General features: G+C 46.3%; 38 protein-coding genes and 1 pseudogene. 21 read left to right on the forward strand and 18 right to left on the reverse strand.

The genetic code is table 11. The annotated features are described in order from the left end of the window. Positions 1 to 400: transposase (locus RID53_RS26210; RefSeq protein ID WP_446390892.1), on the forward strand; the 400-nt coding region annotated here is incomplete at its 5' end. A gap of 362 nt (positions 401 to 762) precedes the next feature. Here the strand turns inward: RID53_RS26210 and RID53_RS26215 are convergent. Then, positions 763 to 2,361 (reverse strand): DGQHR domain-containing protein, encoded by a 1,599-nt coding sequence (locus tag RID53_RS26215; protein WP_446390893.1) that lies wholly within the window; start codon positions 2,359 to 2,361, stop codon positions 763 to 765. 258 nt (positions 2,362 to 2,619) lie between these two features. Between RID53_RS26215 and RID53_RS26220 the strand changes: the two genes are divergently transcribed. From RID53_RS26220 to dndD, 5 genes are all read left to right on the forward strand, one after another. Then, positions 2,620 to 2,811 (forward strand): hypothetical protein, encoded by a 192-nt coding sequence (locus tag RID53_RS26220; RefSeq protein ID WP_446390894.1) that lies wholly within the window; start codon positions 2,620 to 2,622, stop codon positions 2,809 to 2,811. A gap of 120 nt (positions 2,812 to 2,931) precedes the next feature. Further along, positions 2,932 to 4,356, forward strand: a complete 1,425-nt coding sequence (gene dndB / locus RID53_RS26225) for a DNA sulfur modification protein DndB (RefSeq protein ID WP_446390895.1) — start codon at positions 2,932 to 2,934, stop codon at positions 4,354 to 4,356. A 102-nt stretch (positions 4,357 to 4,458) separates the two neighbouring features. Further along, positions 4,459 to 5,448, forward strand: coding sequence for an HNH endonuclease (locus RID53_RS26230; protein ID WP_446390896.1), 990 nt, complete (start codon positions 4,459 to 4,461; stop codon positions 5,446 to 5,448). Between the two features lie 39 nt (positions 5,449 to 5,487). Further along, positions 5,488 to 7,107: a DNA phosphorothioation system sulfurtransferase DndC gene (gene dndC / locus RID53_RS26235; protein WP_446390897.1), complete on the forward strand. Its 1,620-nt coding sequence runs from the start codon at positions 5,488 to 5,490 to the stop codon at positions 7,105 to 7,107. 293 nt (positions 7,108 to 7,400) lie between these two features. After that, on the forward strand, positions 7,401 to 9,386 hold the full coding sequence (gene dndD, locus RID53_RS26240; protein ID WP_446390898.1) for a DNA sulfur modification protein DndD: 1,986 nt from the start codon (positions 7,401 to 7,403) through the stop codon (positions 9,384 to 9,386). 83 nt (positions 9,387 to 9,469) lie between these two features. Here dndD and RID53_RS26245 read toward each other — a convergent pair whose 3' ends face one another. Together RID53_RS26245 and RID53_RS26250 are read right to left on the reverse strand one after the other, a co-directional pair. Then, on the reverse strand, positions 9,470 to 9,640 hold the full coding sequence (locus tag RID53_RS26245) for a hypothetical protein (protein WP_446390899.1): 171 nt from the start codon (positions 9,638 to 9,640) through the stop codon (positions 9,470 to 9,472). An 87-nt stretch (positions 9,641 to 9,727) separates the two neighbouring features. Continuing rightward, positions 9,728 to 11,944 (reverse strand): hypothetical protein, encoded by a 2,217-nt coding sequence (locus tag RID53_RS26250; protein ID WP_446390900.1) that lies wholly within the window; start codon positions 11,942 to 11,944, stop codon positions 9,728 to 9,730. 328 nt (positions 11,945 to 12,272) lie between these two features. Between RID53_RS26250 and RID53_RS26255 the strand changes: the two genes are divergently transcribed. Next, positions 12,273 to 16,934 carry a CHAT domain-containing protein gene (locus tag RID53_RS26255; RefSeq protein WP_446390901.1) on the forward strand — a complete coding sequence of 1,554 codons (4,662 nt, stop codon included), beginning with the start codon at positions 12,273 to 12,275 and terminating at the stop codon, positions 16,932 to 16,934. A gap of 241 nt (positions 16,935 to 17,175) precedes the next feature. On the opposite strand, the gene RID53_RS26260 is transcribed toward RID53_RS26255, so the two are convergent. From RID53_RS26260 to tadA, 9 genes are all read right to left on the reverse strand, one after another. Next, positions 17,176 to 17,472: a DUF2103 domain-containing protein gene (locus tag RID53_RS26260; protein ID WP_446390902.1), complete on the reverse strand. Its 297-nt coding sequence runs from the start codon at positions 17,470 to 17,472 to the stop codon at positions 17,176 to 17,178. Between the two features lie 92 nt (positions 17,473 to 17,564). Beyond that, complete coding sequence (gene clpS / locus RID53_RS26265; protein WP_006101197.1) at positions 17,565 to 17,891, reverse strand: ATP-dependent Clp protease adapter ClpS; 327 nt, start codon at positions 17,889 to 17,891, stop codon at positions 17,565 to 17,567. Positions 17,892 to 17,958: 67 nt separating this feature from the next. Continuing rightward, positions 17,959 to 18,825, reverse strand: coding sequence for a cytochrome c biogenesis CcdA family protein (locus RID53_RS26270; protein WP_446390903.1), 867 nt, complete (start codon positions 18,823 to 18,825; stop codon positions 17,959 to 17,961). Between the two features lie 306 nt (positions 18,826 to 19,131). Next, positions 19,132 to 20,088, reverse strand: a complete 957-nt coding sequence (locus RID53_RS26275) for a hypothetical protein (protein ID WP_446390904.1) — start codon at positions 20,086 to 20,088, stop codon at positions 19,132 to 19,134. 74 nt (positions 20,089 to 20,162) lie between these two features. Continuing rightward, a complete protein-coding gene (locus RID53_RS26280) occupies positions 20,163 to 21,857 on the reverse strand; it encodes a tetratricopeptide repeat protein (protein ID WP_446390905.1) in 1,695 nt (564 codons plus the stop codon). Positions 21,858 to 22,062: 205 nt separating this feature from the next. Next, the gene (locus RID53_RS26285; RefSeq protein WP_446390906.1) at positions 22,063 to 23,523 is read right to left on the reverse strand and encodes a RecQ family ATP-dependent DNA helicase; all 1,461 of its coding nucleotides are present in this window, start codon (positions 23,521 to 23,523) and stop codon (positions 22,063 to 22,065) included. Positions 23,524 to 23,888: 365 nt separating this feature from the next. Continuing rightward, complete coding sequence (locus RID53_RS26290) at positions 23,889 to 25,496, reverse strand: hypothetical protein (RefSeq protein WP_446390907.1); 1,608 nt, start codon at positions 25,494 to 25,496, stop codon at positions 23,889 to 23,891. 273 nt (positions 25,497 to 25,769) lie between these two features. Continuing rightward, positions 25,770 to 26,531, reverse strand: a complete 762-nt coding sequence (locus RID53_RS26295) for a lysophospholipid acyltransferase family protein (RefSeq protein WP_446390925.1) — start codon at positions 26,529 to 26,531, stop codon at positions 25,770 to 25,772. A gap of 44 nt (positions 26,532 to 26,575) precedes the next feature. After that, positions 26,576 to 27,136: a tRNA adenosine(34) deaminase TadA gene (gene tadA / locus RID53_RS26300; protein WP_446390908.1), complete on the reverse strand. Its 561-nt coding sequence runs from the start codon at positions 27,134 to 27,136 to the stop codon at positions 26,576 to 26,578. Between the two features lie 170 nt (positions 27,137 to 27,306). On the opposite strand from tadA, the gene RID53_RS26305 reads away from it, so the two are divergent. From RID53_RS26305 to RID53_RS26340, 8 genes and pseudogenes are all read left to right on the forward strand, one after another. After that, entirely contained in the window at positions 27,307 to 28,635 is a 1,329-nt protein-coding gene (locus tag RID53_RS26305; RefSeq protein WP_446390909.1) for an efflux RND transporter periplasmic adaptor subunit, read from the forward strand. A gap of 556 nt (positions 28,636 to 29,191) precedes the next feature. Continuing rightward, the gene (locus tag RID53_RS26310; protein ID WP_446390910.1) at positions 29,192 to 29,782 is read left to right on the forward strand and encodes a DUF3038 domain-containing protein; all 591 of its coding nucleotides are present in this window, start codon (positions 29,192 to 29,194) and stop codon (positions 29,780 to 29,782) included. A gap of 178 nt (positions 29,783 to 29,960) precedes the next feature. Next, a complete protein-coding gene (locus RID53_RS26315; RefSeq protein ID WP_446390911.1) occupies positions 29,961 to 31,538 on the forward strand; it encodes a DUF4335 domain-containing protein in 1,578 nt (525 codons plus the stop codon). A 180-nt stretch (positions 31,539 to 31,718) separates the two neighbouring features. Then, positions 31,719 to 31,871: a hypothetical protein gene (locus tag RID53_RS26320; RefSeq protein ID WP_446390912.1), complete on the forward strand. Its 153-nt coding sequence runs from the start codon at positions 31,719 to 31,721 to the stop codon at positions 31,869 to 31,871. A 44-nt stretch (positions 31,872 to 31,915) separates the two neighbouring features. Next, complete coding sequence (locus tag RID53_RS26325) at positions 31,916 to 33,499, forward strand: B12-binding domain-containing radical SAM protein (protein WP_446390913.1); 1,584 nt, start codon at positions 31,916 to 31,918, stop codon at positions 33,497 to 33,499. 284 nt (positions 33,500 to 33,783) lie between these two features. Continuing rightward, a complete protein-coding gene (locus RID53_RS26330; protein ID WP_446390914.1) occupies positions 33,784 to 35,184 on the forward strand; it encodes a DNA methyltransferase in 1,401 nt (466 codons plus the stop codon). Further along, positions 35,157 to 36,162, forward strand: a pseudogene (locus tag RID53_RS26335) (type II restriction endonuclease). The gene RID53_RS26330 and the pseudogene RID53_RS26335 overlap by 28 nt, the downstream one beginning before the upstream one ends. Positions 36,163 to 36,463: 301 nt before the next feature. After that, positions 36,464 to 38,122, forward strand: a complete 1,659-nt coding sequence (locus RID53_RS26340) for an ABC1 kinase family protein (protein ID WP_446390915.1) — start codon at positions 36,464 to 36,466, stop codon at positions 38,120 to 38,122. 144 nt (positions 38,123 to 38,266) lie between these two features. Here RID53_RS26340 and RID53_RS26345 read toward each other — a convergent pair whose 3' ends face one another. The 3 genes from RID53_RS26345 to RID53_RS26355 form a co-directional block, all read right to left on the reverse strand. After that, positions 38,267 to 38,812 carry a cofactor assembly of complex C subunit B gene (locus tag RID53_RS26345; protein ID WP_446390916.1) on the reverse strand — a complete coding sequence of 182 codons (546 nt, stop codon included), beginning with the start codon at positions 38,810 to 38,812 and terminating at the stop codon, positions 38,267 to 38,269. 243 nt (positions 38,813 to 39,055) lie between these two features. After that, positions 39,056 to 39,409, reverse strand: coding sequence for a PadR family transcriptional regulator (locus tag RID53_RS26350; RefSeq protein ID WP_446390926.1), 354 nt, complete (start codon positions 39,407 to 39,409; stop codon positions 39,056 to 39,058). A gap of 491 nt (positions 39,410 to 39,900) precedes the next feature. Further along, positions 39,901 to 40,362, reverse strand: a complete 462-nt coding sequence (locus tag RID53_RS26355) for a hypothetical protein (protein WP_446390917.1) — start codon at positions 40,360 to 40,362, stop codon at positions 39,901 to 39,903. A gap of 271 nt (positions 40,363 to 40,633) precedes the next feature. Here RID53_RS26355 and RID53_RS26360 point away from each other — a divergent pair, with 271 nt between their 5' ends. The 3 genes from RID53_RS26360 to rseP all read left to right on the forward strand — a co-directional run bounded on the left by RID53_RS26360 (position 40,634) and on the right by rseP (position 43,993). Further along, entirely contained in the window at positions 40,634 to 41,203 is a 570-nt protein-coding gene (locus RID53_RS26360) for a DUF3611 family protein (protein ID WP_446390918.1), read from the forward strand. A gap of 162 nt (positions 41,204 to 41,365) precedes the next feature. Then, complete coding sequence (gene serS, locus RID53_RS26365; protein WP_446390919.1) at positions 41,366 to 42,652, forward strand: serine--tRNA ligase; 1,287 nt, start codon at positions 41,366 to 41,368, stop codon at positions 42,650 to 42,652. A gap of 240 nt (positions 42,653 to 42,892) precedes the next feature. Then, positions 42,893 to 43,993 carry an RIP metalloprotease RseP gene (gene rseP / locus RID53_RS26370; RefSeq protein WP_446390920.1) on the forward strand — a complete coding sequence of 367 codons (1,101 nt, stop codon included), beginning with the start codon at positions 42,893 to 42,895 and terminating at the stop codon, positions 43,991 to 43,993. A gap of 34 nt (positions 43,994 to 44,027) precedes the next feature. Here the strand turns inward: rseP and RID53_RS26375 are convergent, their stop codons facing one another. Further along, complete coding sequence (locus RID53_RS26375) at positions 44,028 to 44,165, reverse strand: hypothetical protein (RefSeq protein ID WP_446390921.1); 138 nt, start codon at positions 44,163 to 44,165, stop codon at positions 44,028 to 44,030. Between the two features lie 33 nt (positions 44,166 to 44,198). On the opposite strand from RID53_RS26375, the gene nth reads away from it, so the two are divergent. Together nth and rpsN are read left to right on the forward strand one after the other, a co-directional pair. Then, the gene (nth, locus tag RID53_RS26380; protein ID WP_446390922.1) at positions 44,199 to 44,852 is read left to right on the forward strand and encodes an endonuclease III; all 654 of its coding nucleotides are present in this window, start codon (positions 44,199 to 44,201) and stop codon (positions 44,850 to 44,852) included. 180 nt (positions 44,853 to 45,032) lie between these two features. Next, the gene (rpsN, locus tag RID53_RS26385) at positions 45,033 to 45,335 is read left to right on the forward strand and encodes a 30S ribosomal protein S14 (protein WP_446349045.1); all 303 of its coding nucleotides are present in this window, start codon (positions 45,033 to 45,035) and stop codon (positions 45,333 to 45,335) included. Between the two features lie 63 nt (positions 45,336 to 45,398). Here rpsN and RID53_RS26390 read toward each other — a convergent pair whose 3' ends face one another. Beyond that, positions 45,399 to 45,728 carry a hypothetical protein gene (locus tag RID53_RS26390; protein WP_446390923.1) on the reverse strand — a complete coding sequence of 110 codons (330 nt, stop codon included), beginning with the start codon at positions 45,726 to 45,728 and terminating at the stop codon, positions 45,399 to 45,401. Positions 45,729 to 46,151: 423 nt separating this feature from the next. On the opposite strand from RID53_RS26390, the gene aat reads away from it, so the two are divergent. Beyond that, positions 46,152 to 46,739, forward strand: a complete 588-nt coding sequence (aat, locus tag RID53_RS26395; RefSeq protein ID WP_446346027.1) for a leucyl/phenylalanyl-tRNA--protein transferase — start codon at positions 46,152 to 46,154, stop codon at positions 46,737 to 46,739. 327 nt (positions 46,740 to 47,066) lie between these two features. On the opposite strand, the gene clpB is transcribed toward aat, so the two are convergent. Continuing rightward, positions 47,067 to 49,694 carry an ATP-dependent chaperone ClpB gene (clpB, locus tag RID53_RS26400; protein WP_446390924.1) on the reverse strand — a complete coding sequence of 876 codons (2,628 nt, stop codon included), beginning with the start codon at positions 49,692 to 49,694 and terminating at the stop codon, positions 47,067 to 47,069. Between the last annotated feature and the right edge of the window lie 540 nt (positions 49,695 to 50,234).

Genomic DNA, 50,234 nt, shown 5'->3' on the forward strand with positions numbered 1-50,234 from the left:
TCATGTCGTCACATCTTTACCTCCTTCTCAAATTACGCCTTCTCAACTTTATACTAAACAATATTGTCCGAGAGGAGAAATGGAAAATCGGATTAAAGAACAGCAATTAGACTTATTTGCTGACCGAACTTCTACCCAAACCTTTCAAAGTAATCAACTTCGACTCTGGCTATCTTCAATGGCGTATGTTTTAATGCAAGCCTTTCGTTATCACGGTTTGAAGAAAACTTCTTTGTCCAAAGCAACTGTCGGAACAATTCGCCTCAATTTCCTTAAGTTAGGAGCGAGAATTACGGTTAGTGTGAGAAGAATTGTTATTGCCATATCCAGTTCTTGTCCTTATCAAGAGATTTTAGCTATTGCTCATTCCAGAATTCAAGCTATTCCCAATACTTCTTAATTTTTCGGCTTCCATAAAAACTCAATGATTTTTGAGGTAACTGAATCTTATTTCAGTCTGTTTTGTCGTGGCAACTTGGCGTGATCAACTAAATTTTAGTGAAAAAAACAGGTTAGAATTGGCAATTTCAGGATAATTTTGTTTGATAAATTGGATTTTTTATATTCTTCTTTAAAAATCTCAACTTTTAAGCGGCAAATTAACTTATAGAATTAGTTTGTGAGAAATGCGGGTTCTATAAGTAAAATAAACCTTAGCAAAGGGCGACCCGATACAATTAAGTGGATACCGTTTTTAATTGGTGCAAGCGGGTCGCCCCTACTGTTACGATTACAATTCAATGCCACAAAATTCATTAGCATTCACAACACAGGGGGAAGTCCCACATCTCTAGGCTTGACAAATTTACCATTAAACCCTAACGCTTTTCCCTCAATTGTTCTGGCTTCGGCTAATTCTCGCCGCAGTTCGGCTTTTTCCATCCCATCCTCTGTCCCCGCAATAATATAAATCAGTAATCGGGCGGCTAAATCTCGTCCCGATACCATGATCCGCTTTTTATTCGGGTCAAATAACACCCCATACCACAGGGATTGCGGCGTCTCCATCTGACTAAATCCCCCTTCGGCGTCGTACTTACTGAGTTTCTTAAATACCGTTTTTAGCGATAACTTTTTCTGAAATACCACAATTCCTAAGGCTTGGGTAAAGGCAATTTGCCCCACGGGACGGAAAAGGATATTACCCTCACCGCCATTTTTCTCAAAGCTGAAACGGCGTAACTGGGGGGTTTCTTCTCCTTGGTCTAACCGTTGATAACTGGGTAAGCTGGCTAAGTAATCAAAAAATTGATTAAAGGTGTCAATTCCCGCCTCTAATTCCTCATCATCGGGACGCATCGGGATTAACCCTTTCTTCTCCGGCGGTTTCCAGTGGGGGAATTGATGGTCTAGATACCGTTGAGACATTTCATTTAACGCCTGGAGGGTGGTTAAAACGGTGGATTTGGCGGCGACGGTGGCGCTATCCCAATTAACACGGGGGTTGCGTCCAGGGACTTCTTTTAATAAGGGATGATTGACGGCGATTTTGCGGGCGACGATGGAAAAGCCGTCATTTTCATTTAATAGGGCGAGTTGTCCTTTACTTAAGCGTAATGCCATTAAGTTGACGTGGACGAAAATAGACCGGACGCGCCGTCTTGCTTCGTCGCGGGTTTCACCTTTGGCGATGGCGGGGATGAATTCGATACCGATTTTTTCCTGGGCGAGACTTTGCAGGTAGGCGGGCTTGAGTTGGTATTCGTCGATTAGGTCATCTATGGTAATTACACTGCCGACGGGTTTCTTGTTTTTGTTGTAACGTTGCAGTCTCCCGGTTTTAAGTAACGTCATGAGTCCCTGAACACCCATGAGTCGGTGTTGACCATCGAGGGCGAAGATGGACACGGAGGGGGAGACATCCAGGAGTCCGACGGTTTGGTTTTGGTCGAGGGGAATGAAATCCGCCGCAGACTGGCGGGCGCGTCCTTGTTTATCCCATTCTTTGGCTTTGGGATTGTCTACCCAGGTGGGGCTGTGAACGACGAGAACGGCGGGGAATTTGTGGGCTTGGCGGGCGGCGAGGTATTGGGTGAGGGGGGCTTGACGGGACCAGTCGAGGGGACGTTGCAGGATTTCATCGACGGTTTCTTCATCCCGGATGACGTTATCGGTTTGGGGGTCGAATTTTTGCCGGAATAGGGGGAGTTGGGAGGCGAAGCGGACGCGGCTATCTAACCATTCGAGGGTGACGGACCCGATAAAGGCTTCGGTACTCCCCATCTGGGTTTTCTGGACAAGGAGGCGATCGCTTCTGGCTAAATGGCGATCCAATAGCAGGGCTAGCGCCTGTCGATCCTGGCTGTCTTGTTCCAGGATTTGGCTGGCGATGTCTGCTTTTGGCTTGTCGGGGCTACTCATCGGTTTTATAATATTTTAGTCTGTTTTTAAAAATAACTGTTTTAATATTTTTATGTCAAATTGGTTTTTAAAAACCAAAATTGTGCCATACTAGGGATGTCACCTGTGAGGGCTTGTCGGGATGGGTTTAGCCAACAGCTACAGCCCTCACCCCCAGCCCCTCTCCCAAGCTTGGGAGAGGGGAGTAAGAGAGGATCTTTCTTTTCACCGATAACCTATCAACAAAATCCGCCATGAACCAATATTTTAATAACTACAATGAGTCATCCAGTAAAGGTTTTAGATCCGAATTCTATTGAGGCGTATCGGACACGAGTGCAATGTCTCGCAGGTGAGTTGAAAGCTGCCAAAAATCAGGTTGCGCGTGTGAATATTGCCTTAATGTTAGCGGATGCAGCAACAACATTAGCACGACTGGAACACGATGAATGGCAAAACCCAAATTCCTAATCGGTAAATCAATGTAAATCAACCCAACTTTATAACTAAACCTATAACCAAGGACAAAGGACAAAGGACAAAGGACAAAGGACGAATGACCAAGGACAAAGGACAAAGGACGAATGACAAATGACCAATCACCAAGGACTGATTCCTTCTTTTGAGTACGTTTTACCCGCAATCCGAGGGATTCAAGCGGGACGGGAATATTATGTGTCGATGTGTCCAGTGCGATTTATTCCTAAACTGTTTGCGAGGGAGGATGAGGAGAATCCGCCGGATCAGAGAGTGGCGCGATCGCTTAATTCTAAACGAGTCCCAGATATTGCTAACTATATTCTGAATAATCCTGATAATTACACCGTTTCCGCGATTACCGCCGCGATTGACGCTGATATTAATTTTGAACCGATTGGTACTGAGAAAGAAGGGCGAAAAATGGGACGCTTACGAGTTCCCATGGATGCGCGGTTTCAGATTACCGATGGACAACATCGCTGCGCGGCGTTTGAATGGGCGCTGAAGCAGAATCCGGCGTTGGGGTATGAGACAGTGGCGGTTATTTTAGTGTTGGATATTGGGTTGCGCTATTCCCAGCAGATGTTTTTGGATCTCAACCGTTATGGGGTTCATCCCGATGCTTCCCTGGCGATTCTCTATGATCATCGCCATCCCCCGGCGACGGTGGTCAAAGCAGTGATTAGAAATATTAATGTGTTCCGAAGCCTAACCGATCAGGAACATCAGACATTACCCGTGCGATCGGGGAAGCTATTTACGCTGCATACCCTCTATAATGCTACGTCTATGCTATTGGCGGATTGGCAAACGGCTGAATTAGAACAGCAGATTGATTTGGCAATCCGGTATTGGCAAGCTGTGAGTTATTGTATTCCAGATTGGGAGGCGGTGAGACAACGGACTGTAAGCGCCAGGGAGATGCGACAGGATTATGTTCATAGTCACGAGATCGCACTTTTGGGATTGGGGGCGGTAGGGTCAGTGTTACTCTCGGTTTATCCCCATAGCTGGGAGGAAAGGTTGCAGGAATTGCGATGGATTGGCTGGTCGCGTTCTAATCCCGATTGGGAGGGGCTGATTATGGTCAAGGGTCAGATTTCGCGATCGCGAACCAGTATAGGGCGGATGGTGGCTTATTTGAAAGAATATTTGGGTTTACCGTTAACTTCACAGGAGGAAGAGTTAGAAAATTCTAGTGGTTTAGTCGGGAGGGAGAATAGTCGTCAACAAGACCAGCAAAAACAACGGTTCATTCGGCGGAATACAGACCAATTTATCGTGATTCTCTCGGCTTGTGGGAATCCGGACTTTAGACAGACTGAGGATATTGGCGTCCCTACTCTAAAATTACCTGTTCATTCCCTTGAGGAAGCCTCTCAAATCTGTCAAGGATACATTCTGGAGTATGAGTTAGGCGGGGGGAACTGGACAGGTGGGCAAGTTTTGGATGCTAGAACCAATGAACAAGTTGCTTATATCGCCTGTAGTGGCAAGATTTGGACGGAGTTAGAAGATTGGATGAGATTAAAATGATCACCACTATTTATATCCAGCTTAACTTAGTCCAGGTTAATTAATTTTTAGCTACAGAATAAAAAGGTGATCACAGACAAATGATTGAGTCAGGAGGCACAGATGAGTCAAGGACAGCAATCAGAAACTCGGCGAACGCTTGCTTTCTACTGCGATTGCTTCCCTAAAATCAATGTATATAAGAATAAACAACGAGGAGGCAAAGCCCTAAATCAACCTGTACTGTTGTTGTCTGTCATTGATTTAATTGCCCAAGGATTAATCCAGGATAATAAAATTTCAATTTCAGACGAATTAATTGACACATTTCAAAAATATTGGAATTTGCTGAACGCTGAAGCGTTTAAAAATAGTGATTTTGCTTTACCCTTCTTTCATTTAAAGAATAGCGAAGGTCGATTTTGGCATCTGCAATTTAGTGCTGCTTACGATGGAGGTCGTCCGCAAACAATCAACACGTTAAGACGTGATGTTGATTATGCCTATCTAGATGATCAACTTTTTGAGTTAATCCAAGACCAGAATCATCGACAAGAATTAGTTGATGCCCTTGTCGCCGCTTGGTTTTCATCCCAAGGAAAAGCATTAGAGGAGATTCTCAAAATTAATCAAGCATTTCAAGATAGTAGTCAAGAAGAAGAGGAAGTTGAACAAAGCAGCAGTTCTACCCAATCGGAGAAACAACCAAGATTTTATTTAAGGAAGTCTCTATTTAGAGATGCTATTTTTCGGAAAACGGTAGTGCATATCTATGATTATAAATGTGCCTTCTGTAGACTCAAAATTACTCGTACCTTTACTCAAAATATAGTAGATGGCGCACATATTAAACCTTTTTCCGAGTTTTATGATAGTCAAATAGACAATGGATTATCACTCTGCAAGAATCATCATTGGGCATTTGACCATGGTTGGTTTTGCCTAGATGACAACTACAAAATCATAATCGCTAGTGATTTGCAGGAGGAATCACCACACAGTAGACCGATGAAGGATTTTCATGGCGAAACTATATTATTGCCGAGTTCTGAAGAATACTTTCCCCGACTTGAGGCACTTCAATGGCATCGCCAAACTAAGTTTGTAACCTAATCAGTAATCAATAACAGTAGCATTAACGAGATTTCAGGTATGACAGATAACCAACAGATGTCACTCTTCCCACCACGTACTGTGGCTGAGTTAGTGGAAGATATAGAACAACTCACTCAAGAAATACAAGAGTTATATTGCGAGGATAATATACCATTTGTTATTGGCTGGTCAGGTGGGAAAGATAGTACAGTTGTATTGCAGCTAGTCTGGAATGCGATCGCAGCCCTACCCCCAGAAAAACGCACGAAAACAATTCATGTTATTACTAATGACACGCTAGTAGAAAACCCCATTGTTACGGCTTGGGTACGTAAATCTTTGGATCGAATGAAGATAGCTGCCCAAAAGCAAGGAATGCCGATCCAACCTCATCTCACGTATCCGGCTATTCAAGATACATTTTGGGTTTGTTTAATTGGCAAAGGCTATCCCGCCCCCAGAAATCGATTTAGATGGTGTACGGAACGCTTAAAAATTAAACCAGCTGACTCTTTCATCCGCGAAGTGATTAGAACGAACGGTGAGGTGATTCTGGTTTTGGGAACTCGCAAAGCTGAAAGTGTCAAACGGGCGGCAAATATGGCTAAACATAGAGAGTGGCGAGTGCGCGATCGCTTAAATACGAATCCCAGTCGCCCTAACTCTCTCATTTACCTTCCCATTGAAGATTGGCGAACTGATGAAGTTTGGCTTTATTTGATGCAGTGGCAAAATCCCTGGGGTAATAATAACAAAGACTTATTCTCCATGTATCGGGGGGCAACAGCCGATAATGAATGTCCCTTGGTTATTGATACCTCAACCCCTAGCTGTGGGGATTCCCGGTTTGGTTGTTGGGTTTGCACTATGGTTAATAAAGATAAGTCCATGGAGGCGATGATCCAAAATGATGAGGAGAAAGAGTGGATGCAGCCTCTGCTGGATATTCGCAATGATTTGGATATTAAAGATGATCACGATAAGAGAGACTTCCGCCGTATTTACGGTAAAGTTGAACTCTTTGAACGCAATGTTGATGGTGAAATCTCCGTTAAACCGATTCATGGTCCCTATACGAAATACTGGCGGGAACATTGGTTAAGGCGCGTCTTAGAAGCCCAAACCCATGTCCGAAATACCGCGCCCCCAGAGATGCGTGATATTACTCTGATTACTCCAGAGGAACTTAGTGAAATTCGCCGTATCTGGTTAGAAGAAAAACATGAATTTGACGATAGCTTACCCCGTATCTATGAAGATATAACAAGCGAACCCTTCCAAGATTCCCGCCCTAGCGCCGAACGCAAACTTTTGGGTAGTGATGAATGGACAGTCTTAGAAGAAATCTGTGACCAGGATGAAATGCACCTGGAACTTATGGCAAAACTTCTGGACACTGAACGCCAATATCATACTAAATCCCGACGGGGTATCTATGAAGCCCTAGAAAAATGTTTTAATAGTAGTTCTCGTTCTCGAGAAGACGCGATTGACCACGCCTACTATCAGCGACATCTGAAAAATACGGTTCAAGATATCAAACAGGATTTGTCAGATGTTCACGAATTGAGACAGGCTTGGGATAAGCCGAAGCAAGAGAAACCTAAACAGCTATCCTGGGCGAGTTTAAAATTCCCCGAACCCGATTCAGAGGATACTGAAGATGTAGATGGATAGATAGCCAAAATATTGTAGAGACGTTTCATACAATGTCTCTACAATCAACATTCACATTCTATTTTGTTCGTAGTAGGCACGAAGCGTGCTATAAGCGCTTAAGCGCTTACTACAAACTTACTATAAAGTGACATTTCTATTCGGTTAAAGATTATTCCTGATTTTAAGCTGTCATGCATTTAAATTGGGTATTAGTAGCGAGCAAGATGCTCGCACTACAAGGATTGCGCCATTCTTGATATTAAGGTTTAAATGCCGAACAGCTTATCCCCCGTCTAAATTAGCCCCTGACTATGATATTCCTGGAACTCGCCCTGCAAAACTTTGGTCCCTATCAAGGGCGACAAGTCATCAACCTCCGTCCCGAAACTAACAATTCTACCCATCCGATTATTCTATTTGGCGGGATGAATGGGGGTGGAAAAACTACCCTGATGGACGCCATTCGCCTCACTCTCTACGGTTCCCGCGCCCAATGTTCCACTAGGGGAAATTTAAGCTATAACGACTTTCTCAACCAATGCGTGAACCGGAACACTCCGCCCACAGAAAACACTCGGATTGAATTAGCCTTTGAAGTCGTCGAAGAGGATAAACCTAGGACTCTGAGAATTGTCCGTTATTGGACAAAAGACCCCAAAGAGGGGAAAGACACTCTAGGTATTTTAGTGGATGAAGAGTGGCCCGATAAAGCCCTGGCAAATACCTGGGATGACTATATCGAAAATCTGCTTCCTCTGGGTATTTCTAATCTCTTTCTCTTTGATGGGGAACAAGTCAAAGAATTGGCAGAACTAGAAACTCCACCTCCTTTGGTAGTAAGTGCGATTCAATCCCTGCTGGGGTTAGAACTGGCTGAACGCCTATCCACAGATTTAGATATTCTCGCCAGTCGCAAGCGCCGGGATATTGCCAATCAGAAAGAACTGGAAACCTTAGATAACATTGAAGCCAAACTTATTGACCAAAAAGAAAAACAAGAAGCGGCGACACAAGACTTAAGCGCCCTAAAATCCAAACTGGACTATGCTGCAAAAGAACAACAGGTAGCGTCGGATAAATTTGTCTCCGAAGGCGGTAAACTTGCCAGCGAACGCAGTCAACTGGAAGCCCAATCGAAAACACTGATTGAACAAGCGAATCAGGTGCGTCAAGAGATGCGAGATTTGGCGGCTGGTGTACTTCCCCTCTCTCTGATTTCTCCGCTATTGGAACAAGCGAAAGCCCAAGCGGAACAGGAACAAAAACAGCACCAAGTTAAACTGACACGAGATGTGTTGAAAGAACGGGATGTTCGGTTAATTCAGTATATCAAAAAAATCTCCTTAACCCCCAAGCGAGTCAATCAGATTCAATCGTTTATAGAGACTGAAAATCAAGAACTGGATCAAGAAATTGCCGCCCAAGAGGAACCGTGGTTATTAGCCGATGAAGCCGCCATCACTCGCCTAGAAACCCTGCTGAACTATGAACTCTCAACCGCACAAACCAACGCCCAAAGCCAACGCGAACGCCTGCAAGCCCTAGAAACTGAAATTGATGCGTTAGATCGGCAAATTGCTACCGCCGCGTCTCCTGAAGCCTACAACGCCCTGAAACAGGCATTTACTGACGCCCAAAATCAAGTGATCAAGGTTAAAGCGGCTTACGAAAATGCTTCTCGCCGCTGTGATGAAATAGATCGTCAAATTAGGGAAACGAAAAAGGAGTTAGAAGATTATGCGGATGAAACGATTAAACTGAAAAATAATCAGCATATTATTAATTCGATTGCCAAGGTTAAAACCACATTGGAACTCTTTCGAGAGAAATTAACTCTGAAAAAACTCAACAAACTGGAAATCGAAGTTACCGAATGCTTCCGTTATCTGCTGCATAAATCCGACTTAGTTCACCGCGTCGCCATTGACACCCACAGCTTCAGCCTGTCTCTCTATGATCCCGAAGGACAACCAATTCCCAAACATCGTCTCTCGGCGGGGGAAAAGCAACTATTAGCAATTTCCTTTCTTTGGGGACTTGCCCGTGTTTCTGGGCGTCATCTTCCGGTAGCGATTGATACACCGTTAGGACGGTTAGATTCCTCTCACCGGAGTAATTTAGTGGAACGGTATTTCCCTACGGCGTCCCATCAAGTGATCCTGTTATCCACGGATACGGAAATTAGGGAAACTGAGGTAAAACGCCTCCGAGAATTAGACGCGATCGCCCAAGAGTATTGTCTGAATTATGACCCCCAAGAACGGCAGACGATTGTGGAACCGGGTTATTTTTGGTAAGGATTGGGGGAGAATGGGTTGGGGGGGGGTTCGCGATCGCACGCCGCATCTCCCCCAGCTTCCAGACGCGCCGTGGTGCGTCTCTACTTGGCATCTCCCGGTTTATTCAATGCCGCCAAATATTTACTCAGCGCTTCTCCTAACTCTTGTTCTGGGGATTTCTTTTTCGCGGGAGGTTTTTTCTTCGGTGCAAAGCCGCCAAAGAACCACATCCAAAACAGGGCATACATTGCAATTATTACAAAACCAGACATGATAATAATAAATCCTAAAAGACACTCGTGAAACAAGTCTGCTGAGATTCTTCAGGATAGAATTTATTCTATCCGGATAAAATTCAGCTAGTTAGCACCCTCTTTTAGCGATTTCAATACGATTTTATCCTCTATTATTTCAATAGTCTGGTTTTCCACCTGAATTCGGGGATTGAATCCAGGTCTTAAAACCTCAACCTCAGGCGCTGTCCCGGATTGAACGGTCATGACTACAATAAAGCGATCGCGCCCTGTGGCTTGAATCCTTCCTCCTGTCTCACTGGGGATAAATTCCAGGTTCACATCGGAGGGTGTAATAAAGGTTCCTTGCATCGTCGCCCCAGATTCCGCCTCTAGGGTAAACTGTTGACCCTGAATCGTCACCTTTTCCTGGGTATGCATAATCCAGGTTTGATCTGCTTCTGCGGCGTCAACCACCTGATCCACCAAGACAAACAACCCCGGTACACCAGATGCGCCACTATAATCCACCGCGAGCGATCGCAACCAGTTCTGGTGGTGTAAACTAACCATACCCGACCCATCCGGATTTGCCTGAAATCCCGTCACTTTCGCCGTCTTCCCCGCTTGTTTTTCCGGTAGCAACACCACATTTTCATCCCTCTGTGTCCCATCAGATGCCGATCCTGCTGTCGCCCAGCGCCCTCCTAAGCCCCAAATCCGGAAACTTCCCGCATCGGGAAATGACCAATGTCCGCCTCTGGGTTTTTCTCGCTTGACAAAAATACTGGTGACAAAATCATTCTCATCTCGCCATTGATTGCGGAACGTAAAGAAGCCTTTTTGGGCATCCACTATTACCCGCCCCCATACCTCTGCGGGGTTCTGGAGGGTTACGTCTTGAGGATATCCGGCGAAAATATACGCCGCTTCATGGGGTAACTCTATGCCAAAACTGTTATCCCCCTTCCTCCCCCAATGACGGTTAAAGAACCACATAACTCCCGGTAGCAGCCGTTCCGGGACTATCCCCAATCCCACCGCAAAGATAGAACCCGTGGGGCTTAAGCGATGACGCCCATAGGTGGGAATCGCCACCTCCCCGTCTTCACCCACCATTCGGGTTACATACTGAGGTAGAAACCAAGCCGCGTGCGATCGCGTGACCAAATCTTCCCCCAATACAGTCTGGTAAGCTTGTAAAAAGGGCATTACCGTGAGAAACCAGGGTTCGGTACTGTAATGATCACCCTCCGACCCAAAACCGCGATCGCCAATGCCAATCGTCAGATAGCGTTTAATATTCCGTTCCGCCACTTTCAGCCAACGCCAACTCTGGGCATCCCCCTCCTCCAGTAGCGCCAACGCCGCTAACCCCGCCGCCCCTCGCGCCCTCGCATTCCAGTTACTCGCCGGGTTAGGATTCCAGCCATCACCCGCCGTTCCTTTCACCAGCAGGGCGGTTTGAGTCCCTAACCAATCGGCGACTTGTTGGATCTGTTCCTGATCCCAAGCCGGATAACACAAATCATACGCCAACGCCACGCCTGCAACTACTGTAGAATGTTCTAGTAAACGGCGTCCGGGTTGGTTCATGGAATTAACCGTAATCTGCCAAGCGGTTGCAGCAGCAGCTTGATCCTGCTGGATTAGGGAGAGGAAGCAGTAACCAGCCGCGTGATAGCCACCAGTTGGCACATAGCCATCGTAATAGATGGGTTGGTCTAGACTCCGTTGCAACTGTGCCAGAATTGCCTCACCCCTGGGGGTTTTAGCCTGCTGACGCAATTGGGGAAGTTGATCTGGGCGAAAAATTAATCGAGGATGTTCCTGGGGGCGCAGAGGACGATGATTTGCCACAGGTTTTGACCAATGGGGACGAATAATTCCCTGGACTTCTCCCTTGACAGGTTGGTCATTTAGGGTTCCAGAATAAGTGCCAATTAGTTGATTATCGTCATGCAAGCGCACTTGGATATCATACTCTGCTTGTCCTTCTAGGGATTGCCAAGGATCAGGACTAATTTGCATCTGCACATCCAGGTTCCATAACCGTCCCCGTTGACTTGTCTGGAGAACTCCCTGATGATCCGCCTGATTGAACTTCGGCGCAAATCCCCATACTTCGCGATCGCACTTATTCGCATCACAGACTAAATCGAGGGTAATATCCTGATAAACAGGTTCCCCTTCCCAGGTTTTCCACACGCCACGTTTTAGGGTTAAACGGATATCCCCGGATAACATAGCTGGATCAATCATTCCTGCTGGGGAAGGATGAGAACCGCCTAGCCAAAATAGAAATGACGCGGTGATTAAATAAAGGATTTTGTTATTAGTCATTTGTCATTTGTCATTTGTCATTGGTAAGGCGCTTGTAGGGGCGACCCGCTTGCATTAATTAACAACTCTTGTCCACCCACTTGGATCGGGTCGCCCTCTCCTCAAATTTAACTTGACACAATAGCACGTTAGTAATAGAATATTTATTCGCAAATTTTTCTGTTATTCATAACCGATACAACTCCTCTCCGGAAAACGTTCAGATGTAAATTAAAATTAATTAAACCTAAATTAGCTATCGTTTTTTATAATTTTATAACTTCAAGGAAAAAAATACTGGCATAAGCGAAAAAATTGAGCTATAGATCCTTCCTTAACTCTTACTCCCATGAAATCTGCTCAATGGTGCTTTAGCTGGTTGTTTCTAGTTGCGGGTTTAATTTTGGTGGCGAAGACAGCGCCGACTACGAACGCTGAACCGATTACCGCCGCCCCTGATGGTACGGGGACAGTTATCACACCGGAGGGGAATCAGTTTAACATTTCCGGGGGGAGTCTGGATGCAGATGAGGCGAATCTCTTCCACAGTTTTCAGGAATTTGGCTTAGATGCAGGGCAAATTGCCAATTTTCTGGCGAATCCGAATTTGAGGACTATTTTGGGGCGAGTGGTTGGCGGAAATCCCTCACTGATTAATGGCTTGATTCAGGTGACAGGAGGAACGCCGAATTTATATTTGATGAATCCAGCCGGGATTGTATTTGGCACAAATGCTCAATTAAATGTTCCCGCCGATTTTATCGCAACAACGGCGACAGGGATTGGCTTTAATCAGGGGAATTGGTTCAATGCATTTGGAGATAATAATTATCAGCAGTTGGTAGGAGATCCCAACCAATTTGCCTTTGATTTATCCCAACCGGGAACAATTATCAATGCTGGGAATTTAACTGTTTCTCCAGGACAGACGTTAACCCTATTAGGGGGAACCGTGATTAACACCGGGGAACTAACAGCACCTGGGGGACAGATTACAATTACGGCAGTTGAAGGGTCAAATCGGGTCAGGATTTCTCAGCCGGGACAGTTACTCTCATTAGAGATTGTTGCGCCTCGGAATCAAGACGGGGTATTAGTGCCAATCACGCCATTAAATGTCGCCGAGTTGTTAACGGGTTCAGCGGACAAGGTAGAGACTGGCGTTGATGTTACCGCATCGGGAGAGGTACAGTTAGCGGATTCTCAGATAACTGTACCAAACGAAACAGGAGTTGCAATTATTTCTGGCACAATTGATGTTTCCACGATTGACGAAACCATTGGCGAAACCGTAGGGGCGCACCGACGTGCGCCCTCCTCCTCCTCACCATTAACTGGCAATGAAATCAATGTTATTGGTAAAAAAGTTGGGTTACTTTCCGCCAATCTTGACGCCTCTGGTATCAATGGTGGCGGTACGGTGAGAATTGGTGGCGATTATCAAGGTGAAGGCACAATTCCCAATGCTGATATCACCTTTGTTAGCGAAGATTCAACCATTAATTCAGATGCTTTAACTGATGGGAATGGTGGACAGATTATTGTTTGGGCAGATGAAGCCAGCCGTTTTTATGGAACACTTACAGCACGAGGCGGTAGCGAAAGTGGTAATGGTGGCTTTGCTGAAATATCGGGCAAACAGTATCTAGATTATGCTGGCACTGTTAATTTACTAGCGATGCAAGGTCAATTGGGTCAGTTGCTCTTAGACCCCGAAAATATAACCGTTATCGTAGGTGAAAACACTCCTAATCAACTAGCCGCAAATGATGCATTTAATGATCCTGGAGAAGATAACACGATTAATAATGGCACGATTAATGCTGCCGTGGCAAACGTGATTCTGCAAGCGACTAATAATATTACATTTGATGCACCGATTAATATTAGTGCAAGCGGAGTCGGATTTACCGCTCAAGCCAATAATGAGATTGTCGTTAATCAGAACATTAGAACGAATGGTGGGAATGTCACCCTTAATGCTGATTTCGATAATATAAATGGTGGTCTTCTCGACATCACCAATGCCACTATTGATACAGGGGGTGGCAATTTCATCGGCACTGGCAGGGGTAATGCTGCCTCTACTTCTGGCGTTACTATTAAGAACAGTACCATTAACACTGGAGATGGCAGTATTGATATTACAGGTACGGGAGGTGACGGTGGTGACGATAATTTCGGTATTGTTGTGAACGATGGTAGTGTAATAGAAACAACTGGAATAGGTGCGATTAATCTAACAGGTACAGGTGGAAATGGGATAGACAATAATGATGGAATTAGTATTAGTAATTTAAACTCCCGTATCTCTTCAGTGAATGGAACGATTAGTTTGACAGGTACGGGTGGTGCGGGAACGGGAGAATTTAACGATGGTATTTCTATTGTCGAGGGGAGTACGGTGACATCCTCCGGAAACGGAAATATTACTCTCGTGGGAACAGGTGGACAAGGAACGATAAGTAATCAAGGTATTGTCATCTTAGAAGAAAACTCCAGAGTCACTTCAGTGAATGGCGCTATTTTTCTCCAGGGAACCAGTCAAGGAACGGGAACAGATCATTATGGAATTTGGGTGGGCGGATTTACTGGTTTAGGGTTTGGTGGCGGTGTTGTCCAAACAACGGGGACAGGTAATATTAGTTTAGAAGGAATTATTAATGGTTCAGACAACACCAGCGAGGGAATTTTAGTTGGAGATGATGGTGGAATTGCGGCTATCGGACTGGGTAATATCAGCCTCACCGCGAATGAAATCAGATTAGGGACAATTCAAGGCAATACTCTACTTCAAGTACAACCCCTAGACGCCAATTTAGGGATTACAATTGGCAACACGATTAATGATACTCGCTTGAATCTCAATACCAACGAACTCAATCGTTTACAAAACGGATTTACTCAACTTATTATCGGACGCGACAATAACACAGGTACAATAACCTTGGCGGGTGATGCGACATTTAATGACCCCGTTACCTTACAAGCCAATTCGATTAACTACACAAGCGGTACATTATTCGGAGATGATAACGCCACATTAACGCTATTGGCAAACCAAGATATCACCACAGGCGATATTTTAAATCCTAGTCGGGACATTACTTTAACCAGCGATAATGGAACCGTTACTACCGGAAACCTGAATAGTTCTGGAAACAGCGGCGGTAATATCGTAATTCAAGCAGAACAGGCGATTACAACAGGCGAAATTAATACCAGTGGGAGTATTGGTGATGGTGGTAATGTTATTTTAGACCCCAGTGGCGATATTCAGGTTAGCGTGATTAATGCCCAAGGTGGGAGTAATGGAAACGGCGGTAATGTTGATATCACCACAGAGCGATTTTTCCGCGCTACGAATGATTTTACTGACCAAAATGGGACTCTTACCAGTATCTCCACAGCAGGCGGAATCGAAGGTGGTGATATTACAATTCGTCACTGGGGTGGTTTACGGGGAACATCGTTTGATGTAGGAGATGGAACAACCAATGGGACAAGTGCAGGGATTAGCAGTGGTGAGTTTACTATCTTCCCATTTGAATCGTTTCCGGGTAGTTTCACGTTAGGAAATATTCAGATTATTACCCCGACAATTACGGGAACTTGTCCACCTTATTGTTCCCAGACTGATGACACTGACGATATCACAAAAGAGAGTGCGATAGTCGCGAGTTCCCCGGTTTTCAATCCCGTTGCTGAAGCTGAAGCGGCGTTTACAAATCAATATGAGGAGTATTTTGGGTTAGGGGATACGCCAATTATTACCTTGGCACAAGCCCAAGCCACGTTACAACGAATTGAACGGGTGGCTGGGGTAAAACCTGCGCTGGTTTATGTCATGTTTGTGCCGACAAATGCGTCAGTTAAGCATTTAGGGAAACGCAGAGGTTCGCAGAGGGTAGCGCAGAGGTTCGCAGAGGGGGATGGCGGTTTGGTGGCGATGTCTGAGGAGGATTTGTTGGCTTCTTCAGGGGAACAATTGGAGTTGATTTTGGTGACGGCTGAGGGGGAACCGATACGATTTCCTGTGCCGGGGGCGACGCGAGAGAAGGTTTTGAATAGGAGTCAACAATTGCGTCGCGCTGTGACGGATGTGCGGATTCCTCGTCCTTATCTTCCGGTGTCACAACAGCTTTATCAGTGGTTAATTGCGCCTTTGGAAGCAGAGTTACAGAGGCGAGAGATTAATAATTTGGCGTTTGTTGTGGATGTGGGGTTGCGTTCGTTACCAATGGCGGTTTTGCATGATGGAAATGGGTTTATTTTGGAACGCTATAGTATTGGGTTGATGCCGAGTTTATCGCTGACGGATACCCGCTATGTGGATGTGCGAAATCTGGAGGTGTTGGCGATGGGGGCTTCGGAATTTCAAGATCAAAATCCTTTACCGGCTGTCCCGATTGAGTTGGCGACGATTACTGATAAATTATGGCAGGGTGAATCCTTTCTAAATTATACGTTTACTCCCCAAAGATTGAAAACAGTTCGCAATCGAACCCCGTTTGGTATCCTCCACTTAGCCACCCATGGGGAGTTTAAATCGGGTAAGCCGGAAAACTCTTATATCCAGTTTTGGGATACCAGACTATCCTTGAACCAAATTCGAGAATTAGGGTTAAGTAATCCACCTGTGGAACTGATGGTATTAAGCGCCTGTCGCACAGCGTTAGGCAATGAAGAAGCTGAGTTAGGATTTACTGGGTTAGCGGTACAAGCGGGAGTAAAATCTGCCTTGGGAAGTCTCTGGTATGTTAGCGATGATGCGACGTTGGGGTTAATGACTACCTTTTATTCCCAGTTAAAGCAAGTTCCGATTAAAGCTGAAGCATTGCGACAGGCACAGTTAGCGATGATTCGGGGTGAGGTGCGAATAGAAAATGGTCAATTGGTTACTCCGAATCAGACTATTCCTTTACCGCCCCAGTTAGCGGATTTACCCGATAGAGAATTGACGCATCCGTATTATTGGAGTGCGTTTACATTAGTGGGAAGTCCGTGGTAAAAATTAGGATAAGGCAGAGGGCAGAAGGAAGGTTGCAAGATGAAAGGAAATGATATTACCGATGACGGAGGGCGGGTTTTGTTGGGAAGTTATCAGGAAGTATCAAGATGAAACGGCTAAACCCGCCCCTACAATTGACTTTTCACGATATGACGGAGGGCGGGTTTTGCTTAAAGGTTATCAGTGGGCATTACAATTAAGCGGCTAAACCCGCCCCTACACTGTATCTACACTTGACTGATTACTTTTTTTTCAAGGCTTGTGAAATCGCACCTTCTAATTCTCGCTTACTCAACTCAGTAACAATAAACACTTCTTGAAAGGTTTTACCAGAGCGAGCTATAATTTTATATCCACCCCGAATGGGTACAGACACTTTTAACTCTAAGCGAGGACGATGGCTTCTCGCCCGTCCAATGACAGCCGGCGTAATCGTTTGAATCCCAGTATAGCTAGTGAGACGTTCTAGAACCGGAATCAACCCGGGTAAGTGAGTTGAGTGATTCCAAACCAGTCTACCGCCATTGGACTTACCCATGATATATTTTTGTCTATCTAAATTGCATGTCGATCAGTTTTGTGCAAAATCATTACCCCCTCTCCCAGACGTAGCATTCTACGTCTCTACATTTACGCCGCCTCCAAAGGAGCCATAGTTAATCCAGCCCGACTTAGCTGTTGGTGATAGAGTTCAGCTTGTTCCTGAGGACCAACCCAAACAATGGCTTGACCTTCAAAGTGAACCTGATTTGTCAGTTTCCAAGCGTAATCGCTGCTCATTCCGGGAATATACTTCACCAAGCAGTCATGGACGTGCTGAAAGGTGTTGAAATCATCATCGAGAACAATAACCTTATAGTTGGGATAAGGCTTGCGGGTAACTTGACGCGATTTTTCAGGAGCTTGAGTTGGTGCAGCAGATGTCGCTGAACGAGCTGCTGAAATTACCACAGTCATAGGGCTTGTAACAAAATTCTGCTAAAAAAGTCAAAAACGTATTATTCTAGTTTACCGCAGTTTGGCATCAGTTACTCATATTCATCACGGAAATCCACCAGAGAAAGCCATCAACCAGATAAAATCCGCCGATGAGCAAAAGCACAATACTGCCAAACCGAATAATTGCGTCAGAGTAGCCCAACAAAAAGCGGGTTTGTTTGACCAAACTGGTGAAGAGACTGGCGAAAAAAATGATCGCCGTGTAACCCAAGGCATAACACACCATTGCCAAGGTACTCTGAATCGGGGAACCTGTGGCTGCACCCGCCGTGAGAACGGCAAACATGACGGGGCTGGTGCAGGGAGAACTCACTAAGGCAAAGGTTACGCCAACGCCATAGGGTCCTGCGATCGCACCGTTAAAACCCATCTGAGGTAAAGGTAGGCGTATTATCCCCAACAGCATCAACCCCATGAGGATAATCACGACACCGACAACAATCTGTACATAGCCTCGGAATTGAATCAATATAGCCCCTGCCCAAGAGGAAAATAAACCAAACAGACTCAGCATGGTTACCACTCCCAAGACAAATAACCCCGCTTTGACCAAAGCATCCCGGCGTGAGGTAATCTCACGGGTGCCAATGTAACTCAGATTGACAGGGAGTAGGGATAAAATGCAGGGAGAAATACTAGCGATTAATCCCCCAGCAAAGGACAAAGCCAGTAAAATTAAGGGATTATCAGTACGTTGTTGCTCAAACCATTGTCGATAGTTATTGCCAACCTCGAAGGCAAAATTCGTCAGTTCTTCTCCCAAAGGACTTTGCCAAGATTGGCTAACCGCTAAAATCAGAATCACCGTTGTGCTAAAGACTAATCCGAGTAAGAGAAATTTAGAACGGTGGCGCTGGGCAGAGTGTGTCGTTAACGGTTTAGAATGTTTCATAGTATGTAGAGACGTGTTATGGCGCGTCTATCATCAATTGTATGTAGGGGTAGGTTTAGGAACAATTGTAGGGGCGGGTTTAGGGAATCAATTGTAGGGGCGGGTTTAGGGAATCAATTGTAGGGGCGGGTTTAGGGACTAAATTCAGCTATTCACCGATAACGGAACAACAAAACCCGCCCTCCCCACCGATAACGGAACAACAAAACCCGCCCTCCCCACCGATAACGGAACAACAAAACCCGCCCTATCTCACCGATAACTGAACGAACAACAAAACCCGCCCTTATTTAGGCACAGGCGCAGTTAGTTAAAATCATGAGAACCTGAATACCCTGACAAATTAGCCAGTTGTTCTAACTGCATTCCTCCCCGATAAAATTGACCATTAATTTCCCAGGTTGGAAAGGCTTGAATTTTGGCTTGACGACAGAGTTCAGGTTGAGCATTTTTGCCACGGGGGTCACATTCAATCGTGGCAACGTAAGCATAAGCTTCGGGTCCAAACTGTTTTTCTTGCCAGCGACAAACAGAACACCAGTAGGCTTCATACATTTTGGCACCACTTTGTTGCAGATGTTGGGCTAGAGCGACGTTTGCCGAAATTGCTGGAGATTGGCTGGGTTGAGGGGATTGAGTCTGGGGTTGAGAGGATGGAGTCGTTGCAGGTGGCTGAGGGGATTGAGCCTGGGGTTGAGAGGATGGAGTCGTTGCAGGCGGCTGAGGGGATTGAGTCTCAGGTTGAGAGGGTGGAGTCGTTGCAGGCGGCTGAGGGGATTGAGTCTCAGGTTGAGAGGAGGAAGTCGTTGCAGATGGCTGGGATGCCACGATAATTTTGGGAGATGGTTTAGGTTGAGAACTTTTGACCGATTGTTGTTTGGCGTAAGCTAAGTTGCGCTGATACTCATCTATTTTTTGGCTTGCCAGTTGTTTTTTCGGATGAGAGGATGGCGTTTTCTCCAAAAGTGCGATCGCTTCTTGCCAGCGATTAACAACTAGATTCCAGTCATCCGGGGATACAGCCGATTGTGTAATTGTCGCTGCACTCATCGCGGTATCCAGGGCTTGGGAGAAGGGATCAGGTTCCGGCGAAGCGGCTGGGGATGAAACAGATGTAGGAGACGCGGGAATCGGTGTTGCTGGTGTGTTCGGTTGTGCTGTGGGTGGAGGCGGTTCCACTTGAGAACACCCCGTCGCCAAAGTCAGTAGCGTTGCGGTTATTATTGGGTAAAGCAGGGGTAGATGGATTCTTGAACGTTGCATGGCTAGGGTTGAGGTAAGGGATCAGAAATCACGCATTCGTAGAGGAGAAGCATTAACATCCAGATTTTTCGATTTTACCTAACCCCTGAATTAGGTAAAGCCTCCATCCCATTGGGAGTTTGTAACTTTTGCATGACAAACTCTTGATTGACCAATGCTTGCGGATGAGATGGATTCAATTCTAATGCCGTTTGCAAGGCTTCCAAGGCTTGAGGATATTGCTCTAAAAACCGCAGCGCAATACCTTTCCCTGCCCAAAAATCAGCATTCTCTGCATCGATCGCGATCGCGCGGTTGTAAGTCATCACGGCATCACGGTATTGATCTAATGCCATTAACGCTAACCCCCTATTATACCATGCGGCTGCCGAATCGGGATTAATCCCAATCGCTCGTTCGGCTGCGGTGATCGCCTCTTGATAGCGTTCCAGACGGAAGTCTAAACCACTCAAATTTACCCAAATCTCTGCCAACGTTAGTACATCACCCACATTCGCATCCCCTAACAGCGCCCGTTGATAAGCAGCACGGGCTTCCTGATAGTCTCCCAATGTGGTGAGAATTCGGGCATAGTTAAACCACGCCTTCGAGGAATTAGGATTAATCACAATCGCCTGTTCTGTCGCCCCTAGCGCCTCTTCAAACCGCCCCATAAACCACAGCGTCGCCCCCCGACTACTCCAGGGATCAGCATAGTCGGGATTGAGTGCTACCGCCCGATTAGCGGATGCCAAAGCCTCTTGAAATCGACCTAAACCCGTCAGCGCATCCGCCCGATGACTCCACGCATACGCCGCCCCTTCGTCTCCCCAGCGCCCATCTCCCTCTTGAATCGCTTGATCACAGGCGGCTAAAGCATCTTCGTATTGATCCAGTTGATTCAAAGTGGCACATTGATTAGCTAAGGCTAACGAATAATCGGGACGAATTTTCAGCGCCCATTCCTGAGAAGTTAACGCTTCACCCGGTTGACCAATAATTAATAATACTTTACCTTGTTCCGTCCAAGCGGTTGCATCCTTAGGATCAATTGCCAAGGCTTGATCATAAGACTCCAAGGCGGCGTCATACTGTCCCAACTGAGTCAGAATTTTACCGCGATTTGTCCAGGCGATCGCAGGAGTCTGATTTCCCCAATCCCCATTCACTTGTAATGCCCGTTCACAAGAGTTAAGGGCATCATACGTCTGATCAAATTGGGATAATAACAGACAGCGTTGCGCCCAAGCTAGGGAATAATTGGGATCACTTTGAACCGCTAAATCAAAAGAAAATAGAGCTTTTTCTCGTTCTGCTTGTCCCCAAAGAGCTAACCCTTGATGATACAACGCATAAGCCCGTGTCACCTGATTCCAATTTTCATCAAGTTGCAACGCTGTTTCACAGTCAGTGATTGCGGCTTCATAGTTTGCCAACTGGATATTTGCCGCGCAGCGCTTTGCCCAAGCTTCAGAATGTCTCGGTTCTAGGCGAATCACTTGCCCATAAGAGGCGGCGGCTTCGGCATAATTGTCTAATGCCCGTTGAATATCACCTCGGTCAATCCAGGCTTGAGGTTCATTAGGATTCAACGCGATCGCTTGATCACAGGCTTCTAGGGCTTCTTCATAGTTTTTCGCCTCTTTTTGGGAAGCACAGAGGTTAGCCCAGTAACTAAAATCTTGTAACTGTAATCCCTCTTCACCTTGAGCGTTTAGACTCTGGGGGGAGGATACAGTTACCCATAAAAAGGTACTTAGAAAAATAGAAATAATTTTGTTATTTGTCATTCGTCAAAACACTGATTTCGCAGATTTATTGGAGAGATAGGGGTAGGGGGTGAGAGGTTGGTCACACTGATTACACGGAAAGGTTATTTCTCTCATCTTGAGAGAGAGGATGATGACGATTTTAAAGCACCGGAACGTCTCTACAAGTGTCTCTTTCTTCCCCATTGCCTATTGCCTATTGCCCATTGCCCATTCCCCATGACACCTATTTCCGACAATTATCACAATGTCCACATTTTAATCCCATCGCCTCCTTTTTAAACCCAAATGCCTTGAGTAAAAACTGCCAACGACATTGGCGAGTTGTCAGGTATTGTGTCATCAGTTTCTGTACCTGAACTTGGTGGGAACTTAAATTAGCCAAAGCGCGGGAATCGGGGGATGGGTGTTTGTGATAGTGAAAGGGATCTTGCCATTCCAATTGTTCAGCACTGTGTAGCAGGGCTAATGCAACCTCACCCTGGCGAAATTGTTGGCTGACAGCGGCTACATTTCCCTGTTCAGGTAGCTTTTTGACTAAACGCTGGGCATCTTGGTATTGCGATCGCATCTGATCGACAAAAAATTGACGCTTTTGCTTATCCTCTGAATTTAACCACCCCGTTGGCTCACTGATCAACGTCAGCGCATCTGCGGGTTTGCCATCTCGTCCACCCCGACCGACTTCTTGAATATATTCTGATAATAATTGGGGGGGCTGAAAATGGACAACCCACCGCACATTGGGCTTATTGATGCCCATCCCAAAGGCGCAGGTACACACCACAAATTGAGTTTTGCCACTTAGCCAACTCTGTTCAATCTCTCGCCGTTCTTGGGAACTTAACCCGGCGTGGTAGGCGGTTGTTGTATACCCCCGTTCCCCAAACCATTGGGCTAATTCCTCACTATCTCGCCGCGAACGGACATAAACTAACCCCGATTGCCGATTTCTGGCTTGGATGAAGCGTAACATCTTCTGGCGGCGTCCCCGTGGTGTCCAGACGATTTGCACGTCTAGGTTGAGATTTTGGCGATAGGGACTGATTAAAAAGGCTTGGGGGTGTTGTAATTGCAACACCTGGCTGATGGTGTCTTGGGCGCTGGGATCAGCCGTCGCCGTAAATGCGGCGATCGGGATTTGGCTACCGGGTGGTTTAGATTTGAGTAGGGTGGGTCGTACTGCCCCTAGGCGTCGATACGCGGGTCGAAAGGTATCCCCCCATTGAACCAGACAATGTGCCTCATCGAGAATTAATCCATTAATTTTCAGATCAGGTTGAGAGAGTCGTTCCCAAACGGGCGCACTTAACAGGGTTTCTGGGGAAAGGTAAAGTAATCGCAGTTGCTGGTTTTCTAAGGCTTGCAGCGTGTGTCGCCGTTGTTGCGGGGTTAATTGACTATGTAACAGGGCGGCGGGTAAGTTGCGATCGCGTAATTCTTGTACCTGATTTTCCATTAGAGCAACTAATGGGGAAATCACCAAGGTTAATCCGGTTTGTAAAAGGGCGGGAAGTTGAAAACAAATTGATTTTCCCCCACCTGTGGGTAACACAATCAGTGCATCTCGCCCTTCCAAAATACTCCGAATAATCTCACCTTGAGGTGGACGGAAATTATCATATCCCCATATTTTTTTAAAGGCGACGCGGACATCGTTCCAGGATGTGGTTTCGGTAATGCTCATGGGTATGCAGAGAGGTTAGGGACAGGTGTAGATATCTGAACCTGATACTTGTTTGTCTTTAAACGTTAATTTTTACTGACTAAGGGAACAATAGTTTAGAATTCCATAGTCAGTCACTACTTTAGCATAAGCCTGTTCCAAGCAAATCTCATCAAGTTGGCTTAAAGTTTTTGTTAAAACTCTTCTAAAATTCAGAGCAATAAAGCTTAATTATTTTTTAAGGTTAATGGTTGTTTTGTATGTCAATAAAACTGTGCTGATCACGACTGGCGTGATAATAAGGCACGACACTGTTTCCGATCACAGCTTAGGCATAATTGATGCGGTAGGGACACGATACTATCGTGCCCGGATCTAGGTCGGTATTAATTACCTATTCGCAGTAAACGCTGAAAAATGCCCAAATTCTGATCCAGCCATCCTAACCACTCTAAATTACTAGAGAGCGATCGCGGCGGATCAGAAATCAGCGTATCTAGATCAATTAAGCGCCGGAAATCAACCCTCACCGGTCCGGAACGCTCACTTGTACCATCCCCCAGATAAAACTTGACTCCAGCCAGTTGCATAATAGTGATTAACTCTTGTGCCATTAGTCCATAGCCAATCGTGGTGGGATGAATCCCATCTAACGAGAATAAACCCCCACTCACACGACCTGTACGATCCGAGACAAAGAAGCGAGAATCGGGGACAGGTGAGAGCATTTGCAGTTCTGGGGGCAATTCGTACTTTGTCCACCAATCAGGACGACTCTGGGGATCTTCAATGTAGCGTCGTGATGCTAACCGATCCAATAATCCACTCATTTCAAACACGTACCAATCGTGTCCTTGGTGGCGAGCGTCTTTGACGGTATCAACAATATAATTGTTGTACTGGTCAATGGCGCTATCGATCGCACGCGCTTGCTGTGCCGTAATATTAGGGTCATCCTTGGGATCGAAATCCTTGTCGCTAATCCAAGGACGGGTATAGTAGGGGAAGTAGCGAGATCCGGGCGTAACCTTGGAACTGACCCCACGAGCGATGGGTGCGATCGTCACATGGGGAACTGTAGCCCAAATCACATGACGAGCGCGAATTTTTTTAACTTCTTTGACAACTTTATCTAGCTGATCTTTAAAGTGAATTGGACGCCAGACGGTGTATTGATTCGCCTGGTCTAAATCATCATATCCTTCATCACTCCAAACTACCTTGAGTTGGGAAACGCTACCCAGTGCATTATTCGCACCAATCAGGATAATCAGGGTTTCAATCCCATCTCCTTCACCATTTTCCTGGGTTCCATCTGCGCCTAATGCGGCTGCGGCTTCTACAGGTGTCAGTGCTTGATTTTGTTGGTCTCGTGCTGAGTTTAATACCCTTAACGCTGCCCGTTCATTGGCATTTTCCACAATCTGTCGAAATAAATTATCCGTGGGTTGTTGTATCGCGGCTTGGCAAATATCGGCATTCCGAGTAATAATATCTCCCAGTTTCCAGCCATAAATGGCTAGATTGTGGTTAATTCCGATCGTATTGGGCGTAATCGAACCACGACCCCGTTCCCAATAATCTTCAACTTCATCCATAAATTGACGGATGGCGAATACCGCAGAACCTAGTTCCCACCAATCCACGCGATCGCCAAATTCTCGTTCTAACCGCCGACTGAAATATTCCAGGTTTAGGGGTAGCCCTCCCAATCCCCCATAGGGCAAAGGATGACGGAACTGCTCATCCCAACCCATTTCCCAAGCAATCATCATCGGACAAGAGAGATTGGTATTAAAGATTGCCGCATTTTGAAAGCCTTGGGTGAGAGAATCGCCAATGGTTACCAGTCGATGTCGGGGAGTTCCTTGTCGATTTACGTTAACCGGAATACCCAGCGTCGGATCAGTAACCGGGACACGCGGTTGTGAGCGAATCATTACATCATCCGGTGTGTTGGGATCTCGCATTTGATCCGTAATTGATTCTGCCATTGTCTTCTCGTCTTTTAGACTACGTTAAATATCAATTGTTACGGATTCCTGACTGCATTCACAATGTCCGGACGAGAAGATGTTAAGTTTTGCGTTTGATCCCAAATCCTAACGCATAAGCTAAAACGCATTTAAATTGTGTATTAGCTGTTGCCTGTTGCCTGTTGCCTTTCAGGGTTTTAGGTATCCCAATTTAAATACCGAACAGCTTAACGAATGACGTAGCTTGCTTCTCGATGAAAGCGAGTATGACGAATGACGATCCCCACCCACTTACGCAGCTTCTTTGACGGATTCTCGGTTTTGATCGACCTGTTTGAGTGCCATTTCCAGATCGGTGGTTAGCTGTTGAGCGCCTTTTTTAGCTGACTGGTTGCAATACTTGGCGACATCTAAAGGAGATCCAATCTGAATATCAATATCAGAACCCCAGTGAGGAACAGGGTCACTATAACGGATACTAACGGGGACAATTTTTAATCCCAAACCCGGTTGATTAGATTCCGCTTGCAGGGCAATTCTCGCCATACCGGGTTTAAGTGGATTAACCTCACCATGACGAAAAATATTACCCTCAGGAAACATAACTAGGGCTTCGCCACGACGCAGGAGTTCGACACTGTGGCGGATACTGCCAATTCCCGGTTGTTTGGTATTCACGGCAAATCCACCCATACGCCGAATAAACCAGCCTTGTAATCCTTTTATTTCATCTTGCGACACCATAAACCGCAAATCCCGTCCTGTGACAGGTTTCCCAGCCGCATAAGCCATGGTTAACCCATCCCAACGTGATCGATGGGTGGGTGCTAAGATAACTGGACCCGTTTGGGGAATGTTGGCTTGTCCCTTCACTTGCAGCCGCCCAAAATAAAGAGGCATGAGGATACGGCGACCCAAGGGATAGAGGATGGAGGTTAACAAAGGGGAAACACTGGAGTTGACGGGAACTATTTTGGCGGAATTGACCGTCTTTGAATCAGGCTTGTCCAAGGTTGAGGAGGTTTGGTTCTGTTCACGGGATTGGAGTTGCATCATAAGGGATTGTGTTTTTTGTGTTTCGACTCTCCACTTTTACCTTATGAGGTCTGACAACCCCTGTCGTCTACTGAAGGGACAGTTCTGTTAATGTCATGGTTAAGCGTTGATTGTCGATCGCGCTGGCGTCGTTGGGCAAACCAGGATTTCAGATATTCTCGACATTCGGTTTCCATAATTCCAGCCAAGACGGGTAAGCGATGGTTGGAGTAAGCGCTATCAGGACTATTAGCAACGGTGCGGATTGTGCCAGTTTTTGGGTCATCCGCACCATACACCAGCAACCCTAGCCGCGCCAAAATAATCGCCCCAGCACACATGGCGCAGGGTTCTAAGGTGACATAAAGGGTGCAGGTGTTTAAATGCCAGGTATTTAAGGCTTGTCCGGCTGCACGTAGGGCGAGGATTTCGGCATGGGCGGTGGGATCGCGATCGCGTTCTCGCCGATTTTCGCCAGTGGCGATGAGATTATCCTGATTATCAATAATCACTGCACCAACGGGGACTTCCCCCGCTTCCCCCGCCGATTTGGCGATCGCTAAGGACCTGTTCATCCAGTAGCGATGCTTTTGATAGGCAAGGTGATTAATAGGCGGTAACATTTAGAGTAGATATATGAAGAAACTTTAAAACACCCCTTGGCGACTTTACCCTAATGGGAACTAAAAGCGTGTACTCCCCGAATCAATTGAGTCATTCAGCGTCTGCGGCTTCCCCAGCTTCCCCTCACCACAATACTTATTCAGCAAGCCCTAACTATTTGGGTTTTCTGATGCTGTGGATTATTTTACTTGTACCGTCTCTCACTGGATGTGGCATTAGTCCCAAGACAGAAGCTGGGGCGCAACCCAAACCCCCTGGTGCAGAAGAGAAAACCAGTACAGCCGTAGATGTCGCGATCGCAGAAACGGGATGGGTGATAGAACCCATAGAGTATAAAGGTAACACTCAACCTCTGCGGGATGTCTCCCTGCGATCTCAAATTGAAGGGCGAGTGGTGAAGCTAACCGTTGATATTGGTGATCGGGTACAACAAGGACAAATTTTAGCCCAGATTGATGACGCCTTATTACAAACGGCTGTAACCGAAGCCCAAGCCGAACTCGCCGCCCTCAAATCAGAAGTCGCCCGCGCCCAAACCCAGGTTGGAAATGCCCAAGCCAGGGCAGAACAAGCCCGGTTAGAATTGCAGCAAGCTAAAGATGATGCAACACGGTTACAAAACCTGGCGCAAGAAGGTGCCATTTCTCGACAAGAAGCCGAATTAGCCCAAACCGCCGCCGCCACCGCCCAACAAAACCTGGAAGCCACCCTCAAACAAATTCACACCGAACAACAAGCCGTTGCTGCTGCACAAGAGAGGGTTAAGGCGCAGCAAGCTATTTTAGCTGAAAATAAGGAACGTCAATCCTATGCGTTACTCGCCTCCCCGATTAACGGTGTGGTATTAGAACGAGTCACCGAATCGGGGAATTTGGTGACACCGGGAAGTGAACTGCTGAAGTTAGGGGATTTCTCTCAGGTAAAGGTAGAAGTTCGGGTTTCAGATCGAGCATTAGCGGATATTCAGGTGGGACAATCGGTAACGGTGCAGTTAGACGCCCTTACCCATGAATCGTTTTCCGGAAAAGTGACCCGAATTTCGCCAGCAGCAGATAGTGAAGCCTTACAAATTCCTGTAGAAGTGACGATTCCCAACCCGAATCGTCAAATTGGGAGTGGACTTTTAGCCAGAGTTAGCTTCACCCCAAATACCCAAGCCCAAGTTGTGGTTCCGCAAACGGCGTTAGAGGTTGGTGGAGAGTCAGGGCGTGGAGATACTCAGATGGCGAAAACAAATAAAACCTCAGAGAAAGCGACGGTATTTGTTGTGGTTGAAAATGGGGGTGAGTCTACCGTTAAAGCCCGTCAAGTAGAAATAAGCGATCGCGCTAAGGGTAGAGTGGCTATTGTATCCGGTTTAAAGCCAGGAGAACGGTTTGTGGTTCGCAGTGATGCGCCGTTAAAAGATGGAGATACAGTGCGTTTGAGTATTTTATCAGCAAGTTATAGCAGTATCCTTTCGCGTAGTTACAGTACAAATGTTCTAAAGGACTCCTGATAAAGCCTCCATTTCTAATGTGTAAATACGCCAGCGCGTAGCGCTATAAATCGGCAAAGTCTTTGTCTTTGTATAATGTTCCTAATTTATAATACATTTTCATGTATACATTTCATGACAGGGAAAGATGCACGCGCTACTCTAACCGTTTCTTTTGGTACTTCCCAATAGTTTTGTGGATGTAGTGTCATCGCTGCCGACCATCAACTCTTCAACTTTTTGTATTATCTTATTTATTGCTCTTCGCCCCCTTTGGGGTCTGACCCCCCATTACCCCCTAGAGGGCGCAAGCTGATGGGTTCCTCTCAACGTGAACAATGAATGGACGTGAAGGAATAGAGCAGCGGAGTGATGGGGGTGAGGGGTCTGACCCCTGATTCGCCAGCAGTATCAAGGAAGGGGACTGGGGGGTTAGGTTTGATATCGATGGCGTGAAAAGTCAAATTCTCCAATCCCTCAATTCTGCCCCAAGGAAACTTGATGTAAACTCTAAAGGTCGTGTTTCTCTATTGGTAACTGAATCCACCCGCCTGATTAAATTTCTGACTCTAACGTTATGCGCTCTACCCTAAAGACGCCAACCTCGTCTCACGCTTGGCAGGATTTACCCCTGGCGCAAGTGCCAGACTCTATGCAACTGGATAATATTAAAACCCAGTTGGATTTAATCTTGCTGGCGCTGGAAGCCTTGGCGGGTATTGGTTCTGAAGCCATGCTACAAGCGGCGGCTGACTTAAACTTAGAGTCAGTGGTGTCCGATCGCGTCGGGTTATGGCGTCTGCGTCAGTCTAACCCTCAGCGTAAAAGTTCAGGGGGGCGCAAAAAGCTGGATGTGGAAGAAGCGCGATCGCTGGTTTTGATTATTTGCCATTTAGCCAAACAGCATCAGGAACTCCTCCGTCGGGCTGTAGCCCTATTGGAACAAATGACTGAACAAGATAGTGAACCCCATCGGACTGCCTTGTTAGGCGATTATCTCGATACATTTATTAACACCTATCAGGAACGGATGGAGCAAGGAGACAATGTATCTATGGATTTACTCAATCAACTGGCATTCAAATTACTCATTGATTTACTCTTTTACAGTGATTCTCATGGTCATCGGCGTCTCTGGTTAGCCTTATTGGGTTCAGCGTCTGGCTAATATCAGTTATCAGTTATCAGTTATCAGAGGCTGGGGGAGATGGGGAAGATGAGGGAGATGGGGAAGATGAGAGAACTTTCCTTGTCTGTGTAATCAGTGTCAATAAGCTCTCACCTCTCTACCCCTATCTCTCCAATAAATCCGTGAAATCAGTGTTTTGACAAATGACGAATAACAAATGATAATGCCTAGCTCAGTTCTACGCCGCTATACGCCACCCACCTGCACTCTGGAAATCGTGGCAAAAACGTCACCCCTGTCGCGTTGGGTGGGGAAGTCTGTGGTGAAAGACTTACGGTTTGAATTACATTTTGATGATCCGCGACAGCCTGACGAAAAGCTAGTTACGATAAAAGGCGATCGCACAGAACTGGATGTCTTATATGAGGCAGTAAGTCACTACGTCCAAAACTTCCTCAACACCTCTCCCCAACCCTTATCCTGGACTAATCTAACCTCTTCTGTACAACCTGATAATCCAGGTGAATTTGAATCTAATATCCCAGAACCCGCCTCTCCTATTTCATTAGTTACCTCTGATCAACCCCAAGACAATCAAGAGTCGAAGCTACCATCCACAAAATTACAACCTTTAAAACAGTGGGCAATTCCATTAGGCATTACGCTACAACCCAAAGGGTTAGTCACCCATGAATTAGTTCTGGGTCAACTCGCAAACGAAGACTCTGGATCAGTTGTTTACTTAAGTGTCCTCCAACTGTTCGATTTAGCCACGGCTTTAGATGATTATGTCGCAGAGATTTTAGCCCTACCCAACCTCAATCGCGCTGGTAAAGCCAAAGTTTTACCCCTGTGGACAAAAGCCGCCGCCGCCGTTGTATTAGCCGTAGGAGTAACGACGGCGGGTGTGAGATGGTTCAATCAATCCCAATTAACTCAGGAAACCGCAAGCCTCAGTTCAGCCTCAGATTCAGCCGAAGAAGTCCCCTCCAACCTGGCTCAAGAACTGCCCACACCAACACCATCCCCCTTACCTTCGCCACCTTCGCCAATTCCGACGCCAACGGTACCACCCTCGTTAGCCAACGCGCCCACAGTACCTCCCCCCAAACCCGTTAAACCCCCAGCACCATCGACTCGGAGTTCGTCACCCGCACCCGCACCCCAACGTCAAGAGATTGCCATCACACCTCCACCCCAGCGCCCTCCGGCTCAACCTGCGCCGAGTACACCAGCCTCTCCGTCAACTCCACCCTCTGCCCAAACCAGTCGCCCTACAGCGCCGACGGGGAATGTGCAAAAGTCCCCGAGTTCGACCCAAGTACCCGCGACACCCCCACCTCTGCCCGTATTTCCCCCTCTTGATGTCACTCCAGCTACACCAGAACTCCCCGACGTGATGAGTCGTCCATCAGTAACCGCCCGTCGTCCTTCTTTGCCAACGGATACGGAGATAGAGTCAACCGAATTAGATGATACCAATGATGCCGCCAGAGGTAGACTCTTTGATACAATTCCTCAAGTTGCCCAAGCAAGAACCTACTTGCAACAGCGATGGCAACCGCCAGAAGACGTGACAAAAGCGCTAGAGTATCGGTTATTTATTGACCAAGATGGTTCCATTGAACGGATTATTCCTCTGGGACAAGCTTCACAAGTTCACATTGAACAAACAGGTATTCCCTTAGTCGGTGAACCGTTTGTTTCACCCGTTGAAGGAAACAGGAATCCCACAATTCGGGTTGTCCTGAATCCAAATGGTCAAGTTGAGACATTTTTAGAGGATATGCAGTGAAAGAAATGAAGGATAGGATAGGGAACAGGGAACAGGGAACAGGTAAGGTAGAATTTCGAGTTAACTTCCTCATCTCCCCCATCTCCCTCACCTTCCCCATCTCCCCCTGCTTCCTCTGCTTCCCCTGCTCCCTCTGCTCCCCCTGCTTCATCGTATCTACGAAGCTGCTCAAGTATTTTTATGCCCGCTGCACTAGTGGTGCGATCGCACAGGGGATTTTATCACCGACTTTTCGCAACCCCACTGTATTGTGGAAAAATTCCCCCTATCAGAAGAATCGCGATCGCCCATCAAGGCGTATACTATGGGGAATTGGGAAGTGGAAGACCCTAAACCGGAGAATTCCCTGATTCCCATTGCCCACTACCTAAACTACAATGCGCGTTTTACTCCTCTATCCCCAGTTTCCCAAATCCTTCTGGTCTTTTGACAAAGCCATCGAACTGGTTGGACGCAAGGTAACTCTGCCGCCCTTGGGTATGATTACAGTGGCAGCGATCTTGCCTCAGACGTGGGAATTTCGTCTGGTAGACCGGAATGCAAGGTTAGAAACTCAAGCCGATTGGGATTGGGCAGATTTAGTCATTGTCTCCGGGATGATTGTGCAGAAACCTGATTTGCTGCATATCATTCGGGAAGCCAAGCGGCGCGGGAAGACAGTTGCAGCCGGAGGTCCCTATTTTACCTCTGTACCCGAAACAGCATTACAAGCGGGGGTCGATTTTCTAATTTTGGATGAGGGAGAAATTACCTTACCCAAATTTGTCGAAGCGCTAGAACGAGGAGAAACCTCTGGTGTACTCCGTTCTGATGGAGAAAAGCCGGATGTCACCAATACCCCGATTCCTCGCTATGACTTACTGAATTTAAGTGACTACAGTGATATGTCGGTACAGTTTTCTAGAGGCTGTCCGTTTCAGTGTGAGTTTTGTGACATTATTGTCCTGTATGGGCGCAAGCCTCGCACGAAAAGCCCAGAACAACTGCTCGCCGAATTACAACGACTCTATGATTTGGGGTGGCGGCGTTCGATTTTCTTAGTGGATGATAACTTTATTGGCAATAAGCGCAATGTCAAGCGATTACTGCGAGAAATGGGTCCTTGGATGGCGGAACGCGGCTACCCGTTCCGCTTAAGCACAGAAGCTTCGGTGGATTTGGCACAGGATCAGGAATTGTTGGATCTGATGATAGCAGCTAACTTTACGGGTGTGTTTTTGGGAATTGAAACACCGGATACGGAAAGTTTATCCCTCACCCAAAAATTCCAAAATACTCGCAACTCTCTGATGGAAGCCGTACAAACGATAAATAAGACTGGACTGCGGGTGATGGCAGGCTTTATTATTGGCTTTGATGGGGAAAAACCCGGAGCAGGCGATCGCATTATCCAGTTTGTAGAAGCCACAGCGATTCCTCAAGCCATGGTGAGTATGCTTCAGGCTTTACCCAATACGGCATTATGGCATCGACTTAAGCGAGAGGAGCGTCTGTTAGAAGAAAATAAGGAAGCCAATATTCACCAAGGAACCCTAATTAATTTTATCCCTACTCGTCCTGTCGAAGACCTGGCTCGCGAATATGTCAGTTGTTTCTGGGAACTGTATGAACCTCACCGCTATTTGGGGCGCGTGCATCGCCATTTCCTCCAGATGCAACCCACGCCGCACAAGCGTAAATTTAAGATACCAGACTGGATGACTCTACGGGCGCTATTAATTATTATGTGGCGACAGGGAGTCAAGCGTTACACTCGGTTCCAATTTTGGCGTCAATTCTTCTCCATTTTGCGAAACAATCCCCGCATCTTTGAGCGTTATATTGTTAACTGCGCTCATCTAGAACATTTTCTGGAGTACCGTCAAATTGTCCGAAATAATATAGAAGCGCAATTAGCGGAGTATTTAGCCGAAAAAGCCAAGCTTTCTGCTGAAGTGAGAGAAACCGAATTAGTCAGCTAAATTAATTACTGGCGTGGTATAAGCTGTTTTGCATTTAAACCTTAATGTCAATAATGACGAAATCCTTGCCGTAGTAGTGCGAGCATCTTGCTCGCTACATTGAGCATCTTGCTCGCTACCCATTCCCAATTTAAATGCGTGACAGCTTAGCTAAAATGGCGGATTAGATTTGACGATGGAATCGGGCGCACGTCTGTGCGTCCCTACAGTGGCTGGATATTAATCTATCAAATTAGATGTGCGACACCACTACATTAAAATCTGCTTACCCGTGCATAGTATAAATGGTATCAGTTAAACCCAGCTTAGGTGAAATTGAACACCTAGACTCTAAATTAATAAAACACTTCGAGGGCAAGTTAATTGTCCATGAGCAGCTCAACCGCTCATTGGTTAGTTATCAAGCCAATAAAACTCGCGCCATATATCGGTGGTATAAGTATAAAGAGGCGTTTTCTGCTGCTTTAGTGGACTATCTATTGCAGCGTTATGGGATTACTAACGGCACAATGTTAGATCCATTCGCTGGGAGTGGTACAGCCCTATTTGTCGCAAGTGAAATGGGTATCAATGCCCAAGGAATTGAATTACTGCCGATTGGTCAGGAAATCATTACCATTCGGAAACTATTAGCCTCAGACATTACCACTGATGATATTACTACTTTAATCAATTGGTCAACCAAACAACCTTGGGAAAAGGTTGAGAGTCTCTGCTCTCTTCCCGAATTACGAATTACTAAAGGAGCATATCCCGAAGCAACGCGAAACGCCATCGAACAATACATGAGCGCATGGCAAGGTGAGAATAAACGAGTTCAGGCTATTTTACGCTTTGCCTTACTTTGTATTTTAGAATCCGTGAGTTACACACGCAAAGACGGTCAATATTTGCGCTGGGATTATCGCTCCAACCGGAAAGCCGGAAAGAAGGCGTTTAATAAAGGAAACATTTCCAGTTTTGCTGAAGCCATTTGCAGTAAAATCGATGAAATTATTGCTGATTTACAGCCTCAACATGAACAGCTTGAACTTTTTACGGTAGAGAATGAGCGAGGTGAGATTAAGCTTGATAAAGGTTCATGTCTGGATTTAATGCCGATGTTACCCGATAGTTTTTACAATGCTATTGTAACCTCGCCCCCCTATTGTAATCGCTACGATTACACAAGGACTTATGCCTTAGAATTAGCGTTGCTGGGCATCAATGAGCAGGAATTGGTCAAGTTGAGACAACAAATGTTGAGTTGTACCGTGGAAAATCGCCCCAAAGATTTACTCCAGATTAATCCTCAATGGAAATCGGCGATCGCGGCGGCTGAGCAACAGGAATTATTACAAGCAATTCTGCACTATTTAGATGACCAGAAATGCCAGGGTATTTTGAATAATAAAGGAATTCCCCGCATGGTTCGCGGTTACTTCTATGAAATGGCTTGTACAATCGCTGAATGTGCGCGAGTTTTAAAATCTAATGCTCCCTTAATCATGGTGAATGATAATGTTCGCTATGCTGGAGCTAGTATTTCAGTGGATCTGATTCTTTCAGACTTAGCAGAAAAACTGGGCTTTTTTGTGGAAACTATCCTCGTGTTGCCCAATGGTAAAGGTAATAGTAGTCAACAAATGGGCGCTCATGGACGAGAACCATTGCGGAAGTGTATTTATGTGTGGAGAAAAGGCTAATGGCAGCGGATAAGCCCTATTATCAGCATTTGAATGCCAGTGATGACTTAGTGACTCCTTATGCAGCAATAAGAGCTGGTTTTGTCGCGTTAGCTTTAGAGAAGAATAGACGTGCTACACCATTTGTTGAGCAAGCAAGAGTTTTGAAAGTGGCTGCGTCTAGAATCCAAACCCCTATAGAATTAGTGAATATTGAGGACATACAACCAGCATTATTAACAGCAGCAGGTGTTTCAGATAAAGCAGCGAAGTATTTAGAGCAGCAGGATAAAATAGCTGCAATTCGGGGATTGATTGAAGATTTTCTTGAGCCAGCAGGCGCAAATTTTATAGAGGAGTTAGTCTTTCGATTTCTGCTGATACGGGGAGATACTCTGGGTGGTTCAATGCGAAATGTTGGTGGAATTTTGGCACAACGTAAGTTAACGCGCATGTTGATATCGACTTTGAACGAACGTTGCAGGTAAATCTTATCAATGGCTGCACTCAAGCATGAACCGATGGGTTCAAATGACTGATGAAGACTCAGATATTGAATTGCACTTAAAAGGACTAAGCTGGAAAAACAATGATCAAAACAGGACTCTTATTTATAACTTAACTGTGCCTTTTATTAAAAACAATGTAGACTTATGTCTGTTAAACTGTAGTCCCCAAGAGTTGGCAACAAAAAAACTGGCTAAAGTGACGTACAAGCTTCCGACTGTTTACCTGGCGCTTGGAGAACTAAAAGGAGGTATTGATCCGGCTGGTGCTGATGAACATTGGAAGACAGCTCGTTCAGCACTACAGCGCATCAATCAGGCATTTCTAACCCATGGACTAAAACCCCATACCTTTTTTATTGGAGCTGCAATAGAAAAGAAAATGGCAAATGAAATCTGGCATCAGCTAGAAGAAGAAACGCTGACCAATGCGGCTAACTTAACGAATGACAATCAACTGGCATCTATATCACGTTGGCTATGCAGTCTTTAAGTATATCTCATCAAGCTGCAAATGACTCTATAATCTATAAATTGAGAAACCGATAAAATGCACGTCAATCGAAATCTAAGGAACAAAACCCAACGCCTAGAAGATTTTGTTGGGTTTCGCTATCGCTCTACCCAACCTACTATTCCCAACTTAATCCAGTAGACGGATTGCCAGATAAGGAAACTCCTGCAATGATTAAATTATTTCTTATATTAAATACAGTATCCTTCAGTTGAGGGACTAGAGTACAACTTACCTGACTCTTAGACTAACCTCTGTTCCAAGCCTATCAGTATAAACTATGTTCTCCTTAACTCAAAGCAACTCTCGACAACGCGAAATTCTAGAAGTCGTCTTCCGCAATGGTTGGGAGTACATGCGAAGACTGCTGACAGGTAGTAAAGCTGACGAACCGCAATTGCCTCCCCCAGAGGTGCTGCGGAACGTGCTAACGGAATTGGGACCGGTTTACGTGAAGCTAGGACAACTGCTGAGTACTCGTCCTGATTTGTTACCCGCTGATTACATTGACGCTCTCTCAGAACTCCAAGCTAAGGTGCCACCTGTGGCGTGGAGTGAGGTTGAAATATTACTGCGAAAGCAACTGCGAAAGCCTTTAGAAGAAACCTTTGCTAAGATAGATCCTCGATCTGTGGCTGCTGGTTCTATTGCCCAAACCCATCGAGCCACCCTAAAAAATGGTCAGGAGGTAGCGCTTAAAGTTCAGCGTCCAGGAATTGATAAGGTTGTTCCTCAGGATATTGCTATAATTAAAGGCTTGGCAGATTTAGTCTCGCGTACTGAGTTTGGACAAGACTATGATGTTGTAGCAATAGCTGAGGAGTTTACCAGCGCTCTACAAGCCGAACTCGATTTTACCCAAGAAGCCAGCTACACAGACCAATTGCGGCGCAATCTCTCCAGAAGTCGCTGGTTTGATCCCACGCAAATCGTGGTTCCCGCTATTTATTGGGAGTTGACCACGGAGAAACTGATGGTGATGGAATGGTTAGAAGGTAAACCCATTCTAGACGCCCACTTTTCTGCCGAGCAAAATGGCGAGGATAGCGGTAACGAGAAGAAAAAGCGCCAAGAAATTACGACGCTTTTATTTCGTGCCTTTTTTCAGCAACTCTACGTCGATGGTTTTTTCCATGCTGATCCTCATCCAGGCAACTTATTCTATCTTCAGGATGGTCGCGTGGCGCTTTTAGACTGCGGGATGGTTGGGCGTTTAGACCCACGCACTCAACAGATTTTAACCGAAATGTTACTCGCGATCGTAGATTTAGATGCTCAACGCTGCGCCCAGTTAACCCTGCAACTGTCTGAGTCCGGTCAACCCATTATCTTATCGCGGTTGGAAAATGACTACGATCGCATGTTGAGAAAATACTACAACCTCAGCATCTCACAAATCAACTTCAGTGAGGTCTTTTATGAAATCTTGGAACTTGCCCGAAATAACCGAGTCCGCTTACCCAGCAATATGGGATTATACTCCAAGTGTCTCGCCAACCTAGAAGGGGTGGCTCGTACTTTTAATCCAGAGGTGAATCTCCTCGACGAAATCAAGCCCCTGATGACCGATTTATTTCGGCGTCAGCTTTTGGGTTCAAATCCCTTGCAAACCTTTCTCCGAACCGCTCTGGATGTCAAAAGTCTCTCGCTACAATCTCCCCGTCAGATGGAGTTACTGCTTGACCGGATCACTTCAGAAACTTTAAAGTGGAATATTACTATTCGGGATATCGATCCTCTGCGCCGCAGTCTAGATGATTCAGCCAATCGGCTTTCATTTAGTATTTTGGTGGGTTCCTTGATTATGGGTGCAGCAATTATCTCGACAGGAGCGCAAACGAGTGAGCTTTCGCTTCTGAGTAATATCCTGTTTGGTGTGGCGAGTTTTTTAGGGTTGTGGTTAATTGTCAGTATCCTCAAATCAGGACGATTGAAATGATGACTTTTCAGTATTGGAAATTCTAGTTTTTTGGGAACAGGAAACAGGGAACAGGTAGGTAGAGTTTTGAGTTAACTTCCCCATCTTCCCCATCTTCCCCAGCTTCCCCATCTTCCCCAGCTTCCCCAGCTTCCCCAGCTTCCCTTAATCCCCCGCCTCCGGAGAGGGTTGAAGTTTCAAGGCTTGCTGCAGTTGGGCAAGTTCATCGCGATGGGCGATAACAGTAACTAAGCTTTGCATATCCGTTTGCGGATTTGGCAAAGGTTCAACTTTTAGGAACACCTGTTCATCGCGTCCCGCACCTTTCCAGTAAAAAATGCCAGCCACAGGAGCCAGTAAAACTAGCCCCAGGAAAACCTGGGATAGGTTTGGGTACAGTATGGATAGAACCAATGATAGGCAAAGAATACCACAGGCAGCCAGTGCGGTTAAAAAGATAGCCAGAAACCAACTAGGTCGGACAAAACCCTGAAATGTCACTTGACCCGTGGCTGGGTCAACCCCAGCTACCCGGTATGCCCTTTGATCAAAATAGTTCTGCAACCGCTCTAAGAGGGAGGCTTCGGGTTCTTGGGCAATGAGTTGAACTTTTTGAGTTCGGTCTTTAACCGAAGCACGGATGAAAAAGAACAAACCTACTGCTAACAACAAAGTCAGCAGGAATGTGGAAGACAGAATTGGTGTACTCACAGATATTGACCAACAACAGGTATCCTTGGCTTACCACTTTACTGGGGTGAACCGATCATGATTCAACAGTTGAGTCGTAAGAGACTCAACAGCTCCCCTGTCGTTGACAATAATAACTCATTTAGCCGAAGAACCCGTACATGACGGCAGAAACTGACCATCAGTTCACCCCACAAACCAGTGTTTGCACCGAACTTGAGTTGGATCTGGTTGTTACTGATGGTGTAATTCTGCCGAAATGTGCTATATTGCTTGTTTCTCCTGAGTAATATAGCCACGCCAAAACCCTGCTAGTTCGCGGGCTTTATCCCGCCAATCGCTAGAGATCTGATACATACGACGGGGGCGTCCTCGTCCTTCCACTTTTTTCCAATACCCAGTAATTGCCCCAGCTTCTTCTAGAAACTTGAGGGCGCTGTAAAGAACTGTATCAGACAGTCGATAGGTTGGGTATTCGTGTTCGAGTTGTTGGATCAAGTGAGTGCCATAGGATTCCCCTTCTATGAGGACAGACAACACATAACATACGGCTAATTCCTTGTTGAGATAGTTGGGAGGAGGGTCTTGAAAAAACTGATAGATATCCTCAAATTTCATCTGCATAGTCCGCTGAATATCCCAGTAAGTCAGATTTGCATGGGACAGTTTTCCTAAAACTAACCATGGTTTCAACACCCTGAAAAAATTCGGTGCAATGTATCGATCAGCAATGAGCAATCTCGGCTTGCTCATTCCTCTGGTACTTTATAACCTCAAAATATTGAGGTCGTCTAATGCACTCGTTAGTTTGGTTACGGCAGATGCAACAGCACTGAATAATCTCCATCAATTTTAGCTAAGTAATGGAGTAATTTTCCAAAAAAATCGAGGCTTCCAAGTCCAGATCCGGGGAAAATCGTCCCCTTAGTGTGCAACCTGAGTGCGTGATCGCATTGCTAGTATTAATAATTTCTACTAGCTTATTGAGCAATAGTCCGCAATATTTTGTTTTCAATTCCTTAACGTTTTCCCTAAGGGGGTTTCAGACCGTCTATTTTTCACGACTTGGAGATGCTACCCTATTTCCGGAGGGGTCTGGAAAACGTTAGTTAAACACCCAGTTCTGGATTCGTCTGCCAAACTTCTTTAATAATCTTACCCGTTTGATCGAAGTCAGCCTGGTAAGACATTGACCAAACCACCATCAGTCCCTGATCAGATTTGGCGGTGATCTGAATTTGAGCTTTAACCGTGCGATCGCGCCGTTGTTGCTCCAGTACCTGAAAGTCTTTGATATCATACTGGCGGAAAAAGTCCTGCCAAGCTGAGTAGATGGAGATCCCCTGATAGGTCTCATTCACATCAGGTACATTGTAGGAGCGCTTAAGAACGGCATGATCACTGTAGCCATAGATTAACAGATCGGGATTAGCCGTTGCGATCGCCTGCCAGTGTTCTTGAGCTGCAGATAGGGGATTCGTGCTGACCTGATTTTTGTACAACGACAAACTCCAGACTAGAGCAATGGCGCAGATGGCGTAGGATAAACGTTGTTTCCAATTCGGTTCCATACGCTTCCTCCATGAGCTGACGAGACGATGAGGTTCCCACCGTAGGGCTAAAGCTTGGCTTTGGCTTTATACCTGACCTAACAGACGCACAACCCCCATTAAAAGTTCACTGAGGAATAAGCTAAAGATTATGAAAGATAAATGATGAATTATGAAAATTTATAATGAGTGCAAAGATTCGTCGGAGTTAGCGTTTCGCTTGCACAAACAACAGTTTTCTAGTTCTCCTGGTTAAATATGAAATAGGTGTCACTCACGGATTCGAGTCCCAATGCGAGAATTGCCCGATACGTCCTCACTACCCACCCCCCTACAGCGCATTGCCTTGGTGCTGCGTACCTTTGGCAGAATTGCTTTGTGGGTACAATTAATCCTCGGAGTTGTGTCGCTGGGGATCTTGCTCACCGGAATCGTTGGTCGTACCGTTGGACCGACAGAAGAGAAACAAGGGGTTGGGTTTGGCATATTTTTAGCAATATGTGGGTTAGTCACATTGGGTGTGGGTGTCTACATCGCATGGCGCTATACTCGCATTTCCCAACAGTTACTCGTTGGCAATACCGAAACACGACCCAGCAAAGCCGATACCCTTAAAACCATTAGACTAGGATTAATCGTCAATATGGCGGGCATGTTATTGACGATTTTGGGTGCCCAAGCCATTATCGGCAGCATTGTGATCCGCTCGATTTCCCAACCCTCTGGCTTGACAGTGTATGACGCCAACCGATTCGTGCGACCCTTAGACTTATTCTTGGTACAGGCGAATATCAACACCATTACGGCTCATTTTGCGGGTATCGCCATTGCCATTTGGCTGTTCAATCGAATTAATCGGTGATTTGTCATTTGTCCTTCGTCCTTCGTCCTTGGTCATTTGTTGGCTCCCTCATCTCCCCCATCTCTTTCATCTCCCCCAACTACCCCATCTGATTGGTATTCTGGAAAATGGTAATTTCACCCAGATGCCCAAGGCAATTTTGCCCAGTATCCCTAAAAATCTGTGCTTGACCTAAAGCAAATCCGAGAAAATCCCCAAAGCGTTCAAGAACGCCTAGAAAAACGCGGGGCGGGTCAGTATGACCTCCAGCCCATTTTGGACTTGAATCAGCGCCAACGGGAACTAGAGACATCCCGTAGTCGCCTGCAAGCCCGTAGTAACGAAATTGGTAAACTCATCGGTCAAAAAATTAAAGCCGGGAGTTCCCCTGATGCGCCGGAAATCCGAGAACTGCGAGAAGAAGGCAATCAGGTTAAAACCCAAATTAGTGAACTAGAACCTCAAGAAAAAGACCTGAAAGCAGAAATTGAGGCGCTATTACTCTCCCTACCCAATCTACCTAGTCTTTCAACTCCTATGGGTGAGAGTGAAGCGGACAACGTGGAGGTGCGCCGTTGGGGTGACGAGTATATTCCCCAGAATGACAAGATTTTACCTCATTGGGAAATTGGCGAAACCCTCGGTATTCTCAATTTTGAGCGGGCGGTGAAAGTAGCACAAAGTCGTTTTGTCAGTCTAATCGGTGTCGGTGCTGCCTTAGAGCGGGCGTTGATTAGTTTTATGCTAGATCGACAAATTGCCGCAGGCTATGTGGAAGTGATCCCACCGATACTGATTAACAGCCGCTCATTAACGGCGACGGGTCAACTGCCCAAATTTGCCGAAGAAAGCTTCAAGTGTGATAGCGATGATCTATGGCTTTCGCCCACGGCGGAAGTCCCCTTAACTAATCTTTACCGTGACGAAATTCTAGACGCCTCCCAACTCCCTATTTATCACTGCGCCTATACCCCCTGCTTTCGCAGAGAAGCTGGTAGCTACGGACGAGATACTAAAGGACTGATTCGACTGCACCAGTTTAATAAAGTTGAACTGGTTAAAATTGTTCATCCGAGTACCTCGGAAGCGGAACATGAAAAGCTGGTGGAAGATGCTGCTGCCATTTTAGAGGCGTTAAAACTCCCTTACCGTGTTATTGAACTCTGTACTGGAGATCTAGGATTCTCTGCCACAAAATGCTATGACTTAGAAGTGTGGCTTCCTTCTTCGGGAAAATACCGTGAAATTTCGAGTTGTTCCAATTGCGGTGATTTCCAAGCGCGACGCGGTAGTCTACGCTTTAAGGAAACGGGCAAAAAAGGAACTCAGTTTGTCCATACCTTGAATGGATCTGGATTAGCCATTGGGCGCACCCTGTCGGCAATTTTAGAGAATTATCAGCAACCTAACGGTACAGTAAAAATACCAGAGGTTCTACACTCCTATATGGGGGGACGCGAGGTGTTATGAGCCTTAACCCGCCTTGGCTTGAACGCGATGTTTTCTGTAGGGGCAGGTTTGACTTTTATCGTTCCTTGTTCATCCAAAGGCGACTAAACCTGCCCAGCCTAAGTGCAACAATTAACCAGAGAACTCCTTGATCTTCCGGGTTTTGCCTTGCTTGGCTAACGCTAACGCTAACATCTTCCCAAGTATTGAAAGCGGCAACGTACAATAGAAAGGACGCAAGCAATCGTTACATTACTTCTTATGTCAATTTTGGCGGCGATCGCAGTCTTGGCGGTTTTGATTGTGGTGCATGAGCTGGGTCACTTTATGGCAGCTCGTTTGCAGGGCATTTATGCAAATCGCTTTTCCCTGGGTTTTGGTCCGATTCTGTGGAAATACCAAGGACCTGATACGGAATATGCGATACGCGCTTTCCCCTTGGGCGGATTTGTTGGTTTTCCCGATGATGACCCCGATAGCGAGATCCCTCCGGATGACCCAAATTTACTTCGCAATCGACCCGTTTTAGACCGAGCGATTGTAATTAGTGCTGGGGTCATAGCCAACCTGATCTTTGCTTACTTTTTACTGGTGGTGCAGGTGGGAACAGTAGGAATTACTGATTTCAATTACCAGCCGGGAGTCCAGGTTCCAGAAATTGCCGCAGAAAGTAGCTTAGTAGCCAAACAAGCCGGGATTAAACCCGGTGATGTTATCTTAGCGGTTGAGGATCAACCCTTGGGAGCCAGTCGGAATGCGATCATTACCCTGATGACCGAAATTCAAAACTCTCCCAACCAACCCCTAGAACTGTCGATTAAGCGGGGTGAACAAACCTTGTCTTTGGACGTGACGCCAGAAGCCGGAGACGATGGCAAAGGTAGAATTGGCGTACAACTGGCACCCAATGGTGAAATAGTCCGCAATTACGCTGATGGACTTGTCGAGATGTTTACGATTGCGGCTGACGAATATCAGCGCCTGAGTACTGAAATTGCCAAAGGCTTTGGTCAACTGATTAGCAACTTTAGTGAAACGGCTGAACAAGTATCGGGTCCGGTAGCGATTGTGGCAATTGGCGCGAATATTGCCCGTTCTGATGCGGGAAATCTGTTTCAGTTTGCGGCGTTGATTAGCATCAATTTGGCGATTATTAATATCTTGCCCTTACCCGCATTGGATGGGGGTCAACTGGCATTTTTAGCGATCGAAGGAATTCGCGGTAAACCTATCCCCACAGAAGTTCAGCAAAATATCATGCAAACTGGATTGGTTTTGCTTTTAGGGTTAGGTATTTTCTTGATTGTGCGGGATACGGCAAATTTGGTTCCCTCAAGTTGGGTACAAAATTTGTTTCAATGAGGATTGTCATTGGTCATTTGTCATTGGTCATTGGTCATTTGTTAGGGAACAGGGAACAGGGAACAGGGAACAGGGAACAGGGTAATGGGCTATAGAAATTTTGTCTCTCATCTCCCTCATCTCCCCCATCTCCCTCATCTCCCCCAGCTCCCCCAGCTTCCAGACGTAGCATGCTACGTCTCTACATTGCTTCCCTAAATTCTTCATGAGCATCACCCGTAAATGGTCAGCCCAACAGCAACGAGCCTTGGAGATTTTGATTCGCCTGAAGCGACTGTATCCAGATGCTCACTGTACGCTCAACTATGACACTCCTGTACAGTTACTGGTGGCGACGATTCTCTCAGCCCAATGTACGGATGAACGAGTGAATCAGGTGACACCGGAGTTGTTTCGCCAATTCCCTAATGCTAGAGCGATCGCGCAGGCGGATATTGAGGTGCTGGAAGCCTTGGTGCGTCCGACTGGATTCTATCGCAATAAGGCGAAAAATATTCAAGGGGCTTGTCGGATGATCGTCGCCGAATTTGGCGGTCAGATTCCTAGACGTATCGAACTGCTGATGAAATTACCGGGTGTAGCTCGCAAAACTGCTAATGTTGTGCTAGCCAATGCCTTTGATATCCACGAAGGAGTGACGGTGGATACTCATGTCAAGCGTTTGACTCAGCGTCTGGGTTTGACGGAACATAGTGACCCAATTCGCATCGAACGTGATTTAATGCGACTGTTGCCTGTGGAAGACTGGGAAAACTGGTCAATTCGCTTAATTTATCATGGTCGGGCAATTTGTCAGGCGAAGAAGCCGAAGTGCAACGCTTGCGTACTGGCTGATTTATGTCCCAGTGCTAGGATTTGAGGGATGATGGGAAGCTGAGGGGGCTGGGGGAGCTGAGGGAGCTGGGGGAGCTGGGGAAGATGGGAGACAAAATTTCTATAACCCATTACCCTATTGCCTGACCAATGACCAATGACAAAGGACGAATGACAAAGATAAGATAGGAAACAGTGTCTTTATTTAGGGAAACGCCAAAGACTCATGGCTAAAAAAGGAATGATTGAGCGCGAGAAAAAGCGCCAGAAGCTGGTTGAGAAGTATGCGGCTAAGCGAGCAGCACTGAAAGAACAATTTGATAATGCATCCTCTCCGGCTGAAAAACTAGAGATTCACCGGAAGATCCAACAGCTACCCCGCAGTAGTGCGCCGAATCGGGTACGGAATCGCTGTTGGGTAACTGGGCGTCCCCGAGGCTACTATCGGGATTTTGGTCTATCTCGTCATGTGCTGCGGGAATGGGCGCATAAAGGATTACTACCAGGAGTAGTCAAGTCGAGTTGGTAGATTTGGGTCATTGGTCAATCGTTCTTAACGAAAGATAAAGGACAAAAGACCAATGACTGATGACTAATTCCCACAGCAACGGTCAATACCCAGACTGTCGAGGAGCAAATCGCTAACCGCGTTGGCGATCGCGAATTCACTATAGAAGCTTTCTCGGAAGTCGAAGGCTTGCATTTCGGTGACAATGGCAATGACTAAAGCGCCGACATCGTTTTCGCCTTCTAAGCGTTGGCGGACAAAGATTTGGGAGGCGCGATCGGCAATGTCCTGATTGGCTGGTTCTGGTAAAAATTCATGATCCAGCCAGTACACCAAAGCGTCTCGCAACCATTTTCCTTCCTGCTGGGCATTTTCAGCAGGGGGAAGGGTAACTGGGGGAATGGGTTCAGCCATAAAATGTCAAAAGTTAACTGTCTACAGTCAAAATGTTTATTGTCGGGATGGGAAAGCTACTATTCTGGGAACATAAGCTGTTCGGCATTGAAACCTTATTGCCAATACTTGCGAAGTCCTTGTAGTGCGTTTAGCGAAGCCATGCCGCAGGCTTTACAACTTTCTCACTACTGATACTTTCTATCTCCCTTGTCTCCCCTATATGCTACTTATGACCACAACTTGGTATTAACAATGCATACTATTTCAAATTTGTCAACCTCAAAAATTAAGGTCGTGTGAGCAGCATAATTGAGAAATTAATCTTTGATTTAATCAGGGAGATGTCACTTTTAAGCATAGCGAAATTATGTCTGATCAGGAAAATTTTAAAATGGTGTTTAGCGATTCGAGAACAGGGACTCTCAACCGAGTTCTAGTGCTATGGAGTTAAATATTCCGACAATAATTCAAGGATATGCTCAAGGCTATTTTTTGATGGCGGATGAAACCGGATCACTAGGGTGGTACTCTAGTCGCCAGCGAGCAATCATTCCCTTAGACGAACGGTTTCGCTATCCTAAATCTCTACAACGGGTTCTCAATCAGAAGCGGTTTAGCACGGCAATTAACCGAGACTTTAAAGGCGTTGTGGCAGGTTGTGCCAATCGGGAAAGCACCTGGATTTCTCCAGAACTCCAGGAAATTTATTGGTTACTTTATCAGGAAGGTTGGGCGTATAGCTTTGAAACGTGGCAAGGAAATGAACTAGCGGGTGGGATTTTAGGGATTGTGATTGGCGGCGCGTTTATTGGCGAATCCATGTTTTACCGGATTCCCGAAGGCTCGAAGGTGGCGTTAGTCAAATTAGTCGAGCGGTTGCGATCGCGCGGCTTTTTGTTGTTTGATGTACAAATGATGAATCCTCACTTGGCTCGCTTTGGCGCTTGTACGATAGAGGAGCAAAAGTATCAGGTGCTACTACGGCAGGCGTTGCGACGGCGATGTTATTTTGATCGGATTCCGGTATGAATCAGGAAATTGGGAATTAGAAAAAGGCAACAGCCAGGGATTGAGGGTTTTTACAATTCTTAACTTCGTTAACTAGGGCTTGCTGCAAAAACCCGAAACCCATATCAAGCAATGCTTTGAGCCATATTGACAGTGGATAAAGTGCAAGGAAATGGGGTAGCATCCTTCATAAGTATGGCATCACCTTGCTCAGGGAAAATGTACCCTTGCTCCCCCAGCTCCCCCAGCTCCCCCAGCTTCCCCAGCTTCCCCAGCTCCCCCTCACCACAACACTTATTCAGCAGCCCCTAAATCCCCTTAAACCTAGAGTCCCTGGCTGTCGAGGGCTTAACCGGATTGCGTGGTTAACAACTCTGCGGGTAAGCGCTTGAAGGTTAGCCGTTCGTTCTCCACATCCACAAATATGGTATCGCCATCACTAAACTCACCCCGCAGCATGGCTTTAGCCAACTGGGTTTCTAATTCTCGCTGAATCGCCCGCTTCAAGGGACGTGCGCCGTACACCGGATCATATCCGACTTCGGCTAAGTAATCGATCGCCTCTTCCGATAACTTCAGTGACATTTGCCGTTCGGCTAACCGTGTTTCCAGTAGCTGGGTTTGTAGGGAGACGATATGGCGTAACTGGTGTTTTTGCAGGGCGTGGAAGATAATTACTTCGTCAATCCGGTTCAAGAACTCTGGACGGAAGCTGGTTCGCATCGCATCCATGACTCGTCCCCGCATTTCGTCATAGTGGGTATCATCGCCAGCTAAGTCGAGAATGTACTGTGACCCAATATTACTGGTCATGATAATCACGGTATTCTTGAAGTCTACCGTATGCCCTTGAGCATCGGTGACTCGACCATCATCGAGGATTTGCAGCATTATATTGAACACATCATTATGTGCCTTCTCGATTTCGTCGAAGAGAATCACCGCATAAGGGCGTCGCCGGATTGATTCAGTTAACTGACCCCCTTCTTCATAGCCAACATAGCCAGGAGGCGCACCAATGAGGCGAGAGACGGCGTGTTTTTCCATGTATTCCGACATATCAATCCGCACCAAGGCGTCTTCAGTGTCGAATAGATACGCGGCGAGGGCTTTTGCCAATTCGGTTTTCCCGACACCCGTCGGACCGAGGAAAATGAAGCTAGCGGTGGGACGATTGGGGTCAGCTAACCCTGCACGCGATCGCTGAATCGCATCGGCGACGGCGGTAACGGCTTCTTCTTGTCCGACGACTCGTTGATGTAGTTCCTCTTCAAGTTGTAGGAGTTTCTCTTTCTCGGATTCGACCAGCTTGCTGATCGGAATTCCGGTCCACTTGGAGATAATTTCGGCAATATCAGACTCGGTGACTTCTTCCCGCAACAGGGACTTACCACTGGTTTGGGTTTCGTTTAGCTGTTGTTCAGAAGCTTGTAGGGATTGTTGTAACTGGGGGAGTTTCCCATATTTAAGTTCAGCCGCCCGATCCAGCTTGTATTCCCGTTCGGCTTGAGAGATTTCTACGTTCACTCGGTCAATTTCTTCTTTAATCCCTTGAATCCGATCCAGAACGTCTTTTTCGGATTGCCATTGGGCGTTTAAGGTGCGTTGGTCTTCTTTGAGGTTTGCTAGTTCTTGTTCCAGACGATCTAAGGGTTCCATGGAGGCTGGATCACTGTCTTTTTGGAGGGACAGCTTCTCCATTTCCAGTTGTAGGATTTTGCGATCGATTTCGTCGAGTTCTTCCGGTTTGGAGGTAATCTCCATTTTTAGTCGGGCGGCGGATTCATCGACTAAATCAATGGCTTTATCCGGGAGGAAGCGATCGCTAATGTACCGGGTGGAGAGGGTGGCGGCGGCGACTAAGGCGCTATCGGAGATTTTAACGCCGTGGTGAACTTCGTAGCGTTCTTTTAACCCTCTGAGGATGGAGATGGTATCCACGACACTGGGTTGATCGACGAAGACTTGTTGGAAACGCCGTTCTAAGGCGGCATCTTTTTCTAAATATTTGCGATACTCATCTAAGGTTGTCGCCCCAATACAGCGCAACTCGCCTCTAGCTAGCATGGGTTTGAGTAAATTCCCCGCATCCATTGATCCTTGAGTCGCCCCTGCACCGACAACGGTATGGATTTCATCAATGAACATGATGATTTGTCCTTTGGAGTCGGTAACTTCTTTAAGAACCGCTTTTAATCGTTCTTCAAATTCGCCTCGGAACTTCGCCCCGGCGATTAACGCCCCCATATCCAAGGCGATTAATTTTCGATCTTTGAGGGATTGGGGAACATCGCCAGCGACAATACGTTGTGCCAATCCTTCGGCGATCGCGGTTTTACCCACTCCGGGTTCCCCAATCAAAACGGGGTTGTTTTTGGTGCGACGGGAGAGAATTTGGACAGTGCGGCGAATCTCATCATCTCGCCCAATCACCGGGTCAAGTTTGCCTTCTCTAGCGGCTTCGGTTAAATCCCGTCCATATTTCTCTAGGGCTTCGTATTTGCCTTCTGGGTTTTGATCAGTCACAGTTTGGTTCCCCCGAATCTGGGTAATCGTATTTCTCAGTGTTTGTTCGTCTAGTTTAAATTCCTGAAATAAGCTTTTGCCAAAGCGATCGTCTTTCACATACGCTAACATCAGATGCTCGACGGAGATGTAGTCATCGTTAAATTCTTTCCGGTAGCCATCCGCCCGATCTAATAAGGTATCCAGGCTACGCCCCATATAAACAGAGGAACTACTCCCAGACACCTTGGGTTGACGCTGGATAAAGGCGTCGGTGGCTTCCCGGATGCGCTGCACTGGGATTTGGGCTTTATTGAGAATGCTGATTGCCAGCCCTTCTTGATCTAGGAGGGCTTTCATCAAATGTTCGCTTTCAATTTGTTGTTGCTGGGCGGCTTTAACCACATCTGGGGTTTGGGCGAGGGCTTCCCAGGCTTTTTCGGTAAATAGATTGGGATTATTGGGTTGCATAGTCAGTCGTTACCGTAGAGAATTTTTTTAACTGACCTCATTTTAGAAAGTGGCTGGCGATAGCTGGATCGGTGTTCACGGCTTTTTTACGGCGTATTTCAGCACCACGGAGGTATGCCAGAAATCAGAAGGCAGTGGTTCGACAGGCTCACCAACCAGGCAGGAGGCAACAATACTCTATTTTATTTCACCGTAGGGGCACGGCATTGCCCATTGGTATCAACTTAAGGTCGAAAACCAATGCTGGTAAGGTTTTCAGCTATGTCTATCTACTGCTCAACATTTTCCCCTCATCCCCTAACCCCTTCTCCCACCGTGGGGAGAAGGGGGATCGGATGCTCTTGCTCCCCTCTCCCGTGCCAAAAAAGCGAAGCATCATCTGTCCTCCCCCCTCTTGTAGGCAGGGCTAATTCATTGTGATGAGAGAAAATTAGGGCAACCAGGACTATTCATACCAAATCCGATTGCGAGAACCACCTTATAAATTAGAACAGCAAAATGCCATCAACAATGTTACATAAGGCTTTTACCGTTTTCAAA

It is taken from the genome of Coleofasciculus sp. B1-GNL1-01, assembly GCF_040220235.1.
GTDB lineage: Bacteria > Cyanobacteriota > Cyanobacteriia > Cyanobacteriales > Coleofasciculaceae > Coleofasciculus.

What these genes read in the sequence shown, in the direction of transcription:
- RID53_RS26215 (WP_446390893.1), bottom strand. Translation starts at nt 2,361, where the DNA reads ATGAGTAGCCCCGACAAGCCAAAAGCAGACATCGCCAGCCAAATCCTG.
- RID53_RS26220 (WP_446390894.1), top strand. Translation starts at nt 2,620, where the DNA reads ATGAGTCATCCAGTAAAGGTTTTAGATCCGAATTCTATTGAGGCGTAT.
- dndB (WP_446390895.1), top strand. Translation starts at nt 2,932, where the DNA reads ATGACCAATCACCAAGGACTGATTCCTTCTTTTGAGTACGTTTTACCC.
- RID53_RS26230 (WP_446390896.1), top strand. Translation starts at nt 4,459, where the DNA reads ATGAGTCAAGGACAGCAATCAGAAACTCGGCGAACGCTTGCTTTCTAC.
- dndC (WP_446390897.1), top strand. Translation starts at nt 5,488, where the DNA reads ATGACAGATAACCAACAGATGTCACTCTTCCCACCACGTACTGTGGCT.
- dndD (WP_446390898.1), top strand. Translation starts at nt 7,401, where the DNA reads ATGATATTCCTGGAACTCGCCCTGCAAAACTTTGGTCCCTATCAAGGG.
- RID53_RS26245 (WP_446390899.1), bottom strand. Translation starts at nt 9,640, where the DNA reads ATGTCTGGTTTTGTAATAATTGCAATGTATGCCCTGTTTTGGATGTGG.
- RID53_RS26250 (WP_446390900.1), bottom strand. Translation starts at nt 11,944, where the DNA reads ATGACTAATAACAAAATCCTTTATTTAATCACCGCGTCATTTCTATTT.
- RID53_RS26255 (WP_446390901.1), top strand. Translation starts at nt 12,273, where the DNA reads ATGAAATCTGCTCAATGGTGCTTTAGCTGGTTGTTTCTAGTTGCGGGT.
- RID53_RS26260 (WP_446390902.1), bottom strand. Translation starts at nt 17,472, where the DNA reads ATGGGTAAGTCCAATGGCGGTAGACTGGTTTGGAATCACTCAACTCAC.
- clpS (WP_006101197.1), bottom strand. Translation starts at nt 17,891, where the DNA reads ATGACTGTGGTAATTTCAGCAGCTCGTTCAGCGACATCTGCTGCACCA.
- RID53_RS26270 (WP_446390903.1), bottom strand. Translation starts at nt 18,825, where the DNA reads ATGAAACATTCTAAACCGTTAACGACACACTCTGCCCAGCGCCACCGT.
- RID53_RS26275 (WP_446390904.1), bottom strand. Translation starts at nt 20,088, where the DNA reads ATGCAACGTTCAAGAATCCATCTACCCCTGCTTTACCCAATAATAACC.
- RID53_RS26280 (WP_446390905.1), bottom strand. Translation starts at nt 21,857, where the DNA reads ATGACAAATAACAAAATTATTTCTATTTTTCTAAGTACCTTTTTATGG.
- RID53_RS26285 (WP_446390906.1), bottom strand. Translation starts at nt 23,523, where the DNA reads ATGAGCATTACCGAAACCACATCCTGGAACGATGTCCGCGTCGCCTTT.
- RID53_RS26290 (WP_446390907.1), bottom strand. Translation starts at nt 25,496, where the DNA reads ATGGCAGAATCAATTACGGATCAAATGCGAGATCCCAACACACCGGAT.
- RID53_RS26295 (WP_446390925.1), bottom strand. Translation starts at nt 26,531, where the DNA reads ATGCAACTCCAATCCCGTGAACAGAACCAAACCTCCTCAACCTTGGAC.
- tadA (WP_446390908.1), bottom strand. Translation starts at nt 27,136, where the DNA reads ATGTTACCGCCTATTAATCACCTTGCCTATCAAAAGCATCGCTACTGG.
- RID53_RS26305 (WP_446390909.1), top strand. Translation starts at nt 27,307, where the DNA reads ATGCTGTGGATTATTTTACTTGTACCGTCTCTCACTGGATGTGGCATT.
- RID53_RS26310 (WP_446390910.1), top strand. Translation starts at nt 29,192, where the DNA reads ATGCGCTCTACCCTAAAGACGCCAACCTCGTCTCACGCTTGGCAGGAT.
- RID53_RS26315 (WP_446390911.1), top strand. Translation starts at nt 29,961, where the DNA reads ATGATAATGCCTAGCTCAGTTCTACGCCGCTATACGCCACCCACCTGC.
- RID53_RS26320 (WP_446390912.1), top strand. Translation starts at nt 31,719, where the DNA reads ATGCCCGCTGCACTAGTGGTGCGATCGCACAGGGGATTTTATCACCGA.
- RID53_RS26325 (WP_446390913.1), top strand. Translation starts at nt 31,916, where the DNA reads ATGCGCGTTTTACTCCTCTATCCCCAGTTTCCCAAATCCTTCTGGTCT.
- RID53_RS26330 (WP_446390914.1), top strand. Translation starts at nt 33,784, where the DNA reads ATGGTATCAGTTAAACCCAGCTTAGGTGAAATTGAACACCTAGACTCT.
- RID53_RS26340 (WP_446390915.1), top strand. Translation starts at nt 36,464, where the DNA reads ATGTTCTCCTTAACTCAAAGCAACTCTCGACAACGCGAAATTCTAGAA.
- RID53_RS26350 (WP_446390926.1), bottom strand. Translation starts at nt 39,409, where the DNA reads ATGAAATTTGAGGATATCTATCAGTTTTTTCAAGACCCTCCTCCCAAC.
- RID53_RS26355 (WP_446390917.1), bottom strand. Translation starts at nt 40,362, where the DNA reads ATGGAACCGAATTGGAAACAACGTTTATCCTACGCCATCTGCGCCATT.
- RID53_RS26360 (WP_446390918.1), top strand. Translation starts at nt 40,634, where the DNA reads ATGCGAGAATTGCCCGATACGTCCTCACTACCCACCCCCCTACAGCGC.
- rseP (WP_446390920.1), top strand. Translation starts at nt 42,893, where the DNA reads ATGTCAATTTTGGCGGCGATCGCAGTCTTGGCGGTTTTGATTGTGGTG.
- RID53_RS26375 (WP_446390921.1), bottom strand. Translation starts at nt 44,165, where the DNA reads ATGCTACGTCTGGAAGCTGGGGGAGCTGGGGGAGATGAGGGAGATGGG.
- nth (WP_446390922.1), top strand. Translation starts at nt 44,199, where the DNA reads ATGAGCATCACCCGTAAATGGTCAGCCCAACAGCAACGAGCCTTGGAG.
- rpsN (WP_446349045.1), top strand. Translation starts at nt 45,033, where the DNA reads ATGGCTAAAAAAGGAATGATTGAGCGCGAGAAAAAGCGCCAGAAGCTG.
- RID53_RS26390 (WP_446390923.1), bottom strand. Translation starts at nt 45,728, where the DNA reads ATGGCTGAACCCATTCCCCCAGTTACCCTTCCCCCTGCTGAAAATGCC.
- aat (WP_446346027.1), top strand. Translation starts at nt 46,152, where the DNA reads ATGGAGTTAAATATTCCGACAATAATTCAAGGATATGCTCAAGGCTAT.
- clpB (WP_446390924.1), bottom strand. Translation starts at nt 49,694, where the DNA reads ATGCAACCCAATAATCCCAATCTATTTACCGAAAAAGCCTGGGAAGCC.